This window comes from Prosthecobacter fluviatilis (assembly GCF_042655725.1).
In the GTDB taxonomy this organism is placed as follows: Bacteria; Verrucomicrobiota; Verrucomicrobiia; order Verrucomicrobiales; family Verrucomicrobiaceae; genus Prosthecobacter; species Prosthecobacter fluviatilis.
Window position 1 is genome coordinate 628,641 of the sequence record NZ_JBHSMQ010000002.1, and the last position, 57,671, is coordinate 686,311.

Below are 57,671 nucleotides of genomic sequence, written 5' to 3' on the forward strand. Positions count from 1 at the left end.
CTGCCTGCGCAGTCTCCCCGGCCTGCCTGCGGAAAGCGGTAGCTGCGCTCATGCTTCGCTGCGCGACCGCAGTCCAAAAAAGAGCCTGCTCGCACGTGGCGCACCGGTGCCTCAGGCGCTGGGTTCGATGGCCCGACCGCAGGCTTCGCAGCGTGTGTCGGAGTGCAGCATGGCGCCGCATTCGCTGCAGGTGTAGGTCACGGTCTCAAGGGCTTCGGAGATCTGGCCGTCGTAGGGCAGGCCCTGGGCCTTCTTTTGCAGGCGCAGGTGCTCGGCCAGGGCGCGAAGGATGACGCGGCAGAGCCATGAGAGCACAAGCAGCCCCAGCGCTGGAAAGATGGCGGCGGCCCTGGCCTTGATCACCAAGACTGCGGCCATCAGCACGCCCAGCGTCATGACGATGTATCCGGTGGTGTCCAGCGTGCTCTCCAGCCCGCCGTGGAAATGGGACTTGCCGCGGATCTTCCGTGTCGTCTTGCTTTCGTTGCTGGACTCGCTCATGGCAGTGAAGGGTGATGGGCGTGGTGGTTTATGGCAGGGAATGGTCGTGTGACAGCGATCCACCCGCTAAATGGAGCGGGGAGAGGTGCTGTGGATGCGGTTGTTGAGCGCTTTGAGGAAGCCCTCCATCTTGAGTAAAAGCGGAGCCCGTGACTCATTCTTTTCGCGCAGTTGCTGGAACCAGTGCAGGGCCGTTTCCATGGCTTCGAGAGACCGGGTGCCGGTGCCTGTCTTTGAAAGGGCTTCTGCTGCACTCAGGATCAGCCACATGTCGTCCAGCTTTTCCCCCAGGGTCAATATCCTGATGAGGAGGTCTTCATTTTCAGGGGTGGCGTGCAGGCTCAGAAGATAACGGATGCCCAGAAGAAGATCATACTCATGAGAGTCCAGCTTTTTGGGGGCTTTATCGAGCAGCATCTTCGCCAGCTGGATGTAGTGCTGGATCACTGACGGCTCGGTGTCCTGCCGCATGGCCATGGCTTCAAACACCCGAGGCAGGTCGCCTGTGCCTGCTTTTTGGATGAAGCTGGTTCCTGCCAGGGCGGTAAGGTAGGGGCCCAGGCCGGGTTCGGTCCTCAGGGCATGCAGACACCTGAGATCTTTCTCTTCCTGGGCTTTTTGCATGGCTCTGCCCTCGGCTGCATCTGCCGGAATGGAATCATCTAATGCAAGACTCACCAGCTCCCGCACATGCCGCATTTTGTAATAGTCCAGCTCCACAAAGGGATCTGAGTTAACCGTCTGTGAGCACAGCAGTGCCGGCAGTGTGAGGCTGGCGGACAGCAGGGCCCACCGTAAAAGCCGGAGGCTGCGCTGGAGGGATGTTGATGGAAGATTCACCGAGGCAGGAGTATGCGGACTCTCGAAGCCGCGGGCGAGGAAAAAAAGAGAACGAGGATCAATGATGCGGACGCTTTCCCTCAAGGTAAGGGCCCGGCGGCTTGCACCACCCCGCCCCCGCATTTCCTCCCAGAGAATGCTTGCCAAACTCCCGCCGCAGCGCCGTACTTCGCCTTCCCATTTTATGACCACCCGCCTTGCCCTGATTCTCCTTGGTTCGCTCGGATTCGCTGCGCATGCCTCGCAGCCCACGTCGCTGGCCGATCTGCCGGACGCGCACCCCGAGGCGGAGCTGAAGGCCTTTGTGGTCCCTGAGGGCTTTGAGGTGAATCTCTTTGCCGCCGAGCCCATGATCCAGAAGCCGGTGCAGATGAACTGGGACGCGCAGGGCCGCCTGTGGGTCGTCACCAGCACCACCTACCCGCACATCAAGCCCGGCGAAGAGGCCAAGGACCAGGTCGTCGTGCTGGAGGACACGGACAATGACGGCAAGGCGGACAAGTCCACCACCTTTGCCGAGGGGCTGCACATCCCCACCGCCCTCGCCCCGGGAGATGGCGGTCTCTATGTGGCAAACTCCACCGAGGTGCTCTTTTTGAAGGACAGCAACAACGATCTCAAGGAGGACGAGCGCAGCGTCATGCTGAGCGGCTTTGGCACCGAGGACACCCACCACCTCCTGCACACCTTCCGCTGGGGCCCGGAGGGCATGCTGTACTTCAACCAGTCCATCTACATCCACACCCACATGGAGACCCCCCACGGCGTGCGCCGTCTCATGGGCGGCGGCATCTGGGAGTTCCGCCCGGAGACACGCCGCGCGGAGATCATCAGCAAAGGGCTCATCAACCCCTGGGGCTTGGAGTTTGACCGCTTCGGCCAGAGCTTTGCCTGCGACGGCGCAGGCGGGGAAGGGGTGAACTTCATCTTCCCCGGCTCCGTCTTTGCCACCTCGCCGGGGGCCAAGCGCATCCTCCACGGCCTCAGCCCCGGCCAGCCCAAGCAGTGCGGACTTGAGATCATCGAAGACCCGCACTTCCCCGCCGAGTTCCAGGGGAACTTCATCCTCAATGACTTCCGCGGCAACCGCGTGAACCGCTTCCAGCTCACCCCCAGCGGCAGCAGCTACATCGCCAAGCAGCTCCCCGACCTCCTCGCCTCCACGCACCGCGCCTTCCGTCCCATCGACGTGAAAATGGGCCCCGACGGCGCTCTCTACATCGCCGACTGGTACAACCCCATCATCCAGCACGGTGAGGTCGATTTCCGCGACCCACGCCGCGACCACCAGCACGGCCGCATCTGGCGCATCACCGCCAAAGGCAGGCCCCTCAGCCCCAAAGTCCAGATCGCCGGTGCCGCCACCGCCGACCTGCTGGAAATGCTCAAGAGCGACCGCAATCACGTGCGCCGTTTTGCCAAGCGCGAGCTCCGCGACCAGGGCGCTGCCAAAGTCACCCTGGCCCTGGACGAGTGGGCCGCCAAGCTGGACCCCGCCAAGGAAGCCGATGCCCACGCCCTGCTGGAGGCCGCCTGGGCCCGTGAAGGCGTGAACTCCTTCTCCCCCTCCATCTGGCACCGCCTCTGGGAAAATGGTGACTACCGCATCCGCGCCGCCGCCCTGCGCATCCTCAGCCACCGCTGGAAGGTCTTCCCCGAAGCCATGAAGGTGCTGGAAAAGGCCGTGGCAGACGAAAACGCCCAGGTGCGCCTCTGGGCCCTGGCCGTGCTGGCAGACATGCGCAAGCCCGCCGCCATCGGACTCGCCCTCAAGGTGCTGGACCACCTCATGGACGACTCCCTCGACTTCCTGCTGGAGCAGACCTGCCGTGAGCAGGCAGACATCTGGATGCCCGCCGTCGTGGCCGGCAAGCTCAAGCTCGACGAGCGGCCCAAGCACCTCGTCTACGCCATGAAGAGCACCGGACGCAGCGATGCCCTGCCGCCGCTCTTTGCCGCCCTGAAAAGCGCCAAGCTCAGCACCGAAGACGCCGCCGCCGTGCTCGACATGGCCGGCAGCGCCGCCGACCCCGCCCAGGCCCGCACCATGGCAGACATGGTCAACGACGCCGCCATGGCCCCCTACTACATGGGCCTGCAGGACGCCCTCATCAAGGCCGCCACCGACCGCAAAGTCATCCCCGAAGGCGCCAAGGACACCGTCCTCGCCTGGTTTGCCCGTCCCGAGCCCCACGTGGTGCACCGCGCCGCCATCCTCGCCGGGCTCTGGAAGATCGAGCCCGCCCGTGAAACACTCGTGGCCCTGCTCACCGACGCCAAAACCATCCCCGCCATCCGCGACGGCGCCACGCGCGGCCTCACCGCCCTCGGCGGCGTGAAGTCCCGGGACCTCTTCGACAAGCTCTTCACCGAATCTCAGGACACCGCCCTCCGCGCCCTCATGATCGACGGCCTCACCAGCGTGGGCCCGCAGCTCGCCGCCAGGCGCGCCGTGGAGTACCTCGCCAAGGCAGATGTGGACGCCGCGAAGCCCATCCTGACCGTTTTCCTCAAAAACAAGCAGCTCCCCGGCGTGCTGGCCAAGGAGCTGGACGGCAAGACCATTCTTGACTCCGTGGCCGTCGAAGGCATCCGCATGGTCACCTCCCGCGGCATCCAGGGCCCGCTGGCAGACGCCCTCAAGAAAGCCGGCGGCGTCAAGCAGATGGACCGTCCCCTTTCCCCGGAAGAAATGAGCGCCCTCGTGGCCAAGGTGAAGACCCAGGGAGACCCCGCCCGCGGCGAGGCCGTGTACCGCCGCCAGCAGATGCTCTGCACCACCTGCCACGCCATCGGCGAGTCCGGCGGCGTCCTCGGGCCCAACCTCGTCAGCATCGGCGCCAGCGCCCCGGTGGACTACCTCATCGAAAGCCTGCTGGAGCCCAGCAAGAAAATCAAAGAGGGCTACCACATGGTCATCATCAGCAAAAAGGACGGCGGAGTCGTCTCCGGCGGCCTCATCAATGACGGTGCCGAGGAGTTGACGATTCGTGACCCTGCCAACCAGATCCTCAAGGTGGCCAAGTCCGCCATCGCCAGCCGCCAGATGAGCCCCGTGAGCATGATGCCCCCCGGGCTCACCGCCAGCCTGCGGGAGGACGAATTTGTCGATCTCGTCCGCTTCCTCTCCGAGCTCGGCCGGGAAGGGGCCTACAAGACCCAGCCCAACCGCTACGTCCGCACCTGGAAGGCCATGGGCAAGATGGAGCAGAAGGACGTGGACCACGTGCGCCACGTGGGCAGCTTTGCCCTGAACGACGACAAATACCCCTACCCGTGGCAGATGGCCCTCAGCCAGGTGAACGGAGACCTGCCGCTGGCAGACCTGCCCGCCGCGCAGAAGATGTACCCATGGTTCCCGAAAATCGTGCAATTTGGCCTGAAACTCGACGGCGCGGGCAAGGTCAAACTCGGCTTCAGCACCGTGAAGGGAATCGTTGTGGCGGTGGACGGGGCAGAGCTAAAGGAATTGCTGCCCCAGCAGGAGCTGGAACTCAGTGCCGGAATCCACCGCGTCAGCGTGCTGGTAACCCGTGACGCTGGGGAAGTGGCCGCATTACGCGTGGAAATCTTAGATGGCGCAGCGGTTGCGGTGCCTTGAGGCTTCTCATAGCCGAAAATTCGTAAAGTCGATGTATTTGCATTGACGTGACGGATTCAAATTAGCTATTCTGAACGCTAGGCTAATTGGGCATGTCATACCCCGGCATATCCATTGGCCTGAACCAATCCTTTGCATCCACATGAGAAACCGCCCCATCGACCTGCGCAAAAACGAAACGCTCGTTTGGTCGAACGACTGTGAGTTTTTAGGGTTTCCAGTGGGTGCCCATGGCAGTGACTGAACGCCATCCGCGCTCTTTTTTGTGCCCCTTTTTTAATTTTCCATTCTCCCGCTCCGCTTCCGCATCCTTTTGTTCTAATGAAAACTCTTCGACGTAATCGCATCCTTCTCGGCTGGTTTATGACCGTGCTGGTGTTCGTCATGCAAGTCGCCACGCCGCTGCAGTCCGCCACCATCTACTGGACCACGGATGGAAAGGTCTCCGGTGAAAATGGCAGCGGCAACTGGGACACCACCACCGCCAACTGGATGACCTCCGTGCCCACCAACGTCGCCGGCTCCCAGGTGACGTGGAACAACGCGGCCAACAACCTCGCCGTCTTCCTCGGCACCGCCGGCGTCACCCTCACCGCCCCCATCACCGTGGGCGGGCTGGAGTTTGACGTCTCGGGCACCACCATCAACTCCTCCTCCAGCACCAACACCCTGACCTTTGCCGGGGCCTCCCCCACCATCACGATCAAAGGCAGCTCCCAGTCGCTCGCAGGAGACACCGAAGCCCGCCTCACCGCGCCGCTCGCCGGTACCAACGGCCTGTCCATCCAGTTCGCTGACTCCTCCAGCGCCAACCCTGGCTCCCACTACGGCGTCCTCTACCTGGGCACGCAGAACAACAACTTTGCCACCTCGCTGACCGGCGGCATCACCGTGGGCAACAGGGCCCAGCTCCGCGTCCTCGCGAACTCCACCGACCTCAACACCGGGAAAAATCCCCTGGGCACCAACCAGGTGACCCTGCAGGCCGGTTCACGGCTGGACATCCGCGGCTTCAACTCCACCTCCAACGGGCTTTCCGGCCGCGTGTTTGCCACCAACGGCACCGGAGACAGCGGTCTGGTGGACTTCACCGCCCCCGCCGCCAGCCTCTCCACCGACTTCTTCGTCACCGGCACCAGTTTCAGCACCACCACGGCTCCCCAGGGCGTGCAGTGGGTCGGCAAGGTGGACATCGGCCAGGCCGGAGCCTACACCTTCTTTGCCAGCGTGGACGACGGCGCCAAGATCTACATCGACGGCAAGCTCGTCCTCAACAACGACGGCGGCAAAGGCGCCACGGACCTCTCCAGCACCGCCATCTTCCTCGCCTCCGGCTCGCATGACATCCGCATCGACTATGTGAACGGCTCCGGCGGCGGCAGCCTCAACCTCGGCTACGCCGGTCCGGACACCGACGACGGCAACGGGCAGATCCGCAAAGTCATCCCCAGCAGCGCCCTGCACCAGGCAGACGTGAACACCCTCAACGGGGCCAGCAGCGCCCTCCAGTTTGGCAATGACGTGCGCCTCACCGGCAACGCGGAGATCTCCCTCTCCAACACCACCGTCTCCTCCGTGCAGATGGGCCGCCTGCTGATCGACAACGGCGTCACCCTCAAGGCCACCGCCTACGACCTCCTCGGGGACACTCCCGTGGTGGGCAACGGCGACGGCTTCGGCAAGACCCTGCGCTTTGGCGGCACCACCTCGGCGCCCACCGTTTTCGGCACCCTGGGCTCGGGCACCGCCGGCACCGTCACGATCAACTCGGACATCAATGTGGCCTTTGACGGCGTCGTCTCCGACCAGGGCCGCGCCATGACCATCCAGAAGACCGGCTCCGGCTGGCTCTACTTCAATCAGAACCAGGTCGCCAACTCCCTGGGCTCCACCTCCAGCATCGAGATGATCGGCACCAAGGTGACCCAGAGCGCCACCTACCTCGCCTCCAGCTACGGCACAGACAGCACCCTCGGCGGCAAGGCCAGCACCCTGACCACCGGCAGCACGGCAGGCCTCTCCGTGGGCATGACCGTCAGCGGCGCCGGCGTCCCCAAGGGCACCGTGATCACCGCCATCATCGACGCCACGCACTTCAAGGTCTCCGGAGACGCCTCCTCGATCGTGAGCTCCACCTCGCTCACCTTCTCCAAGACCCCCACGCTGGTGCTCACCGGCAGCGCCTCCGCCGGAGCCTTTGACCCCATCGGCTCGGCCAAGATCGTGCTCTCGGGCGGCAATCTCGTGCTCGCCTCCACGGGCGGCGGCAACCTCAACGGCGGCGGCCCGGTGTTTAACAACGCCGTGCAGGTCAATACCAGCGGCAGCATCCAGTCCACCGCCAACGCCGCCTCCGTCACGCTCGGCGGTGCGGTCAACATCGCCAGCAACCAGACCCTCGTGCTCGACGCCATCGCCGGTGGTCGTCCTGCCACAGATCCGGGGGCGAACCTGATCATCTCCGGCGGCATCACCGGCGACGCCAGCACCTCCATCATCATCCGCTCCACGCAGATGAACTCCGTGACCACCGTCAGCGCCATCAACGCCCTGGCCACCGGGGTCGTGCAGCAGACCGGCTTTGCCTCTGCCAGCGGTACCGTGACCCTCACCGGAAACAACTCCGGCTTCCTCGGCCAGCTCGTCTTTGAAGCAGGCTCCAACCTGCGCGTCCTGGGCGTGAGCGCCCTCAATGGCAAGACCTTCACCATGGCGGGCGGTACCCTGCAGCTGCTGGACAACGGGGACGGCACCGGCCGCCTGGAAAACCTGGCCTTCAACGAAAACATCACCGTCACCGGTTCGGCCACCATCACCGTCGGCGCCATCTCTCCCGCCGTCACAGGAAACTTCACCCCCGCCGCCAACAAGCGCGCGCAGATTTCCAGCCTCACCATCAGCAACCAGAACCTGACCGTGGCCAACAACAACGCCTACGGCCTGCGGGTGAGCGGCGTCACCTCGCTGACCGGCTCCCCGACCTTCACGGTGAACAACGGCACCTCCTCCAACAACCTGGTCAGCGGCCTTGAGCTTGCCGGTCAGGTGACCGGCCTGGGCAACAGCATCGTCAAAGCCGGCGGCGGCACGATGCTCCTGAGCAACAGCAGCAACAACTTCGGCGGCACCGTCACCTTCAATGCCTTTGGCAACAGCGGCAGCACGGTCCTCACCGTGGAGAGCGCGGCCCAGCTCGCCGCCGGGCAGCTGCTCACCGCCACCGGCGTCAACACCGCCAACGGCGGCACCCGCATCAGCTCCATCTCCACGCAGACGTTTGCCACCAGCGTGGCCAGCGGCGGCAACGTCCTCACCCTGGCCAACAGCCTTACCGGCACCTTTGCGGTGAACATGCTCATCAGCGGGGACGGCATCGCCTCCGGCACCCGGATCACCCAGGTGAACGACAACGTCACCGACACGACCACCAACAGCTTCATCGGCAGCACCAACGTCACGGTGGCCAGCACCACCACCTTCCGTGCGGGCATGGCCGTGTCCGGCAGCGGCATCCCGGCCGGCACGTTTGTGGCGGAAGTCATCGACGGCACCACCCTGCGCCTCAGCCAGCCCATCACCGCCAACAACCCCACGCTCGTCAGGCGGCAGCTCGTGCTCTCCAGCAATGTGAGCACGACGGACACCACCCTCGTGCTGACGCAGCTGAACCTCAGCCAGGCGCTCACCGGATCTTTCACCGGCACCACGCCGGTCACCGGCACCTCCGTGATCAACGTCACCGGCGGCGTGCTGGCCTTCACGAGCAACGAGGCGCTCGGCAATTCGCTGAACCAGGTGTTGGTCAACACCAACTCCACCACCGCCGGGCTCCGTGCGGACGGCACCTTCCACTCTGCCGGCCGCACCTTCATCATGAACCAGGCCAGCAACGCCATCGACGTGACAGGTGGCAACACCTTCTCGATGGACAACACCTTCAGCTTTTCCAGCAACAGCAACAACCTGCAGAAGAATGACATCGGCACGCTGGTGCTCTCCAAGCCGATGACCCAGGGGCTCCCCGGCCTGACCTCGTCCTGGAACGGCATTCTCACCATCGGCCAGGGGGTGGTGCGCGTCACGAACGCAGCGGCCCTCGGCTCCACCGGCAGCTTCACCCTCGCCTCCAGCTCCGGCTCCGCCTACACGCTGGTGGCCAACGTCGCGGCCGCGCTGGAGATCACCGGCGGCATCAACGTTGCCGAGGCCCTGGTCTTCAATCCGGGCAACAACAACACCTCCAACGGCATCAACGGCGCCGGCGCGCTCCGCAGCACCTCCTTCTCCGGCACGGTGCAGGTCCTCAGCAGCTCCACCTCCAGCACCACGGTCACCATCGTGGGGGCGCCTCCGGCCATGCTCGTGGCCGGTGCCAGCTTCATGGGCTCCACCATCACGAATGTGAATGGCAGCACCATCACCCTGGCCTCCAACGCCAACGCCACCATCAACACCGCCACCAGCCAGTCCTACTCCCTCAGCGGCAACAACACCTACAGTGGCAACATCACCTTCTCCGGCCAGACCAACGGTGACGGCAACAACCGCTCCGCCACCATCGGCGTGGACCTGGGCTCCACCCTTCACATCACCGGCAGCATGATCGGCCGCGTGGGCACCGCCGGCTCCAACCGCAGCTCCTGGTTCGGCCTCGTCGGCGCTGGCAACGGCTTCATCGACACCGCCATGGGCGTTGACGGCAACCTTGCCAACGGCACCTACTCGCTCATCATGGCAGGCACCGGCACCTGGACGATCACCGCCGCCAACGCCTTCCCGGGGCAGACGCTCTACGCCAGCAACGGCACGCTGCTGCTCAACGGCTCAGGCACGCTGGGCACGCCCGGGTCCGGTGGCGGTTCCGGCACGGTCTTTGTGACACCGCAGGGCACACTCACGCTCGACAGCACCGGCACCAACGTCAACGACCGCCTCGGCGGCCGTGCGCTCTCCCTTTATGGCGGCGCCATCAACCTCAAGGGCAACGCCTCCGCCGCCACCTCTGAAACCATGGGCGCGCTCACGGTCAACGCGGGCCAGACCATCGTCACGCTCAGCGGCCAGCAGGCCAGCTTCGTCACCGGCTCCGTCACCCGTGCCACCAACAATGGCGGCATCACCGGCACCATGCTCGTCCGCGGGCTGAGCACCGGCTCCTTCCAGTCCTCCACCGGCGGTTTTACCTTCACCGGCCAGCAGGGCGGCGCGGGCACCACCAACAAGGGCATCATTCCATGGGTCATCGTGGACAACAGCTCCACCGGCTCAGGCACCTCTTTCGCCACGGCAGACAGCGTCACCGGCCTGCTGCGTCCGCTGAACACCTCCACGGAAATGGTCACCACGCTGACCAACAACCTCGCCGGAACCGCCACCCCGCTCAACGTGCTGCTTTCCACCAATCAGGGCATCGGCGGCGGCATCGTCACCACCACCTTGCTCAACAGCCTCACCATCAACTCGCTCACCCTCCAGACGGGCGGCGCGGTCACCCTCAATGCCGCCCAGACCCTCACCTTGGACAGCGGCGGCGTCCTCGTGCTGGCAGGCGCCACAGGAGCCAGCATCGGCGGCACCGGCGTCGGCCGCCTGAGCACCAGCAGCAACAACCAGTTCGTCTACTACACGCTCAGCGACCTCTCGGTCAACGCCGCCATGTTCGGCGTCTCGGCAGGTCTCGCAAAGGCCGGCGCATCCACGCTCACACTTTCCACCCAGCAGTTCTACACCGGCGGCACGGCCATCAATGAAGGCGTGATCAAGCTGGCCGGCGGCACCAACACCATCTTCTGGAACAGCGACTTCGTGCTCCAGGGCGGTTCGCTCGACCTCAACGGCAACGTGCAGGTGCTCAACCTCCTGCGCGTCAACACCACCTCGCCCCTGAACGCCAATCTCATTCCCGACATCGGCGGCACCATCATCAACACCTCCGCCAACCAGGCCACGCTGGGCCTCGTCAACTCCGGCGGCAGCTTCTCCGGCTCCATCACCGGCAACATCGCCCTGGTGCGCTCCACCAGCGCCAACTCCTACACGGACTGGAACATCTATTCCGCCAACACCTACACCGGCCCCACGCTCCTCAATGGCGGCCGTCTCCAGCTCCTGGGCACCGCCACCCTGAGCAACACCTCCTCCATCACCCTCAACCAGTCCACCCTGCTGCTGAGCAACAACAACGGCACCAGCATCCTCGACGCGCTGGTTGACAACCGCATCAACGACAATGCCGCCATCACCCTGCGCGGCGGCATGATCCAGTACCGCGCACGCTTCGGCAGCGAAGGCACCGAGGCCTTCGGCTCCCTGACCCTTTCCCAAGGTGCCAGCGTCATCGACGTGGCCGCTCCAGGCACGGGCATCAACAGCTCCACCGCCACCTTTGCCGACCTCTACCGCCCCGCCGCCGACCACGGCACCCTGCGCTTCTTCAACGTGACCGGCAACTACGGCAACGGCACCGCCCGCGTGTTCTTCAACAGCTGGGGCCAGACCCCCACGCCGACGCAGATCAGCAATGGCATCGTCACCTCCCTCACCAACGGCATCATCGGCGGCTGGGCCGTCGTGGAGCGTGACTTCGCCAGCTACAACACCGCCACCGGCGTGGGCGCCCTGAACTCCGCCGGCTACGCAGGCTATTCCAGCAACGACCTCAACTCGGGCTCCGCCACGGACAACATCCGCATGACCTACGCCGCGGTGAGCTCCACCGGCACCGTGGGCAGCAACGAGCTCACCATCGCCAGCACCGCCGGCCTGAAGGTCGGTGACGCCATCCTCGGCAGCGGCATCCCCGTCGGCGCCGTGGTGACCTCCATCATCGACGGCAACAAATTCACCATCGACCAGAACCTCGGCTCCGCCAATCCCACCCTGACCCTGCCGCAGACCTACACGATGGCCGGAGACCGCACCGTCAACAGCCTTGCCATGGTGGTATCCGGCAACAGCACGCTCGACCTCGGCGGCCACACGCTGAACCTCGCGAGCGGCGGCTTGATCGCCTCCCAGGGCTTTGACCTCATCAACACGCAGGTCAACGTGGTCACCAGCTCCACCACCAGCAACACCGTCCTGCTGGCCACCATGCCCAACACCCTCACCATCGGGTCCACGATCCTGGGCAGCACCGTCACCGCCATCAACGGCCTGACCGTCACGCTGGCGGACAACGCCAACGCCAACATCACCGCCCCCACGGCCACGTCCTTCGTCAGCTCCCTGAACATGCCCCTCATCATCAAGGGCGGCAATCTCACCGCCGGCAATGGCGCGGCCGATCTCTACATTCACGCCCTCGGGTACGTGAACGGCAACGGCAACGTCTATGGCCGCAACGTCTTTGTGGACGCCAACATCGTGGACAACAGCGGCGGCGCGGTCACCCTGGTCCTGGACGGCACCGAAGGCCGCGGCGTCACCGCCGGGGTCAGCGGCTACCGCACCAACCAGCTCGTGCTCTCCGGCAACAACACCTACACCGGCGGCACTTACGTCAATGCGGGCTTCGTCGTCGCCAGCTCCGCCACAGGCCGCGCCTTCGGCACCGGCAATGTCACCATCACCGGCGGCGGCAGCACCAACGGCAGCACCTTCCAGGAGCGCACCACCACGGTGATGCTCGGAGCCTCGGAGCAGATCAACAGCACCGCCACACTCTCCATGCTGGGCGGCAGCGTGTTTGAGCTCAACAACTTCAACCAGACGCTCGGCGGCCTGGTCTTCAACAACACCGGCGGCAACAGCCCCTCGGTCTTTCTCGGCAATGGCGTGCTGACCCTGAACGGCAACGTCACCGCGAGCTCTTCCAACCTCGGCTCCGTCGCCACCATCGCTGGCGCTGGCATCGTGGTCACCGGCACCATCGGTTCGAACGTTGTGACCCTCGTCTCCGGCAACATGTCCAACGTGACCGTCGGCACCCCGATGGTGGGCGGCAACTTCGCTGCGGGCACCGTCGTCACCGGCGTCTCCGGAACCAAGATCACGCTTTCTGCCAACGCCATCAACGGCAACGCCGGCGCAGGCTTCACCAACGTCGTCAGCTACGCCACCAACGGCACCGTCGCCCTCAGCACGGGCAGCCACACCTTTGACATCGCGCCGGTGATGGCCAACGGCACCAACCTCGCCCCGCTGCAGCCCACCCTGAACATTGCCAGCGTGATGACCGGCAACGCCAGCATCATCAAGACAGGCGCAGGGCTGCTGCAGCTCAGCGCGGCCAACACCTTCACCGGCGGCGTCAGCCTGCAAAACGGCAGCCTGCTCTTCAGCACCGGCAGCGTCTTCAACAGCGGCGTGACCGGCGGCGTCAGCGCAGGCCCCATCGGCACCGGCACCCTGACCATGTCCGGCAGCAACAACCTGACCCTCCTCAGCAGCACCAGCCTGACCATCGGCAACGCAGTGACCTTTAACTCCGCTTTCAACGGCGAGTTCCGGTTTGACAGCACCGTCTCCACCGGCACAAACCTCACCCTCAGCGGCCTCGTCACCCTGCCCAACGCGGTGACCATCAACGTCATCAACCCCGGCATGACCGCCGCCCTCGGCCAGATCACCCGCGTCACCACGCCGGGCAACATCGTCATCAACAAGACCGGCCTCGGCACGCTCTCCATCGGTGCCCTCGCCGCAGGAAACACCATCACGCTGAACATGAACGGCGGGAATCTCTCCCTGCTCAATGACGGGGACGGCACCGCCTCCCGCCAGGTCATCGACAGCGGCATCACCGTGGTCTCCAGCCAGGCCATGAACCTCACCGTCGGCCGCCTCGGCACCGTGTATGCGCCGCTCTTCACCTCGGCTGCCTACAAAACGATCCAGATCAAAGGCTCCACGGGCACCACCTTCACCAACGGCGTCCTGACCGTGGCCAACAACAACGGCTACGGTCTGGAAATCACCAGCAACGTCACCCTCGGCTCCGGCCAGGTCGTCAATGTGGCCAACGCCTCGGACTCCAGCCTCATCCAGGGCCTGCTCCTCTCCGGAGTCGTCTCCGGCGGCGGCATCACCAAGATCGGTGCCGGCACCCTGGTGCTCACCAACACCAACACCTTCACCGGCACGGTGGACATTCAGGCCGGTGTGGTCGCCGCGTCCTCGGACGCCGCGCTGGGCAACGTGGCCAATGGAGTGATCCTCAACGTGAACTCCGCCACCGCCGTGGGCCTGCGCGCGACCGGCACCTTCTCCACCAACCGCACCATCACCCTCAATCAGGCCAGCAACGCCATCGAAGTGACGACTGGCAACACGCTGACTCTGAACACGGCCTTTGGCCTCGGAGCCGTCTCCAACGCGCTGCGCAAAAATGACAACGGCACGCTGGTGCTCAACAACCTCAACAGCACCTGGAATGGCGTGCTCACCATCGGCGCAGGCGTGGTCAGGGTCACCAATGCAGGCGCCCTCGGCACCGTCACTGGAAACACCGTCGTCACCGGCACAGGCGCCGCCCTTCAGATCAACAGTGTGAACATTGGCACCGAGCAGCTCAGCCTCAATGGCTCGGGCATCAACAACGGCGGTGCTGTGCAGGCCGTCGGCGGCGGCACCAGCACGATCGGGGGCACCATCACCCTCGCCACGGCCTCCGCCATCGGGGCAGACGCCGGCAACACGCTCCTCATCACCGGTTCCATCACCGGCGCGCAGGCCCTCACCCTTGTCGGCGGCGGCAACATCAACATCACCACCAACGGCTTCGGCGCGCTGGGCTCCATCACCAAGATGGGGGCGGGCACCACCACGCTGAGCGTGAACAGCGCCTCCTTTGTCAACGGCCTGGTCATCAATGAAGGCACCTTCAAGATCACCGGCTCCGGCGTCACCCTCGGCGGCACAGGCGGCATCACCGTGCAGGGCCCCTCGGGACTGCTCTGGGTGGACGACACCGTCGGCGCAGCCACCGCCCACTTTGCGGGCGCGCGTGCAGTCACGCTCAATGGCGGCACCCTGCGCTTTGACGGCGGCTCCGGCACCTCCGCGCAGACCCTCGGCGCGCTGACCACCAACCGCGCCGCGACCAACACCATCATCATGAACCAGGGGTCGGGCACCAACACCCTCACCTTCTCCAACTGGAACAACAACGGTGACTCCAGCACAAACTTCGTCGGCACGAACCTCGGCACCGCCGGCAACAAAGTCCTCTTCACCACCGCACCGGGCACCTCCAACGGCCTCATCCTGCGCACGCTGGTCAACGGCGTGGACTTCGCCGGGTATGTGACGGGCACAGGCGTGGGCGCCTTTGGCACCGCAGGCTACACCGCCTACAATGCCAGCAACAACCTCGACACCGCCGCCGCTACGGACACCATGAACATCACGGGAGCGTTGACCTTCCTGGGCAGCACCTCCCGGACCGTCAACGCCATCAAGATCAGCGGCAACGGCCTCAATCTGACCAACTCCGTCGCCACCCAGGGCGCCACGCTGACGCTGAACTCAGGGTCCATCCTCAATGTGGGCGGCAACAACACGATCAGCATCCCCCGCCTCAACTTCCCGAACGTGAACAACGTCAACATGCAGGCCTACGTGGCCGTGGCTGACGGCACACAGCTCACCATCAACAGCCTGATGACGGGTGCCGGTGGCTTTGTGAAAGACTCGGGCGGCACGCTCATCATCAACGCGCCGAACAACATGGCCGGCGTCGCCAACATCAGCGGCCAGATCCTCACCGGCAACTTCGTCATCAACGGCGGCACCGTGAAGCTCAACGGCGGCAACAACACCCTCACGCCCAACCAGTTCCTCATCGTCGCCACAGGCGCGACGCTGGACCTGAACGGCAACTCCCAGTTTGCCCTCGGCACCCGTGGTGACAGCGCGGCCCTGCAGGGCAATGCCGGTACCTTCACCAACACCTCCACCAATGCAGCCGCCCTCATTTTCGGCCTGGACAGCGGCGGCTTCAACTTTGGCGGCATCATCAAGCAGGAAGCCGGCGCCGGAGCCATGAACTTCTTCAAGAGCAGCAACCAGACCTACAACTTCCTCAACGCCAACACCTACAGCGGTGCCACGATCTTTGCAGGCGGCACCAACGGGCTCGTGGACGGCGGCACGCTGGCCAACACCTCCTCCATCGCCATCAACTACGCCGTCCTGCGCCTTGACGACAACGTCAACTTTGCCCTCGCCAACCGTGTGAACCTCTCGGCGGACATCACCCTCAAAGGCGGGTCGCTGGTCTATCAGGGACGCACCCAGGCCAACACCTCGCAGTCCGTCGGCAACGTGATCCTCTCCGAAGGCCTCAACATGATCCAGGCGGCCAACGGCGGCACCGGCATCAACTCCGCCACGCTCAACATCCTCTCCCTCACCCGCAGTGCGGGCTCGACCGCGACCGTGCGCTTCCCGGACAACGGCCTTGGCGCCAACGGCAACGTCGGCCGCATCCTCATCAGCAGCCTGAACGGCGTGCCGACCAGCGGCAACACCGGAGGCTCCAACATCAACAGCGGCGGACTTACCAACGGCCTGATCGGACCTTGGGCCATCGTGGACCGTGAATTCGCCAGCTACATCCCCGACCTGGGCGTAGGCCGCCTCAGCCAGACGGGTTTTGCCGGCTATTCCCTCAACACCCTGACCGGCACACCGCTGGCCACGGACAACATCCGCGCCACCGCCAGCGTCGGCCCGCTGGTGACAGACACCACCGTCAACACCTTCTCCCTGATCAACCCCACCGTGGCCGCCACGACGGTGAACCTGGGCGGCAACACCCTCACGCTGCAGGGCGGGGGACTCCTGCTGGCTCTGGGTGCAGACAACATCAACATCGCCATCAACAACGGCTTCATCACCGGCGGCCTGGCCAACACCGCCAGCGACCTCTACATCCACGTCCTGCCCTATGGTGGCACCAACCGCACCTTCACCATGAATGCGGTCATCAAGGACAACGGCACCGGAGCCCTGCGCATGATCATGTCCGGCAGCGACGGCGCGGCCAACCTCACCCTCAACGCCCTCAACACCTACACGGGTGGCACGGTCATCAATGGTGGTGTCCTCCTCATCGGCAGCACCGGCTCCCTCGGCACAGGTGGCATCACCATCAACGGTGGCGCCACTCCCGGCAGCGCCATCCTCGTCCAGCAGGCAGGCGGCATCATTGATGCCAGCAACTCCGTCACCATCAACGGCAGCGGCATCCTGGTGCTCGGCGGCACCCAGACCCTGAATGGCCTGGTCTTCAACGGCTCCGGCGGCGGCAATCTGGCCCCCACCGTGAACTCGGGTGACGGCCTGCTCACCATCGGCTCCGGCGGCATTGTCTCCAATCCGCTCAATCCGGCCGCCTCGCCGCTGGTCGTCGGCCGCATCGACTTGGGAAGCTCTCTCAACAACATCACCGTCAACACCTTCGACTTTGCCGGGTTCAACAACTTTGCCCCGACCACCCCCGGCCTCGTTCTCGGCGGCGTGGTGGGCTCCCTCGGCGGCTTCAACAAGCTGGGCAACGGCGTGCTTCAGATCAACCAGTCCACCTTCGTCGGCGGCGTCAACGTCATGGGCGGCAACATCCAGTCCGGTGCGGTCAACGCCGGTTCCCGCTTCTCCACCCTCACGCTGAACTCGGGCACCTCCCTCAACCTCAACGGCCAGTCCACCGTCTGGGGTGCGTTGGCAGGCAGCGGCTCGGTCTTCAACAGCGTGGCCAACAACGCCCTGCTCACCGTGGGCTTCAACAACAGCAACACCACCTACTCCGGCCAGCTCAACCGCTTCAATGACGGCACGCCAAACGCCATCTCGCTGACCAAGATCGGCACCGGCAACATGACCATCACCGGTGTGCAAAACGCCACCAGCGGCTCCACCGGTGTGCTGACGGTGGGCCTGGGCACGGTCACCTACGCCGGCGCAGGCACGGCCATTCTGCCAAGCCAGACCATCCTCACAGGCGGTACCCTCACGCTGGACAACAGCGCCAGCAACCTCAACAACCGCCTTGCCACCCCGCTCACCGCCACCCCGGCCAGCCTTCTCACCATCAGCGGTGGTACCTTCAAAATCGTGGGCGGCAGCAGCGCGAACACCGTTGAAAATGTCGGCACCCTCACCATCAGCAGCGGCAGCGGCATCATCTCTCTGAACGCGGACCCTGCCACCCAGGTCACCTTCACGGCCAGCACGCTCACCGCACAGCAGGCCGGAGCCAGCCTCATCCTGCAGGGGAACTTCAGCGCCGCCGGAACCACGGGCAGCGCAGGCTTTGCCAACATGCTGGCCACGACATTCAACGTCATCGGTGGCCAGGGCAACGGGGCCAACGGCACCACCACCCGCACGATCCGCTCGGACATCCTCGCCCAGGACGTCGGCAAGGTCACGGTCAGCGCCAGCTCCGTCGAGTCGAACCAGGTCACCGTCACCAGCGTTCCTCTCAACCTGACGGTGGGAGACACCCTCCTCGGGCAGAAGGTGGTCGGCATCAGCGGCCTGACCATCACGCTCTCCGGAAATGCCAGCCAGGACATCAGCTCCAACACCGACGTCACCTATGAAGGCGTGCCATGGTTCACCACCAAGGACTCCGTCACCGGCTACCTGCGCCCTCTGACGGACGCTGAAATGAGCAAGGCCCTCTCCAACAGCCTCACCACCAACTTCCAGCTCAGCACCAACACCGTCATCACCTTCAGCCAGAACAGCAACAGCCTGACCCTGCTCAGCGGCGGCGGTGTCTCCAATGGCAGCGTGGCGGCCATGGGCATCTTCAACACCAGCGCCTCCCAGCTTTACGAACTGGTCAACACCGGCGGCGTGCTCGCCTTCAGCGGCAATGCCGGCATCAACACCCCGTTCTTTGCCTCCAACAACAACGCGGCGTTCTATTTCTACACCATCGGTGCGGACACCGTGCTGAATGTGAACAGCTTCCTCTTCAACACCGGCGGCGGTCTGGTCAAATCCGGGGAGGGCACCCTGAGCCTCAACCGTCGCGGCTATTACAGCGGCGTCACCACTGTCAACGCCGGCACCCTCATCCTCAATGGTGGCAACAACACCATCTGGGCTCCGCAGACCATCACTCCTCTGGGCGCTCCGACCACCACCATCGCCAGCTTCCAGGGCCTCGCCGTCAACGGCGGCACGCTCGAGCTCAACGGCTACAACGGGGCGTTCAGCTCCTTCGGCAGCAACAACAGCGTCGGCGCCGGCGGCATCGTGACCAACTCATCCGGCACGCTCGCCACCATGACGGTCACAGGCAGCACCACCAGCTTCAATGGCAGCCTCACGGGCAACCTGGCCCTCACTTCCAACGCAGCCCTCACGCTCACCAACGTCAACACCTACACCGGCGCCACCGTGCTGCGTGGCAACAGCCTCACGCTGCGCGATGCGGGCACCCTCTCCGGCACCTCCTCCATCGGCATCAACTTCGCCACCCTGAACTGGGACGACAGCGGCCTCACCACCCTGGACAACCTCAACCCCGTGCGCTTCAACGCCGCGACAACGGTCTCCCTCCAGGGCGGTGCGCTCACCATCACCGGCGGGGGCTCGCTCGACACCAATGTGGTGATCAACAACCTCGTCATTCAGCGCGGTGGCAGCACCATCACCGTCACTCCTGCCGCCAACGCCGGCAGCGCCGTCAGCCTGAGCATCGGCTCGCTCACCCGCACGGACAGCGACCGCAGCATGGTCAACTTCATCGCCGGCAACGGCGTGGGCATGGGCGGCACAGGAAACAACAACAACGCCTCCGTGCAGATCTCCCTGATCAACGGCGTCGGCGTCTCCGCCAGCACGCTCGTCAACAAGCTCATCGGCGGCTGGGCTGTCGTGAACGGCGACAGCTTCGCCACCTACAAGGACGGCGTCGGCATCGGCGCGCTCAGCACCACCGTGGGCGGCAACGTGTATGCCGGCGGCAATGCCTTCCCGACCTACGACGGCTTTGACATCACCTCCGCCAGCACCCTGTCCACCTGGAACGTCAGCGACGGCAACAGCCCCACGCTGCTGACATCCAAGACGGTCAACTCCCTGCGCTACACCGGCGGCCAGCTCACCCTCGGCAACGGCTCCACCGCCGTCACCCTCACCCTGAACGTCGGCCTGCTCACCAACTCCGGCGGTTCCACCATCGCCGCCGGCAACGTGGCCTCTGCCATCACCGCCACCGGCCCTGACTTCTTCGTGTACATCAATCAGGGCACGACCAACTTCAACATCAAGCTCACCGGAGCCTTCAGCCTGGTCAAAGGCGGCGGCGGCGCCCTCACGCTGAATCCCGGCACCGGAGTCTCCAACGACTACACCGGCGCCACCTACGTGGACGGCGGCACGCTCAACCTCAACGGCGCGGCCAGCACCATCGTCATTCCTGGCGACCTGATCGTCAACAATGCCACGGTCAACGTGAGCAATGCCAACAAGTTCAGCGGCACGGTGGGCCAGATCGCCGCTGGCGCAAACCTGACCCTCAACGGCGGTTCGGTGTTCAACATGTTCAGCTACACCAGCGCCACCACGACCACGCTGGCCAGCATCAACTTCAACAACACCGGCGGCACCACCCAGCCACGCTTTGTTTTCAACAATCCCACCGGCGGCGTGAGCACTCTCGTCCTGACCGCCACCAACGCCATCACCGCGGTCAACGACAACTTCGCCACCACCCCGATCATCCAGGCGGCGACCACAGCGGCAAACTCCGCCATCCAGCTGACCGGCAGCAACCCTATCATCAATGTGTCCGGACTTTCCCCGATCGGCCTGGTGATTTCCGCCCCCATCACGAGCTCCAACGGCGTCGTCTCCAAGATCGGCAACAGCTCCCTGGTGCTCAGCGGCAGCAGCACCTTCACCAACGGCTTCAACCTCAATGAAGGCACCCTGATCTTCGGCACCAACTCGGTGGGCAATCCCGGGGCGCTCACCAGCGGCGCAGTCGGCACCGGCACGCTGACCATCGCAGGCGGCACGACCATCCAGGCCGGCAACGTCACGGGCATCAGCACCACCACCACCGCCAGCTCTGCCACCGTCCAGCTCAACACCGCAGGCGCCGCCGCCTCCCTCGCAGTCGGTCAGGCCGTCTTTGGCGGCTCAGGCATCCAGGCCGGCACCTACATCACGGCTGTCGATGTTGCCAACAACCGCATCACCCTTTCCTCCTTCGTCACCACCGCCAGCTCTGCCAACACCCTCAACTTCTCCACCTACACAGGAAATGCTGTGACGGTGAATGGAGACTTCAGCTTTGGCGGCCAGACGACCAATCAGAACTTCACCCTCACCGGTGCGGTCAACCTGGGCTCCTCCACACGGGCCATCAATGTGGACAGCGCCTTCGTGATCGCCACCATCAGCGGTCAGATCAGCGGCACCGGCGGCATCACCAAGACAGGCAACGGCGTCCTGGTGCTGACCAACAACACCAACAGCTACACCGGCGCTACCACCATCAACGGAGGCATCCTCCGCCTCGGCTCCACCAGCGACAACACCTCGGGCACCGGAGCTGGCAACATCCTGCCCAGCGGCACGGCGCTCACCATCGCCACCGGCGCCGGCCTGGATCTCGGCGGCAGAAACCAGACGATCGCCTCGCTCGCCGGGGGCGGTTTCATCACCACTTCCACGGGCACCGGCACCTCGATCATCAGCACGCTGACCGTCGGAGACAGCACCAACACCACCTTCTCAGGCGTCCTGACCGGTGCCTCCACAGGAAATTTCAGGCTTGTCAAAGTCGGCACCGGCGAGCTGACCCTCACCGGCGTCAGCAACTTCAACGCCGCCAACGCCGTCGCCATCAGGGGCGGTACCATCAGCGTCAGCAATCTCGGCAACGGCGGGTCCGGCAGCGGCATCGGCGCAGCCTCAAACACTGCGTCCAATCTGGTCATAGAAGGCGGCACGCTGAAGTATATCGGCGCAATCAACGCCACCACAGACCGTGGCTTCACCATCGGCAGCACCGTTGCCGGCGCGACCGCCACCATCGATGCCTCCGGCACTGGTTCGCTGACCTTCAGCTCCAGCGGTGGCGCGCTGGCCTACGGCACCACCAACCAGACCCGCAACCTCGTCCTCACCGGCACCTCCATCGCCGCCATCACCAACGTCTTCGGCAAGGTCATCGCCAACAACGGCACAGGCCTGACCTCCCTGACCAAGAACGGCAGCAACACCTGGTCCCTCACCGCCGCCAACACCTACACGGGCGCCACCAACATCAACGCCGGGACGCTCGTGCTCGCCGCCGGCTCCCTGGCCAATGCCTCCGCCACCCCCAACGCCACCGTCACCGTGGCCAGCGGCGCCACCCTCTCGGTCGCCGCCACCACCGCTGGCTTCAACTACCAGATCGGCAACGTGGGTACCGTGGCCACCAATGGCGCTCAGGTGATCCTCTCCGCCGGCTCCTCCTTCAGCATGGCGAACAATGACTCGACCGGCACGCTCACCATCAACCGCAATGCCGGATGGGTCTCCGGCGCGGGTCTGACCATCGGCGGCGCCAGCGGCTCCACCGTGCGCATGACCTTTGACCTCGGCAACGGCGCCAACAAGGCTGACACCATTGTCGTCTCCGACGTGACCACCGCCCTGAACAACACCGTCAGCATCGGCGCCAGCGGCGGCACCGTCTTCATCCTGCCGGAAGCTGGAATCGGCGGCCTGACAGCCGGTCTGCACGACCTGATCACCTTCAAAGCCGGCGGCCTCAATCTCAATGGCAAAACCGCCATCAGCCAGTCGCTGACTCTGGGTACCCCGGGTATCCTCGTGGGCGGTCAGGGCTATGCGCTGACCATCGTCATGAGGAATGCCTCAAATGCCGTCGTCACTGATGCCACCCAAGCCGTGGCCATTGCCATCCAGGTGGCCGCTGCGGCCGCACCCAAAGACTACTACTGGGCAGGCAACCTCAACAACCTGTGGTCTGGCGCCAACTGGAACACAACCGCCAGCGGCGGTGTGGCCAGCGGCTCCATCCCCGGCATTTTTGACAACGTTTTCTTCTCCACCACCACCCCGACACCGGGCAATCTCAGCATCGACCTCAATGGCAACCAGGTCGTCGGCGCCCTCAACTTCAGCTCAGGAGGGGCGGTCACCCTCAACAACAACACCCTGATGCTGCTCAATCCTGCGGCCATCAATGTCAACACCGCCGGCAACATCATCAACAGCGGCCTGATCCTGGGCACCAGCCAGACATGGAACGTCGGCTCCGGATTCACCTTCACCGTCAACGGCGTGGTCGATGACAACCAGGTCGGCTACTCCCTCACCAAGTCCGGTGCCGGCACCCTGCTCATGGCCTCCAATGCTCTCAGCAGCAGCTACCTCGGCGGTACCACGATCACCGGGGGTGTGCTCTCGACAGCCAGCCTGGCCAACGGACGCGCGAACAGCGGCATCGGTGCCTCCACCGCAGACGCGGCCAACCTTGTGCTCAATGGCGGCACCCTCAGGTACACCGGCACGGGAGCCACGACCAACAGGCTCTTCTCCGTCGGCAGTTCCGGCGGTAAAATCGAGTCCTCCGGCACGGGCGCGCTGATCTTTAACAGCGCAGGCGCCATGGGCTTCAACAACCAGACCACGGCACGCCTCCTGACCTTGGGCGGCACCAACACCGGCAACAACACCATGTCCGTCGCCATTGGCAACGGCACCGGCTCCACCTCGCTGACCAAGACCGATGCCGGCACCTGGCTGCTCCAGCCGAACAACGGCGTCACCAACGTCACCGGCACGATCAACGGCACCACCACCATTGTTGGGGACGCCACCGGTCTGGTGACCAACCAGCTCATCAGCGGCGAGGGCATCCAGGCCGGTTCACGAGTCGTCTCCATCGCCAGCGACGGCCTGAGCTTCACCATCGACAAAGCCAGTGACGCCATGGCCCCGGCAGAAACGATCAGCCTCGCCCTGCCAGGCAGCACCCTTGCGGTGAATGACAAGGTCGATGCCGACGGCACGATCAATCCAGACGGCTTGTACACCGTCACGGCCAACAACGGAACGACGGTCACCATCTTCAAGCCTGCCGAAACGAGCCGCAGCATCGCCTTCAGCGCTGCCGCAGGCAACGGTTACACCGGCGTCACCACCATCAACGGCGGCACGCTCAGAATCCTTGACGTCCAGAATGGCGGCATCGCCAGCGCCATCGGGGCATCCAGCAATGCTGCGGCAAACCTGGTCATCGACGGCGGCACCCTGCGCTACGAGGGCGCAGGCTCCAGCACGGACCGCCTGTTCACCATCGGCACCACCAACGGGGCCACCCTGGACGCCTCGGGCACCGGAGCACTCACCTTCATCAACCCGGGCTCGCTGGCCTTCAGCGGTTCTGGCAGCGGCCTTCGCTCGCTCACCCTTACAGGCACCAGCGACGCCGCCATCATCAACAGCCTCATCTCTGTCATTGGCAACGGCAGCGGCACCACCGCCCTGATCAAGACCGGAACCAACACCTGGCGTCTTGGCGGCTCCAACACCTACACCGGCAGCACCACCATCAGCGGCGGTGTGCTTCAGGTCAGCGTCATGACCAACGGCTCGGTCGCCAGCAGCATCGGGTCTGCCACCAACGTGGCCTCCAACCTGGTGATCAACGGCGGCACCCTGCGCTACACAGGCAACGCGGCTTCCTCCAACCGTCTGTTCACCATCGGCACCGGCGGTGCGGTGATCGAGGCCTCGGGTGTTGGGGCTCTGACCCTGAGCAATGCGGGCCTCCTCGGCCTCTCCGGCACGGGAGCGCGCGTCCTCACCCTCACCGGTACGAACACCGGCGCCAACACCCTCGCATCCTCCATCAATGACAACGGCGGCTCGACCAGCGTCGTCAAGAACGGCACCGGCAACTGGGTGCTCTCCTCCACCATCAGCGGCTACACCGGCACGACGACGGTGAACAGCGGCACGCTGCAGGTCGGCGTCTCCTCCGCCGGACGCACCGGCTTGGGCGCCACCACCGTCAACAGCGGTGCCACCCTCGCAGGCTCAGGCACCATCAACGGCACCGTGGGAACTCTGGGCAACAACTTCCTGGATGGCACCAGCCATATGATCAACAGCGGCGCGACCCTCTCCCCAGGCGATCTCCTGGGCGCAAGCGTCGGCTCCATGACCTTCAACGGCAACCTGACGCTCCAGACCGGCTCCACGGCCAACTTCCAGATTGCCGGTGCGACCCTGAACGGCGGCTCCGGACTGCTCAGCTCGCTGCTCACCGGCACTTACGACACCCTCGGCGGCTACCGTGATCTGAACCGCGCCACCTGGGACGCGACCGCCATCCCTGCCGGCCGGACCGACTTCATCACCGTCAACGGCATGCTGACCCTGAACCACACCACCCTGGTGGTGCAGGACCTCAACAACTACCTCACGCTGGCCACCAGCGCGGGCAAAGCCCAGAGCGGTGACATCTTCAATCTCGGCAACTGGACCGGCCTGGACTCGCTTTCGAGCTTCAACGTCGGCGAAAACTACCGCACGGGCGGCTCCGGCGGCGGCGACCTCATCCTCCCCACCCTCGGCGGCGGTCTGGTCTATGACGTGAGCCTGTTCAATGCCTACGGCCTCATCCTCGTCATCACCAAGCCCGGCACCATTCCGGTGCTGATGAACAACTTCAATCTCGACCGCTCCACCTCATGGAATGCGGTGGCAAGCTGGCTGCCAACCACCGTGCCAAACTCCATCGGTTCCATCGTGAACTTCACGACCAACATCGGCACGGCGGTCAACCTCAACGCCCAGATCAACCTGGACGGCAACAAGACCGTGGGCGTGATGGTGCTGGGGGATCAGAACAACACCAACCACTTCGAGATCGCCCAGGGCAGCGGCGGCAGCCTGATCTTCAACAACGGCGGCTACGGCAAGGCGCTGCTGAGCAAGGTGCAGTCCAACAGCACCACCGTCGGTGCAGACGTGATCTCCGCACCGGTCCAGCTCGCAAGCAACCTGCGCGTCAATTCCAACGCGGGCGGCGCCACAGCCCGTCTCGACATCAGCGGCTCCATCTCCCAGGTTTCGGGCTCGACTTTCGGCCTCGACATCATGGGCCCGGGCCGTGTCACTCTCACCGGCCAGACCGCCAACTCCTACACCGGCCTGACCACCGTCTTCAGCCGTGGCAACAGCGACGCCGGCAATCCGGAACTGGTGCTGGCCAAGACCACCACCGTCATGAGCACCACGACGAGCAACAGCGTCCAGGTCTCCTCCGCCACCACCTCGAGCGGCAGCAATGTGGTCAACCTCGTTGGCGGCGCCAACACCAACAACTTCTACGTCGGCATGGTGATTTCCGGCAATCCGAACATCCCTGCCGGCGCCACCGTCATTCAGATCAACTCAGCCACCCAGTTTGTGATCTCGACGAACGCCAGTGTGACAAACACGGTCGGAGTCGCCACCACGTTTGACGTGCGCCAGCTGGTCAACGTGACCAACACCGCCGGCTTCTATGCCGGCATGGTGGTCAACGGCAATCCTGGCATCCCCAACGGCACCGTGGTGCTGGCGGTCAAGAACGGCACTCAGCTGGTTCTCTCCAACGCAGCCACGGCTTCCGCCACCACCAACACCACCTACGGCACCTATGTGGCCAACGGTACCATTGTCGGAGACCTCAAGATCGGCAATGTGAGCATGGGCGGCTCTGGAACGGGCGTCGTCCAGCTTGGCGCGAGCGAGCAGATCGCCAACACCTCGCTCATCAAGTTTGACGCAGGCTTCGGCGGAGACTCGACCGGCAACAACGGCAACAACTCCTACTGGAAGCTGATGGGCTTTGACGAAACCGTGCGTGGCATCTCCGATTTCACCGCCAGCGGCGTCATTGAAAACCTCGAAGGTGAAAACCAGTCGGCCAACAGCACCCTGACTCTGAACACCAGCGGCGTGAGCTACTACAACGGCTTCCTCCGTGACCGCGCCAACAACACGGGCACCGGCGTGCTGAACCTCGTCATCGGCGGCAATGGCACCCAGGTCCTGGCCCTGGGCAACATCACTTATTCCGGCTCCACCACCATCAACTCGGGCGCCACTCTCGTGCTCGAAAGCGCGACCAACTTTGGCAACGGCATCAGTGGCGGCACCATCGGCACCCAGACGATCACCAACAACGGCACTCTGGGCTTCCGCATCAACAACAACGCCACCTGGAACTTCTCCCGCGCTGTCTCCGGAACAGGCGCGATGGTGCGCGACGGCGGCAACGGCACTCTGAACTTCAGCTCTTCGGTCGCCACCTTTGGTGCCGGCATCAAAGTGCTTGAAGGCGGCACAACCAACTTCAACAACACCACCACCGTCACAGGCGGCGGCTTCTACGTTTCCGGCATCCAGAACCTCACGCTCGTGAACTGGAACAGCGCGGTCAACGTGCAGTCCGGCGGCCTGAGCGTGGTCGGCAACGGCAACAACGTCACCTCCGGCGGCGTGCTCTCCGTGCTTGCTTCCAGCACGATGAACGGCGCGATCAGCCTGATCGGCGGCGACCTGCGCATTGAAGGCTCAGGCGCCCTTTCCGGCGTGACCAGCATCCTCATCTCCGGCAGCGGAACCCTTGCCGATGGCAACACCTTCCAGGGGCTGAGAATCAGGAACACCAGCGCGACCGCCGTCAACCGCATCAACGACTCGGCCACCATCACCATGAACGCTGGGCAGCTCACCCTCCAGGGCGTGGGCACCGCAGGCACGGAAAACTTCTCTGAAACGCTGGGCACCTTGTCCTTTGCCGGTGGCTCGAACCGCATTGTTTCGGAAAAAGCCACCTCGGCCACCAACCTTCTGACCTTGGCCGGCCTCGGGACCCGTGCAGCGGGATCCACCGCCATCTTCAATTCGATCCGCGGCAGCTCGGACACCGGCGGAGTCATCGCATTTACCACCACGCCCACGGCAGTTCTCGCCAACAGCAACGGCATTCTCGGCGGCTGGGCGGTTCGTGCGACCATCACCGGCGGCCAGGCAGCCTATGAATGGGCCACGGTGTCCTCCCAGACCGTCAACGGCAGCTCCGTCAACGCCATCACGGCCCTGACCTCCTACACTGCGGCCAACAGTGCCACATCCATCCATTCGTGGACTTCGACGCAGAACATCAAGGTCACCGCCTCGCAGACTCCGACCTCCTTTGGCAGCCGCACCATCAACTCGCTCAACATTCAGAGCGGCTCCGGCCTCACGATCAACATCAACCCGATCTCCTCGACCACGCAGAGCACGCTGATCATCAACAGCGGGGGCATTCTGGCCACCCAGGCCACGCACACCATCACGGGCGGCAGGCTCACGGCTGGCACCTACACCGGCTCTCTCAACCCTTATGAGCTGATCTTCCAGCAGCCAACCAACCAGCTCAATGTCTTCAGCGCCATCGTGGACAACGGCGCCAACATCGTCTCCGTGGTCAAGTCCGGTGCAGGCACTCTGGTGCTGAACCCGACCGTCACCGCAAGCGTCGTGAACATGAATCCCAACAGCGCCACGATCACGCTGAACACGAACAACTTTAACACCGACATCGTGGTTGGTTCCACCGTGTCCGGTTCTGGCATCGCTCCGGGGACCACCGTCATCGGCCTGGTGGGCAACAACCAGGTCATCCTCTCCCAGAAGCCCACCGCTGCCATCACCACCACGCTGACCTTCGGAGTGCTCAACACCTACACCGGCAAGACCTACATCAACGACGGCGTGCTGCAGATCACCCGTGAAAGCGACCTCGGATCGAATCCCGGCAGCTACCAGGCCGACCAGCTGACGATCAACGGCGGTGTGCTGCGCGCCAGCACCAACCTGGTGTTCAACGACTCCAACCGTGGCATCACCATCGGGATCGCAGACGGCTACTTCCGCGTCGCCACCAACAGCACCCTGAGCATTGGTGCTGCCAACAGCATCATCGGAAACACCGGCAGCCTGATCTTCTCCCCTGACAGCGCCAGCCTTGGGGTCTTGCTGATCGCGGGCAACAACAACCTCTCGGGCGGCCTGGAAACTGTCGGCGCGCAGGTGATCGACACCGGCACTCTGGCCTCGACCTTCGTCACCGGTGGAAACACCGTGACTGTGGCGACGACCGCCGGTCTCGAAGTGGGAGGCACCGTCACTGGCGACGGCATTCCTGATGGCACCGTCATCACACGCATCGTTGATGGCACCACCATCGAGATCTCGCAGCTGGCAGTGGCAGACGGCACCAATCAAAACCTGGTGTACAACGGCTTCAATGCCGTGAAGCTCACGGGCAACAACACCATCGGCTTCATCCGCATGATCGGCTCCACGATCGCGCTGCTTGGAAACAACACCCTGACGAGCGACATTCAGGTGAATTCCGGCCTGCTGCGCCTGGGCGGCAGCAACCAGTTCAACGGCACGATGACCGTCAACGGCGGCGAAGTCCGCCTTGAGAGCAGCAACGGTCTGGTCAGCAGCAACGGGGGCTACACCGTCTACACGGACGGCACCTTCAACCTCAACGGCTTCAACACCACGGTGGCCAAGATCACCGGTACTGGCACGGTCACCAACAACGGCACCGCCGCCTCCACCCTCGTGGTCAATGCCACCGACAACTTCACCTTCAACGGGGTGATCACCGACGGCCCTATCTCCTACGGCGTCCTGGGACTGACCAAGAACGGAGATGGAGTCATGACTCTGGGCAACGGCAACGCCTACTCCGGCCCCACCGTGATCAACGGCGGCGTGCTCCGTGTGTCGCAGCTCGCCTTTGGCGGCTTCAACAGCAGCATCGGCAATGCCACCAACGACGCGGCCAACCTGGTCTTGAACGGAGGCGCGCTGAGGTACTTCAACAACGCCTCCACCATCACCGACCGCTCCTTCACACTCGGCGTCGGAGACAGCGCGGGTGCCATCATCGCAGACGGCACGCTCGTCGGGGCCACCGTGACCTTCGGTTTCAACGGACTGTCCCCTGCGGTGGCATTCACGGGCTCGGGCTCCCGCACCCTGACCCTGGGCGGTGCCAACCGTGGCGACAACCTCTTCAATCTGGCGCTGGGAGACGGCGCCGGCGGAGCCACCTCGCTGACCAAGATTGGCAACGGCACCTGGGTGCTCGGCACGCAGAGCTCCTACACGGGTGAAACCACGATCCTCGCCGGTGTCCTGGCAGCGACTGTGGACGGCGCCTTGGGGGCTGCGGGTGGTGCAGGCATCATCCTTGCTGGCGGCACCAATGGCAGCAACCTGATCGGCAACCAGAACGCCACGCTGGATCTGCGCGGCGTGACCTACAACACGGTGCAGAACATCTACCTGGCAGGCGGCACCCTGGCCACCACCACCGGAAACAGCTCCTGGGCTGGCTCGGTCTTTGTCAACGCCACCTCCACCATCCTGGTGCAGCAGGGCTCGGTCCTCAATCTCAAGGGCACCCTGGGCGGAAACAGCTCCATCAACCAGATCGGTGGCGGCACGCTGATCCTCAGCGGCCAGGCAGATCCGACCACCCGCAACAGTGTCTCCACGATCAATGTCATCAACCACACCGTTCAGGCCGGCACCCTCCGCCTGGACTACACCACCAACAATTTCAGCAAGCTCGCAGACAATGGCGCCCTGGTGCTCGGTGGCAGCCGTTTTGGCGGCACGCTCGAACTGCTGGGCGGATCTCACGTGGAAATCGTCGCTGGCGTGACCATCAACACCGGTGACAACCGCATCTCGCGCCTCGGCGGCAGCTCGATCCTGCGCATGAACGGCATCAGCCGCGGTGTGGGCGGCAAGGTCAACTTCAGCGGCAACGACATCGCCAGCACCGACACCAACAACACGGTGGGCATCCTGGGTTCCTGGGCCACGGTCGGTGATTCCGACTGGGCAACGAAGAGCTCCTTCAACGAATCGCTGGTCGATACCAAGACCACGACAGCCGGCGATCTCATGATCCGTGCCTACACCGGCTACACCGCCAGCTCGGTGAACAACGACTGGGTCATCTCCTCGACCATCGGCAACATGGACTTCGTCGCGAACACAACGCAGACGAACGACACTGCCAATACGCTGCGCTTCCACAACCCGGTGGGCGGGGGAGGGGTGAGCACCGTCACACTCAACGGATCAAACACGCTGCAGGGCGGAGCCATCCTCGTCACCTCCAACATGGGTGGCAGCACGGCTCTGATCGACGGCACAGGCACGCTTTCCACCGGCCGGGTGGGCACCACCGTCAATGACCTGCTGATCCTTCAGAACAACGTCAATGCCCCGCTGGACATCTCCGCGGTGATCGTCGACAACTCCGCGAGCCGTGCGGACCGCGCCGGCACGATGGTGAGCGGCAACACGCTGGTGAGCAACATCAACGCCGCCGACCTCGCCGTGGGCATGCTCGTCACGGGTTCCGGCATCGCTGCGGGCACCACCATCACCTCGCTCTCCTCGGTGGCCACGGTGACGATCAACCAGACCATCGGCAACAGCGTCATTGTCTCCAGCGTGCCTACCAACCTCTTTGTGGGAGCCACACTGCTGGGCCGCACCGTGACCGGCATCAGCGGCACGACCCTCACGCTTGACGGAGCCCCCAACGAAACGATCTCCAGCGCCTCCACGCGCGAGTTCCAGACCAACACCATCACCCTCAGCGCGGCTCCGACATCCTCGGTCACGCAGACGCTGCAGTTCAACCAGAACCGCACCGGCACGACCAATGCTGGCAGCAATTTGATCAGCGCGATCAGCACCACCAACGGAACCGGCCTCAACGGCACCAATGGGACTACGGGCCTCTATGTGGGGATGAGAGTCTCCGGACTCGGCATCGTGGATGGAACCACCATCACTTCGCTTTCAACTACCGCCACGGTTAACATAACCGCAACTTCCGGCAACACTGTGACGGTTTCCAGTGTGCCTTCCACCCTTTTCGTAGGAGCGACCGTGCTCGGACGCACAGTGATTGCCATCAATGGCACAACCCTCACGCTTGATGGCGCTCCTAATGAAACTATCACCAGCAGCACCGACCGGAGTTTCCAGACCAATACCATCACCCTCAGCAATGCCGCCGTGGCAGGGGCGGGCACCGGCTCGCTCACGTTCTCCCAGGTGACCGGCCTGGACAAGACCGGCCTGGGCAACCTGATCCTCTCCGGCATGAACCTCTACACAGGGGTCACCACCTTGAATGCGGGTGTCACCACGATCTCCTCCCTTGGCGTCGAAGGCTACACCTCCGGCACACAGATGATCACCAACCTCACGTCGCTGGGCCGCACCGCCTCAGTCGAAAATGCCGCCGGCCTGACGATCGGAACCATCGTCACCGGCTCTCAGCTCCCATCGGGTGTCACCATCACGGCCATCAACAGCCCCACCACGGTCACCCTGTCCAACGGCGCGCTGCTCACCACCACCGGTGCCAACCTCAACTACGACAACAGCGGCATCACGGCCAAGAGCGGCACGATTTCTGCCACCACCACGGCCAACAGCGCCACCGTCACCGTCGCCAGCGGCACGGCAGGGCTCACCGTGGGGCAGACCGTTTCCGGCTCCGGGATCATCCCCACCAACGGCGGCACCGTCGTCATCCTCTCCATTGTGAACAGCACCCAGATCACCATCGGCGTGCTGAATCCTAGCGGCAACGCGACGACACTGGCGCTGGTGTCCGGCACCAACAATCTCACCTTTGGCAGCTCCACGCTCTACAACGGCACGCTTGCCACTGACACCCAGAGCGGCACACGCATCACCGTTGGCAGCACCCTGGGCATGACCGTGGGCCAGACCATCTCCGGCAACGGCATCCCGGCCAACTCCACCATCCTGCGAATTCTGGATCAGAACACGATCGAGATTTCCAACCCCGTGACCACCACCGGCCAGAACAATCTCACGTTCGGAGCCAGCACCAGCATCGGAGCCACGCTGATTTCCTCCACCACGAACGGAGACACCAAGGTCACCGTCGCCTCCACGGCGAATCTCAGTGTCGGCCAGCTGGTCTCCGGCCCTGGCATTCCTCTCGGAGCCACCATCACCAAGATCGTTGACGGAACCACGATCTACATCTCCGTGGCGGCGATCACCACCGGCTCCAACACCTTGGTGTTTGCAGGCCCGGCCTCCAGCCTTGGCGCCTCACGCAACACCCTGGCCAACCTGGTCTTCAATGGCGGCACCCTGCAGTTCAACGGCACCAGCGCCAGCTCGGACCGTGGCTTCACCATCAATCAGACCGCTGTCTGGGATGTGGGCAACGCCTACACCGTGCTGACCATGGGCGGCAACTACACCACCCCCGGAAATCAGGATGACTACGGCATCGTCAAGATCGGCGCAGGCACCCTCTACATGCTCGGAACCTCCTTCGGCGGCTACGGCATCAGCTCCTTGGTGGTGGGAGACGGCACCCTGAAGCTCGCGCCTGCATTCAACGACCAGTACATCCGCAACGACATCGGCGCCCTGACCATGGCAGGTGGCACGCTCGACATTCAGAGCATCTCAGGCCGCAACACCACCCAGAACATCATCGGCACCCTGAACATCGCCGAAGGTTCTTCCGTGATTCGTGTGACGGGTGCGAATGGTGCAGCCACCTTCCTCAACCTGCAGGACATCAACAACCCTTCAGGCGTCAACTTCCAGAAGGGCGGCACCGTGCTGTTTGAAGTGAACGGTGGTGCTCTGGTGTCTCAGATCACCCTCGCCGGACGCGCCTTGATCGACGTCGGTGTCATCATGCCACGTGCCCTGTTCACGCTGAACAGCACCAACAATCCGGGCGTGAACAACTTCGCCTTCGTGGACTCTTCCACCAACATCATCACCGGATCGGACATCAAGGGCTCGCACACCTTCCGTTCCAATGTCGCCAACTGGATTGTCACCGACAACATCAGCGACGGCGCCCTGATGGAAGAATCCTTCACCGGCAGCACGGTTTCCGGCGCTTCGGTGAACACCATCCTGCTGACCAACAGCGGCACCTCCTTCGCGGGTGACCTTGGCCAGGACTCCAACCCGCTGCTGGTGAAGCGTGTGCCGGGCGTCGACCGCCTCCAGGTCGGCCAGCTGGTCCGTGGCAACGGCATTGCAGACGGAACCTTCATCACCGCCATTGATGTGGCCAACAACACCATCACCCTGAGCCAGGCGCCGGTCCTCAACGGACCTTCCGTGACCCTGTATGCCTTCAACTCGCCTACTTTCAGCGGCACTCTCAGCGCGGACGGCTACACCATCACCAACATCTTTGATTCCCGTCTCAAGGTGGGCATGGCGATCTCCGGACCTGGCATCCCTGCCAACTCAACGATCTACTCCATCGATGCCGTGAACCACATCGTGCTGATCACCAACCCAAGCGGTCAGCTTTTCACGCAGGTCGGCACCGTGTCTCTCTATTCTGAAAGCCTCACGACGCAGCCTATCGAGCTCAATTCCAGCATCATCACCATCACGGACACGCTGACCATTGCCAGCGGTGCCATCCTGCAGACCACGCACTCCGGCACCCACCAGAATTCCATTGTCGGTGGCGTCCTGACCAGCGGTCTGGCCAACACAGACGGAACCACGGCAGATCTTATCATCTACAACTGGAATCCGCTCACGGCGCTGAGCATCAGCGCCTCCATCGCCAACAACAACTCCGCCGGTCGGCTCGTCAATCTGGTGCTGAGCGGCGACGGCACCACGGCTCTCTCCGGCACCAACACCTACACTGGCACCACCTACCTGCAGGGCGGTGTCATGCGCCTGGACTCCGCCGGTGCTCTGCCAGACGCCAGCCATCTGCGGATCGATGGCGGTGTGGTCGGCCTCAATGCCGGAGACTTCACCCGCAACCTCGGCACAGGCAGCAATCAGGTGGACTGGACCAGCAGCGGTGGCTTTGCCGCTTACACCACCAATCGCACCGTCAACATTGGCGGCAGCGCAGCCACACTGACATGGGGCCTGAACGGCTTCGTTCCGGACAATGATTCCCTCATCCTCGGCGCCCAGGATGCCGACAGCACCGTGATCTTTGCCAACGGCATCGACCTTGGCCGCAAGGCACGCATGGTCGAAGTCGTCAGCGGTCGTGGCCCTGTGTATGATGCTCCGTCTTCCTCCACCCTCGTCCCTGACGCCGTCATCTCCGGGGTGCTTTCCGGCAGCAACGGAACGCTGATCAAAGGTGGCAATGGCGTGCTCAGCCTGGCCGCAAACAACACCTATGCCGGCGGCACCTCGCTGGCTGAGGGGACCCTGATCGCCCAGCAAAACGGCTCTCTGGGCAGCGGAGCCGTCGAAGTCGGCACCACCACAGACACGCGCACCGCTGACAAAGCGCTCACGCTCGTCTTCAATGGAAACACGCTTTCCAATGCGGTGACTTTTGGCAACGTGAACAGCGAAGGCATTTCGGTGCTGCAGACCACCGCTTCCAGCACCACGGTCACCGGAGCCGTGACAGTGAACCGCACGGCCGGAGGCAATGTCTTCCTGTCCAACAACGCGGGCTCCACAGTGACCTACCAGGGCGTCATTTCCGGCCAGGGTGGCATCACGGTGATGGGCGGCGGCACCGTCGTGCTGGCTGGTGCCAACACCTACGGCTCACAGACGGGCGGCTCCGGCGCAGACATGGCAGGAGGCACGGTGCTGCGCTCCGGCACCCTGGTTCTGGCCAATGCATCCGCGCTCGGTCAGACCTCCACCCTCGAGCTGGGTGGCAATGCATTCACTCCGGACTCCTACGGGTTCTCGCTGACGGCTGACTACGCCACCAACGGGGCTTCGCTTCTCGGAGTGGAGCGCAACACTTCCTTCTACGCCAAAGACGTCAGCGGCTACGGCGGTGCTTTCCTGGCCACCGGCGGCGGCCACATCGTGGCCAATGACTCCGATGCAGGCTCCGGTGCCTTCTACTATGTCAGCCGCACCATTGACGGCGTGACCTTCACCAGCGCAGACATCGGCAAGACCATCCTGGTCAAAGATGAAATTGACCACCCAGAGCGCAACGGGCTCTACGCCATCACCCAGATCAATGATGACATGACCATGAACCTGGCCCGTGTGGACGGACTCAACAACACCAACGGCCTGGTCTTCAACTCCTCTGCCAACATGGTCAACGGAGCCCAGGTCTCTGTGAACGGCGGTTCCTCGGCCGGCCTGACCTACTTCATGGCTTCGCCAAGTGTCACCACCGTCAATGGAGCCATCACCGATCCGGTCCACTGGTTGCAGGATCAGAGCAACCCGAACGTCACCCTGCAGATCAACAATGCGGCCATCACCACGATCACGCAGAACATTGACATCAACTACAACGGCGTGGGCACCACCACCATTGCCTCGGCCAACCCGGTGACCTTCACTGGAAATGTGAGCCTGCAGAACCTCATCACCGGCTTCCAGGATTACAAGGAGCTGGTGGTCCAGTCCAGCACGCCAAATTCCGGAACTGGCATCGCCTTCTCCGGAAACATCACCGAAGCCAACGGGGCGGAGGACATGCTCGCCCTGACAAAGACCGGCTCAGGCGTGGTCACGCTCTCCGGCAACAACACCTACCATGGCACCACCACGGTGACCTCAGGCACCCTGCTGGTGAACAACACCGCCGGTTCCGGCACCGGCTATGGCAGTGTGGTGGTCCAGACCGGGGCCACGATTGGTGGCACGGGTTCGATCGCTCCCGGCGTTGGCAATGGCCTCACCGTCCAGACCGGTGCGACACTGGCGGTTGGCAACATTGGCCACACCGCAGCCAGCCAGCTCATTGTGGCCCTCAACTCCACGGGAACCACACCCACATACACAGATCCGTTCCTTGGCGTGGTCCAGGGCGACCAGAGCTTCGCCACTCTGGCCACTGGCTCCACCCTCAAGCTGAACCTGTTCCTCAATCTGAGCGGCACGACCAATACGACCGAAAACGACCGCCTGATCTTCAACAACACCGGATCTGCGTCGTCCCTGATCACCATCGACGGGGCTACCCTGAAAGTGGGCATCGGCTCTGGCAGCTCCCTGGTTTCGACCAGCTTCAACGTGGGAGATTCCTGGAAGCTGATCGACTGGGGTGGCCTGACGCCGACTGGCAAGTTCGCCAACCTCACCGGCAACACCTCCACTGATTTCGTGGACCTGCCCACCCTGACCGGCGGTATGTTCTGGGACATCAGCAATCTCTACAGCACCGGCATCATCGTGGTGGCTGTGCCTGAGCCGGGCAGGCTGCTGCTCTTGCTGCTCGGCTTCCTGGCCCTCGGCTGGCGCCGCCGCCGCAGGATGGCTGTTTGAGCTAGGACCGCCTACGGCCTGCCGGTAAACTGACCGGCAGAGCCGTTGTGTTTACATGATAAATACCTTGTCAGTTTGATGCGATTTTAATATTATCGCCTCATAAATCAGAAATTTATCAGGAGCTAATCATGAATGCCTCAACATTTGTCGCGAAGTGGAACAAGCGCAGAAAGGCCATGGCCTTGGTCATGGTGGTCACCACCGTCGCTTTGATGTCCATGCTGGTCGTCGCCATTTTTTCGGTCACCCGCACTGAATACAAAGCCAGCCAGAGCTACGTGGCGTCCCGCAATGCCAAGCAACTGGCAGATCTGGCCGTTACCTTCACTGAGGTGCAGCTGCAAAATGCCCAGAATACCGCCACGGGCTCATTCAGCCGCACCATCCATGCCACCCAGCCGGGCATGGCACGTGTTTACCAGGCCAACGGTGACTTTGTCCGCGCCCACAAGCTCTATTCGAGTTCGCAGATGGTGATCACCAGCTCCAACGAGGCGGACATTTTCAACAGCAGCAATCAAGTCCCGAGCGACTGGGGCTCATCCCAGAACGCGGCGCGGTATGTGGACCTCAACGAACCCGTCGTTCGTCCCGGGCTCGCCACCGGAACCATGGCCCTTTATTTCCCGATCATTGACCCACGGGCGGCCTACAATGGGACCGACCCGACCAGCGGGCGCACCATGGTGGCCGTGGAAGGCTTCAACTACACCAAAGTGACGCCGGCGATCACCGGCGCGGGTGGCACGGTGACCTACAACGAAGTGGTGACGCCTGCAGATGCCGGCAATGACCCCACCAAACTGCGCCTGCCCATGCCTGTGGAGTGGATCTATGTCCTGCGTGACGGCACCACCGGAGCGCTTGATTCCAGCAACAAGTTTATCAGCGCCGACGGCTCCACCACTCCTTCCGCCGCCAACCCGATCATCGGACGCGTGGCATTCTGGACCGATGACGAGTCCTGCAAAGTCAATGTGAACACGGCATCCGAGCCCACCTTTTTTGCCCCTCCCTACTTCTACCACCAGCGTGACTCCAAGTGGGCCAACTTCCCCGGCACCGCAGGCGAGTTCCAGCGCTATCCCGGGCATCCCGCCACAGTGGCTCTGAGCACGGTCCTGGCACCGGGGGTCGATCTGGATGTTTACGCCCCTCGGGCCAACATCACGAACATTACGCAGACCAAGGATGCCATCTACACCCTGATGCCCAAGATTGCCACCGGGGGCTCCTCCTCCGGAACCAAGCCGTTTGTGCTTGATGCGTTTTCCAGCAGCAACGGCGAAGTCGGCACGGCCAGCAGTGGCGACACCGTCCAGGCAAGAAAAGAGCGCCTCTTTGCCACCGTGGACGAAATGCTCTTTGCAGATGGAGTCAATGATTCCAACTACAACTACAACAGCAACATCGGACGCGTGGCCACCAGCATTCCGCTGCCGGGGCAGGGCTCCCGTTATTTGTTTGACCATGACACATTGGAGCGTTCCCGGTTTTTCCTGACGGCCAACAGCCGCTCCCCGGAGTTCAGCATTCATGGACTGCCCCGCATCTCCATGTGGCCGGTGGCAGACGAAGGGCTCGGGCAGCAGCGCCGCACCAGCTTTGACACCATGATCGCCCTTTGCTCCACGCTGCGTGGCAAGACTGCGGGTGCCGCCGTGGCCAACAGCTACATTTTCCGCCGGGCTCAGCCGCACCATCCCACCCATGACGTGACGGGTTCATCCTCCGACTACGGCGGCTCCACCGGGCTGACGCGCAACAGCACCCTGCTTGACTATCTCTACGCAGAAATGACGACCCTGCAGTTCCCGCAGACGTCCTCGCTGGGCTCCAGCAACAATTTCGGCCAGAAGTACGGCACCGACAACGCCGCCCAGCTGGCCATCCAGTTCTTTGACTACATCCGCTGCACCAACCTGTATGATGGGGTCATGGCTCGTAACAACGACGGCTTGTCGGGCTACAACATGAGCACTAATCCGCCCAGCCCAATTACCGGCACTCCGCTCTATTTGGAGAGGGACAACATCGCCAAATCCCGCTTCACCTACACGGAGCAGCGCATCACCCGCCGTGCTTCGGGCAGCCTCAATGATGGCACCCAGACCCAGATCGGAAGTAACCTCATCACGGCTGATCAGTATGTGTTCCCCGGCCATGGCCAGGTGTCCCCCGCCCGCTGGCAGAAAAATGGCCGCATCGTGCAGGGGATGGGCCGCATGTTCACCATTTCAGAAATCGGCTTCCAGTTCATCTGCACGGCGGACGGAATGAACGACCCTCAGTATGCGGTGAACACCGGTGGTGTGCTGAGCGGCGGTGGCAGTGCTCCCAAGGCGCTCTCGACCCGTGAACCGACCCAGGCTCCCACCAACAACCCTGGCGGCTCTGCAGCCACCTTTCTGACGCCTGCCTTTCCCCCGCGCACTCCGCCGCTGCTGGGCTTTAACCGCTGGTATTCCAATTTCCCGCCGCTCACCGCGCCCTACGGCAATGGCACCTACTATGGCTGCAGTCCCACCGTGGCCAACAGGCACCCCTCGCTTCACCCGGGCTACAATCCGGCCAACTGGAACATGACGCTGGAGCTGAACACTCCGCTGAGCGACGGCTCGGGCGGCAGGCCTGCCGAAAAAAGAGTGCAGGCCATGCTGATGCTGGAATTCTTCTGCCCCATGTCCGGCTGGACCAAGATGTTCCCAGAATGGGCCATCGTGCTGGATGGCAGCTTCATCCGCTCCATCATGCTCCAAGGCGTGAACGGTCCAGTGCCTCTCTTTCCAACGACACAGGACGTGATCATCAAGTCCAACGGCAATGTCTATGAAGCCACGGACTGCTATTCCATGGGCGGGCATGTTGGGCCGACTGCCATCGCTGGAGGTCGTGCGGGGCCCGGCTGGGGTACCACCCTCATGGGCGATGACACCAACCCCTACGTCTCAGGCGGTGCGCGCACCACAGACAGCAGCCGCTACCTCGCCAACCCGGGCCCGAACAACAACGGCCATGATGGGCTGAACAACTGGGGCCTGATCAGCCAGTACGTCACCGTGAACCGCAACCAGCCGATGGTTCTGACGTTTGGCCAGCGCGATCTTGTGATCAAGATTTACGACTCCCACAGCAAAGCTGGCAACAACGGCCAGGAGGCTCAGACCATCAGCATCTCATTTGACGGCGCCACCCTGCCGGTTCCCGCCCTGGTGTATTCGGCCAATGAAAGACGCGTCAACGGCACCCCCTTGTATGAGCCTGCCAACAAGAACGAGATCGACCATTACTTCTACGTGGACTCTTTTGGCCGCGATACCTACCGCCGTTCTCTCCAAGCTCCCCATTGGTGGTGCTTTAACCGCATGGGCTGCCTGAACCGCATGTTCGGCACGGTCAATTCGGCCTACCGCGGAACAGCCAATCCTCCTCTCTACGCTTCGGGACCTTCATTCAACACCACTTTCAACTCGAGTGATGACCAGATCACCACCGGGCGCCTCGACACGGAATCGCGCTTCGCAACATCTGCGGGTGGCACGGCCGTTTTTGACAACGGCACACGCCTGGGAGTGAGCCTCATCCCGCCTGAGGCCACCACCACCAGCGGCGGTGTCACAATCACAGATGTGAACGGCAACCCCTGGTCGGGTTCAGATGTCATTCGCACCTTTGTGCCAGCGGTTGGAGATTACCGCTTGGCTGCCGCACGTTACAATGTACCGAGCACCATGTGGATGCGCCATCCGCTGTGGCAGCAAGTGGACTCCATGCCGGCGCTCACCCAGCCGCGCACCATTCATAGCTTCACCACCCACGTGACCACCACGGAGTCGGGTTGCATCCTTCCTACCGCCGCAACGATGACCAAGTTAACTCCTCTGGGGATTAACATTAACAAGAATCAGCAGCTTGTCGCCGGTGCCCCTTATCGGGACTCATCCATCCCCGACCTGCCGCCGGATACTGGCTGGGCGGCTACGGCCAACGCCTTCGGAGATTTTGACAACGGGATCGCGAACGCACGTGACGGCGCTTATGTGAACAAGCCTGACGAAGGCAACTTCTATGCGGGTAACTACACCCGTAATAACGTTACAAAATTCTACCGCTCGGGTTATTTCTACGAGCCCTGGCACAACAGTGACGACTGGCGCACCGGTGTTTACATGACTCCGAACCGCATTGTGTCCTCTCCGGTCATGTTTGGCTCCCTGCCCACCGGCGTCTGGCCTGGCGGCAATGTCGGCACGAGCGCCCTTTCCGGCGTCTCCTACTCAGAAGGCAAGCCCTGGCAGACCCTGCTGTTCCGCCCGCATGCAAGCTCGAATGCCAACTATGGCAAGGGTGTCACCCCCGGCCACCCTGGCGACAACAATCCGCGTGACCACTACCTGCTGGATCTCTTCTTCATGCCGGTGGTCGAGCCCTATGCCATCAGCGAGCCGCTTTCCATCGCCGGTCGCATCAATCTGAACTACCAGATCGTCCCCTTCACCAACATCACCCGTGCCACGGGCATGCATGCCGTGATGAAAGGGGAGTTCATGACCGCCATCCCGCTGGGAGATGCGGACAACGCCAAAGTGTACTACTCCAGCAGACAAGGTGCCAGCTCGACAGAAGGGCAGGCGGCCTGGTCAGCTTCGGGAGACGTCTTCTGGAATGAAGGCACTCATACCAAGTACTGGCACCGCCCCATTGATGTCACCAAGACCCTGTATCAGTTTGACCAGAAGTTCCAGCATTCAGCCACAGGCTCCAACCATGCTCTGAACCGCTACCGCGGCCTCTTCCGCAGTCCGAGCCAGATCTGTGAAATTCACCTGATCCCGGATGTCAGCCAGGGGGCTTCATCCGGTGGTGAAATCCTCGGCAGTATCGGCAACATCAACGCCAACACCAGCGGCACCAACTTGCAGACTGTCATGGAGCAGTTCTGGCAGAACCACCCCACAACGGGTGACAACACCCGCGAGCGGCCTTACTCCAACATCTACGCCCGTGTCACGACGCGCAGCAACACCTTCCGGGTTCACATGAGGGCGCAGGTGATCACCAAGGCGCGCTCCACCGCTCCGGACACCATGGACCCGACCAAGGACGCCATCTTGGGCGAATACCGTGGCTCTGCCCTGATCGAGCGCTACATCGACCCGACCGATGTGACGAATCCTCTGCCCGACTACGCTGCGACGGCCAATCCTCTGGGAGAAAAGCCCTTGGACACCTTCTACAAGTTCCGCACGCTGGAAAGCAAGCGTTTCAGCCCCTAATCAACCATCAGCCGCCTTTTCAGGTCAGCACTCTTGGCTATGAAACATCCCAACAAATCACGTTCGCAGGCTGGTTTCTCACTGGTCGAAGTCACGCTCGCTGTGGCCATTGCGGCCCTGGCCATCATCACCTTGCTGGGGCTCCTGCCTCAGGGCCTGGAGATGGCGCGCAAGACAGCGCTGATGATCAACGACAGCAACATTCTGGAGCAGGTCACGCATGACATGGAGAATGCCACCTTTGACATGCTGCCGAAGCCAAACCAGAAGGTGAACAAGTACTACAACGACCAGGGGCGCGAGGTCGCGCAGGACGCCACCGATCTCGCCTTCGTGGTGGAGATTGAGCAGCAGTCCGTGGTGGCGCTGCCCAAGGCCGAAAAAACCCAGCCTTACCTGAAGCGCATGGTGATCAAAATCGCCGCGACCAGCTCGCCTAGCTTTGTCTTCGGCACCAACAACACGGGCTCCTATGTGGTCTTCAATCAGTTGATCGCCAAAACCCGCTGATTTTTCCCTGTCATGAATCTTTCCTTCTCCCTTTTTCGCCCGCCCATGGGCCGCCGTCTGCGGCGGGGTGCCGGCCCTGCCTTCACGCTCATTGAGCTGCTCGTGTCTGTGACTTTCCTGGTGATCCTGATGCTCGTCGTCTCACAGGTCATCGGCATCGTGCAGCGCAGCTGGGTGCGTGCCAATTCTCGTGTGTCGCAGTTCCGTGAGGCACGGCAGGCGTTTGACACGCTCACCCGCTCTCTGTCCCAGGCCACGCTGAACAACTACTGGGACAACGAATTCGACACGCTGGGATCGGATGCCGCCGGTCAGACGATCTCTCTGGCCAAGGACTACTTCAGGCAGTCGGAGCTTCAGTTCATCTGCGGTCCTACCAGCAAGGTGGTGCCGGGTGCCGCTGGCAATGCGCAGAACTATCCGGGGCATGCGGTGTTTTTCCAGGCTCCTCTGGGCATCGCAAGCCTGGTGGCCACGCTGTCATCGGGCTCCTCCACCAGCCAGCCCGTCAACACCGAAAACATGGTCAATCTGCTGTGCGGCCGTGGCTACTTTGTGGAATGGGGGACGGATGCGTCCTTCCGCCCGGCCTTCCTGGAGCAGCTGAACAATGCCGTGCCGGTGCGCAGCCGGCTGCGTCTGATGGAATACAGCCCCACCGCTGAGAAGAACCGGATTTATGACACCAGCCTGCGGCCCATCACCGCGCACTCCATGGAATGGTATCAGGATGTGCTCAACAGCGAGGTGCAAAGCTCCCAGGAGACCGCCCAGACGCGTGCCTTCACGCGGCCCATTGCAGAAAACATCATTGCCCTGGTCATCTCTCCGCAGGTCGAGGTCACTGGCAACACGGGTGTGGCCCCTTACATCATCGCTCCGCAGTACATTTATGACTCGACCTTGAAAATCAATCCTGGTGCTTCGCCACTCAATGCGAGCCAGCAGGGGACTCAGCATCTGCTGCCGCCACTGCTCAAGGTCAGCATGATCGCCTTGGACGAACGGTCTGGCGAATTTCTGGCGCGTGAAGAAAACAGCCAGATGAGAGCCCAGCTCCTGACGGCCATCGCAGGCAAGCTGCAAAATGCCGCCAGCCTGAATGAAGAGCTGGACGGCGTTCAGGGAAAGCCCGGCACGCTTGTGCAGCTCCTGCTTGATCAAAAGCTTAACTATCGAGTGTTCAGCACCACCATCGCCCTGAAGCAGGCGCGCTGGAGCTTCTGACGGGATCCTGACTCTCATTTTGCTAATCCATCCGGCTCATATTTCATTCCTATGACATACTTTTCATACACAGAGCGGCAGGCCAGGCGGGCTTTCAGCCTGATTGAGATGCTTGTGGTGATCGCCCTCGTCGCGATGATCCTTGCCTCATCCACGCCCGCCTTGATGCGCACCATGCAGGCCACCCGGCTGGCGTCCACAGGAGACTCCATCATGGGGGCCATCACGGAGGCCAAGCAGCTTTCCTACGCGCAGAATGTCCCGGTTGAGCTGAGGTTCTTCAAATACGCGGACCAGGATTTTCCCGGCTCCACCGTCCAGCTCTTCCGCTCGTATCAGATGTTCAAAATCGTGACGGTTACCCAGGGCGTGGGCTCGAATGCTCAGACGCTGGAGTCCGTGGTGCCTGTCAACACTTTGTCAAAGCTTTCTGACGGGGTCATCATCGCTGCAGGCACGGATCTGTCCCCGCTGCTGAACGGGCAGAACGGTACATCGCTGGATGACGTCAAGCCAAACGCGGCCGGTGGCGTGGGCTATTCCGGGGTGAGCGGTGCCAAGTACAATGCTTTGCGGTTCATGCCGGATGGCTCCTGCCGCAAGGTCAGCGCCCAGCAAAACGGCTTTGCGCAGCTTGAGTACGGAACCCTCCCTAACAGCTTTTTCACCCTGACGTACAACAGCGGCCAGGAGGTGACCACGGGGAACCTGCCCAAAAACTTTTACACCATCCAGGTCGATCCTTTCACCGGCAAGGCCCGCAACTACCGTCCAGGCTTCTAAGTCCCCCTCGGGAATGGGCAGTTCGTTTCAAACTGACCCAATTTTCTGCATGACAGCCGCCTGATCGTCGCTTGAATGGCGTATGGGTGAACTGCCTTCTCTTGCTTTAAGTTTCGACGACGTCCTTGTCCTTCCCGGACTGAGCCAGGTTTTGCCTGGGGATGTCGATGTTTCCACCAAACTGGCCGCCATTGGCCTGAATGTGCCGATTTTATCGTCGGCCATGGACACCGTCACGGAGTCCGAACTCGCCATCGCCCTCGCACGTGAGGGCGGTCTGGGGGTGATCCACCGCAACTGCCCCATCGACCAGCAGGCCGAGCATGTGGCACGGGTGAAGCGCTCCGAAAACACCGTCATCCAGAGCCCGCACACCGTCACGCCAGAGACCAAGCTGGGCGAAGTGCAGCGCCTCATGCATGAAAAAGGCGTCAGCGGCTTCCCCGTGGTGGATGCTCAGGGAAAACTCGCCGGCATGGTCACCAGCCGCGACATGTGGTACATCGAGGACGAAAGCACCCCGGTCTCGGCCATCATGACACCGCGTGAAAAGCTCTCCACCGGCACGCCGCAGACCAGCTTTGAGGATGCGCTGAAGATTCTCTACACGCACCGCATCGAAAAGCTCCCTCTGGTCGATTCCAGCGGCAAGCTCGCCGGCCTGATCACCAAGCAGGACATCGTGAAGCGCCAGATGTTCACCAACGCCGCCAAAGATGCCAACGGACAGCTCCGCGTGGGTGCCGCCGTCGGTGTGGGTGAGGACTGTGTGGACCGTGGCCTCGCCATGCAGGCTGCCGGTGCCGACGCCGTCTTCATTGACGCCGCCACCGGGCACACCAGCCGCGTCATGCAGGTCATCGCACGGCTGCGCGAAAATCTCGGCTCAGGCATCCCCATCGTCGCCGGCAACGTCGTCACTGCCGACGGTGCGCGCGATCTCGTCAAGGCAGGCGCTTCTGCTGTCAAAGTCGGGGTCGGTCCGGGCTCCATCTGCACGACCCGTATCATCTCCGGCGTGGGCATGCCTCAGTTCACCGCCGTGCAGGAGGTCGCCGAAGTCTGCCGTGCGGCTGGCGTCACCGTCATCGCTGACGGTGGCATCCGGTACTCGGGAGACATCGTCAAAGCTCTCGCCGCCGGCGCTGACTTCGTCATGCTGGGCTCCCTGCTGGCAGGCACGGCCGAAAGCCCGGGCAACATGGTCAAATGGCAGGGCCGTACCTTCAAGGAATACCGTGGCATGGGCAGTCTCAGAGCCATGCGCAAAGGCGCAGGTGACCGCTATGGCCAGAACAGCTCCGGCAAGCTCGTTCCTGAAGGCGTGGAGGCCCGGGTGCCCTACAAAGGCCCCCTCGCAGATGTCGTCTTCCAGCTCATCGGCGGCCTTCGCTCCGGCATGGGCTACGTGGGTGCCAACACCCTCGATGAGCTGCGTGCCAAGGCACGCTTTGTACGCATCACCGCCGGCGGTCTCAAGGAAAGCCATCCGCACGATGTCGTCATCACCGAAGAGCCTGTGAACTACGAGCCGCATTGATTCCTCCAGTTTCGGCTCTCCCATCCTGCATACGCCCCCATCTCTCATGACCGCCCAAGAAGTCGCCGTTCTCGATTACGGCTCCCAGTATTCCCAGCTCATCGTTCGCCGCGTCCGCGAGCTGGGTTTTGTCTCGCACCTCTATCCGCCGGCCGAACTGGCGAACCTGCAGTCTCCCGGGGCCATCATTCTTTCGGGCGGCCCTCGCAGCACCTCGGATGCGGATGCTCCGGACGTGGACTATGACAAGCTCATGTCCTTCGGGGTTCCCGTGCTGGGTGTTTGCTACGGCATGCAGCTTCTCAACATCAAGCACGGTGGCACGGTCAAGCCGGGGGTGACCCGCGAGTATGGCCCTGCCAAGCTCGTCGTCACCGACCACGCCGACCTCTTCAGCGGCATCTCGCACGAATCTCAGGTCTGGATGAGCCACAGCGACACCTGTGCAAACCTCGCCAGCACGACCAAGGTCATCGCCACCAATGAAGACGCCGTGCCGGTGGCCCTGAAATGGTCGGACCGCTGCTGGGGCATCCAGTTTCACCCGGAGGTCACGCACTCGCACGAAGGCACCGCCATTCTGAAAAACTTCCTCACCCAAAGCGGCGCGCAGCTTGCCAAGTTCGACATCGAAGCCTTCAAATCGCAGATGCTTGACCGCATCAAAGCCGAGGTCGGCAGCCGTGAAGTCATCTGCGGCGTTTCCGGCGGTGTGGACAGCACCGTGCTCGCTGTTCTTCTTGCCAAGGCTGGCGTCAAAGTGCGCTGCATTTTCATCGATACCGGCATGATGCGCCTGAACGAAGCGGCCGAGGTCAAAGAACTCTTCGACAAAGTCGGTGTGCCCATTGAGCAGATCGATGCCAGCGCCACCTTCCTCGGCGCGCTCAAAGGCGTCACCGACCCCGAGCAGAAGCGCCGCATCATCGGCACTCTCTTTGTTGAGGAATTCTGGAAGGTGGCCGATAACGTGGAACTCCTCGCGCAGGGCACTCTGTACCCTGACGTGATCGAGAGCGCCACCAGCGGCTCCATCGCCAGCAAGATCAAAACCCACCACAACCGTGTGGACCGCATCATGGAGCTCAAGGAGGAGGGCAAGGTGCTCGAACCGCTCGCCGAGCTCTTCAAGGACGAGGTCCGTGCCCTCGGCGCGAGCCTGGGCATCCCGCATCAGGCGCTCTGGCGCCATCCGTTCCCCGGCCCCGGCCTCGCTGTGCGCATTCCAGGAGAGATCACCGCCGAGCGTGTGGCCACCACGCAGCATGCCGACTCCATCTTCATCGCCGAGCTCCGCCGCAGCGGCTGGTATGAGCGCACCTGGCAGGCCTATGCCGCGCTGCTCCCAGTCAAAACGGTGGGCGTCAAAGGCGACGAGCGCAGCTATGAGCAGGCCATCTCTCTCCGCGCTGTCATCAGCGAGGATGCCATGACTGCGGACTGGGTCGAGCTGCCCTACTCCGTGCTGCGCAACGCCTCCAACAAGATCCTCAACAGCGTCAAAGGCGTGAACCGCGTGCTCTACGACATCAGCACCAAGCCGCCTGCCAGCATTGAGTGGGAGTGATGACATGAGCTCCGGCTTCCTGCTCTCATTCGAAGGTTCCGAAGGCTGCGGCAAGTCCACGCAGATAGCGCTGCTCCGTGCCCGGCTCGAGGCTGAGGGGCGCGCCGTGGTGATGCTGCGCGAGCCCGGTGGCACCGAGCTGGGAGAGAGCATTAGGCACCTCCTGCAGCATGCCAAAGAGGGTGCTGCCATGACGCCGGAGACGGAGCTGCTGCTGTTCGCCGCCAGCCGTGCGCAGCTTGTGCGTGAAAAAATCCGCCCGCTGCTGGAGTCCGGCACCTTTGTCATTCTCGACCGCTTTCTCGACTCCACCACCGTCTATCAGGGTATCGCCCGGGGCCTGCCGCTGGAAAGCGTGCGCGCCATCAACCATTTCGCCATCGGCGGCACCCTGCCGCAGCTCACGCTGGTGCTGGACATGGACACTGCCACCGCCCGGCAGCGCATTCATCAGGCAGGCCGTGAGCTGGACCGCATCGAAAGCCAGCCGCAGGCCTTCTTTGAAAAAGTGCGCCAGGGCTACCTCGCCCTCGCAGAGGCGGAGCCCGCACGCGTGAAAATCATCGATGCCTCGGCGGCTCCGGAAGCCGTGCACGAAAGCATCTGGCGCATCATCTCCACTCACTCCCATGCCGTTTAAGAGCGACCATGCCCTTGAACTCATCGCCCGCGCCCGTGACAACGGCCGCCTCGGTCACGCCTACCTGATCACCGGCCCCAAGGAGGCGCAGCATGAAGTCTTCGCCGCCAAAATGCTCGACCTCATCGTTGGCACCAAGATGGGAACGCTCGAAGCCTGGGAAGGGCAGGGGGCTGTGGTTCTGCGCCCGCAGAGCAAATCCCGCCGCATTACCATCGGCGATGACGGCGACGACCCCGGCACCATCCGCTTTCTGGAAAAGATGATCCACCAGACCGCCGCGCCAAACGGCTGGAAGCTCGCGATCATCGTCGATGCCGAGCGCATGAACGTGCAGGCGCAGAACGCCTTTCTCAAAACGCTCGAAGAGCCGCCGCCCAACACGCTGCTGCTGCTGCTCAGCACCCAGCCCGAGCAGCTGCTGCCCACCATCCAGTCCCGAGTGCTCGAGGTCGCGCTCATGCCTCCGGACGGTGCGCGCATCTTCACCGAACACGAGGGCAGGCTGCTCTACGTGCTCAAGCGGATGTCTGGCAAAGACGGCGGCAGCATCTCCGCCGCGCTTTCATTGAAAAAGGATTTCGAAGACATCCTCGAAGCCCTGCACGAATCCATCAAAAAGGAGCAGGAGGCCGACTTCGAGCGCGAGCAGGACCACTACGCCAAAACCACCGACGGAGCCTGGCTCAAGCAGCGTGAGGAGCAGGTGGAGGCCCAGATCGAGGCCGAATACCTCCAGCAGCGCACCTCGCTCATGGAGCTCCTTCTCTCCTGGATGGGAGATGTCGCCCGCCAGCAGGCCGGAGCCGCGCATCTCGACCTGCCCAAGTTTCAGGACGCCACCGCCGCCCTTGCTGCCAAATGGGAGCCAGGAGACGTCGCCAAACGCATCCGTGTCCTCCGCCAGCTCGAAAGCCACCTCCACACCAACGTCAACGAAGGCCTCGCGCTCGAGGTGTGTTTCATTGAGGCTTTTGGTGCGTAACGCCTTCGTTCACACCGTCTCTCCACGCCGCAAATCCGGCATCAAACGCACCGGCTTCATACTCGTGTGCCCCGTTTGAGCCAGCTCCAGCACCAGTCTGGCCAGCCGCTTCGCAAACTTCGCCGCATCCGCCGAATAGCGCGTCACCTTTGGCACCACATGATCTAAAAACGCATCGTCATCCCGTGAGACAACCGCAAAGTCTTGCGGCAGCTTATGCCCGAGCCTCAGCAGATGAGTCACCACCGTCAGGGTGTGGATCGAACGTGCCACCAGAAAAGCCGTCAGTGCAGGTTTCCGCTTCAGCGCTTCGTTCAGGCTGTCGATCACCTGCTCCGCCGTTTCATGATGCTGCACGATGCAAGGCTCGGCATCGCATCTCGCAAAAGCTTCTCGAAAACCTTGGGCGCTGTCTGCATCTCCGCCATGCGCCGAGTCCGGCAGCAGCAGTGCGATGCGCCGATGCCCCTTCTGCATCAGCATCGTCGCCGCATGTCGGCAGGTCGCCCGGTAGTCCAGATCCACCGAAGGCAGCTCCACGCCATCAGCGCACGACCCCGCGATGACGGCCGGCAGCTGCTGCTCCGCAAACCAGCGCTGCATGACTGCGTTCGAGCGAAACATCACCCACACAGCGGCGGGGGCTCGTTGCGTGAGTTTTTTCAGCCCGCCCGCAGGCTTGGCTGCAAAGCAGTGCGCACTTGCATGCACTTCGAGCTGGTAGCCCGCCTCGGCCAGCAGCTCGCGCAGCGCATCCACCCAGAACAGCACAAACGGCGGCATCGCCTGTTGCGGCACAGGGGTCAGCAGGGCGATCACGCGTGATGAAACGCTCTTCGCACGGGTGGCGGGGACCGTAAGAATGTGCCGCCGCTTGTTCACCACCGCGCCGATCAAGCCTTCACGTTCCAGCTGCGCCAGCACCGCCCGCAGCGTGGGGCGGCTGATGCGCAGCCGGGTGCAAAGCGTGCGCTCGGATGGCAGCACCTCCTGCCATTCCCCACGCAGCAAGGCTTCGCGTAAAAAGTCGGCGCTGTGCGTGATGAGCGAGGGGCGGGGTGGTACGGAGTGCATCATAAGCAGGGTGCCGCACCATGCTGTGGTAAGCTGAAATGACCACAGAGAAATCAAGTGCCGCGCCGTTCATGATGCCACACTCTTCGCAACCCATGCTTCCTCATTCCGACCTCCTTCAACTCAAGCGCTGGAACACCCCCACCATCTACAATGGATGGGAGCAGATTACCAAACGTGACCCCGCCGCCGATGGCTTTAACCTTGAGGAAACCCGTGACTTCATGCCGCAGATGGGCCCCATGGTCGGCTATGCCGTCACCGTCGTGGTTGAGCCGAGCAACAAGGCGCATCGCGAAGCCAATGCGAATGCGTGGAACGACTACCGCCGCTACGTCGCAGGCATTCCCGGACCCAAGATCGTCTGCGTGCAGGATCTCGACAAACCCCGCACCATCGGATCTTTCTGGGGCGAGGTGAACAGCAACATGCACCGCGCCCTGGGCTGTGTGGGTACCATCGTCGATGGAGCCATCCGCGATGTGGATGAAATGACCAACGCAGGGTTCAAGGCCCTGGCCCGCCGCTTCTGCGTCGGTCATGCGCATGTGCACCCCGTGCGCTGGAACTGCGAGGTGGAGGTCTTTGGCAGAAAAGTCACCCCCGGCGATCTCATTCACGCAGACAAGCACGGCTTCCTCGTCATCGAGCCCGAGGCACAGCCACAGATACTTGAAGCCTCCCGTTTCATGGACGCCAACGAGTGCCAGACCGTCATCCCTGCCGCCCGTGGCAGCGCCGGCCTGAGCAGTGATGAGGTGCTGGCAAATCTCGCCGCAGCTGGTGCTCAGTTTGGCAAAAACGCCAGGGCGCAATTCCAGCGTGAAGGGGAGTGGTAGTCGCACTCTCCCGCATGTCAGCTCGTCGCAATAGCGGCAAAACGTGATGCCTTTCCAGGGCAGACAAAGGTCGGCGGCATGCGAATTTCTTCCCGTGCCGGCGTTCGTGCATCTTGCATGATCACGCCATGCGCATTGCATGAATTTGGGGGCGGGCTTTCAAATGGCCGAGGTGTGGTGTGTTGTTTAATTCATTGGAAATGAATTGGGTGGGTCATTGGTCGTTGGGCTGGCATCAGCCCTGCGAAAGTAGGTGTCGACAACCGAAGAAAGCCACCCCCATGACTGGTTCTGATCCATCCCCAAACAATTCACTGGTTCGTGTGCTGTCGCTCATACTGGCGACGCTCGCGCTTCTCGTGGCTTTGACCGGGGTGGTGGCTCAGGCCTCAGTCATAGCATGGGCGGTGGCGATCATGGCTTTGATCATCTTCGAAGCCACCTACCACCTGAAACACTAACCCACCCACTCCTATGAACAGCACCCCAAACATTCAGCAGGCATTGAACGACACGGCGCAAGACTTTCGCGCTCTGGGTGAAGCTGCCAAGACAGACTTCAAACAGCTCTCGCATGAAGCCATGGAACTGGCGCAGACCAAGATCATCAGGCCAAGTGCCCAGCTGGCCAGAAACTCGGCCCAGAGATTGGAAGACCAGGCCCGCCGTTCCGCTGAAGTGACCAAGGAAAAGATCGACCACATGCGTGGCTACGTGGTGGAAAACCCCGGGCGTGCGCTGGCCGGCGCGCTGGCAGGCGGATTGGTGCTGGGGCTTCTGTTCCGCCGCTGAGTTTTGCTTTCCTGACTCAATCCTAACCACCTACCTTTATGCTTCAAACTATCGCCATCCTTCTGATCATCCTGTGGCTGCTTGGCGTGGTGTCCAGCTACACACTCAGCGGCTTCGTTCACATCCTCCTGGTTGTGGCGGTGGTGCTGGTGCTCGTTCGCATCATCCAAGGCCGCAGCCCGGTTTAAATCAACACCCTCCCCATTCTTTAAAATTCACTTTTACGCTTATGAAAAACAACGCCTCCTCCATCAATGACGAATCCATCGCCCGCAGCACCGGTTTGTCCATCATCGCCATCTCGCTGCTGCTGCTGGCGCTCTCCTTGCTCAGTTCCTGCAACACGACACGCGGCTTTGGTCGCGACGTGGAAAAAGTGGGCAGCAAAATCGAGCACGCCGCCGCCAGAGCCTCTGGCAACTGAGTTTTCACCCTCACCAAACTCCGTCATGAACAAGCATCTTTCTCCGCTGATGTCGGTCATAGCAGGCATCTGCGTGCTGATGTTTCCAGCGCTTCTGAACTACGTGGTGGGCATCTACCTCATCCTCACAGGTGTGCTGGCCTTTCAAAAGGGTTAGCCACCGCAACTATCTCCCCCCCAAACCTAAAACGCGGAAGTGATTCCGCCCAAAAAAACCCCAAGTATCTCAAATACCATGAACACACTGCATCAGCGCATTCAATGTTTCTTTGCAGCCAGCCTGTTCCTCCTGATCGGGCTTACCCTCCTGCTGGTGGTGAGCTGTGGTGATCAAAAAGCCGCAGCCAAGCCCTCCGTGCGTGAAAAGATCGAAAACAAGATCGATGACGCACTCGACCGCCGCCCGGGCGAGCCTGTCCTGGATGCGATCGAAGACGCTGCCAAGGACGCCGGGAAGGTGAAGACCGCTGTCCAGGAAGCGGTGAAAGATGCGGCCAAGTAGGCTGGCATCTTCTCTGGTCCTGATGGCGAAAGGGTTCGTCATCAGGACCAGATTCGTTTAAAGCATGGGCCTGCTGGCCAGACTTTCAACACCTCCTACTAAGTATGTTTCGCTCATGGCATGGCTTGTTTTTGGTCTTTTCCTCATCGATGACTTTGCTGGTCATGGCGAGCATGGCCTACAGCGGCAGGATTGCGCGAGAGGGAACCCAGATTGTGGAGCATTCCGGGGTGGTCATCGACAATTTACTCGTGCTTCGCTCCAAGATGTCTGAAGTCGAATCGGCGGTGCATTCATTCTACATCCTCGGGGAAATCACCTGGTCTCCATCACTGGGAAAGACTGAGACGGAGACTCGCAGACTGCTGGACACGCTGACAGACCAGACTCATGACAATGAAACCCAGCAGCGGCAGCTCAAGGAGGTGCGGCAGCTTGTGGTGGAACGCCTGGCTGCGCTGGCACAGCTGACGTCGGTCGCCTCGGGAGCGGAGGGGGATGAAGCGAGGCGAAGCATCTTTAACAAGGGCGGCGCCATCATGAAGCAGCTGCTCAAGAGCATTGATGAGTGCGTGCGGCACGAGCGTGAACTCTACCTGCAGCGGGATCAGCAGGCGCAGCAGGAGTTTCGCAAGCAGACCTTCACCAGCATCGGAGGCCTGATTCTCGCCGTCGCGACCGGACTCGCCAGCCTGCTCTTTCTAAAGCGCAGTCATCGTGAAACCCTGCGTGGGATGGAGATGGAGCAGGCGGTGGCCCATGCAAAGCAGGCAGACCTCCAGAAATCGCAGTTCCTGGCCAACATGAGCCACGAAATACGCACGCCGATGAACGCCATCCTGGGGTTTACGGACTTGCTGGGCGGGATCATCAGCGAGCCTCGGGCGCTCAATTACCTGAAGTCTATCCAGAGCAGCGGGCACACTCTGCTGGAGCTGATCAATGAGATCCTGGACATCTCGCGCGTGGAGGCCGGCAAACTCGAACTGCGTCTGGAGCCGACCAATGTGAGCGAGATTGTGGATGGCGTTGCCGTCATGCTCAAGCAGCAGGCTGCCGACAAAGGCATCTACCTGGAGACCAAAATCCGCGGGGCCATACCGCCGTTTTTGGACCTCGATCCGCTGCGCCTGCGCCAAGTGCTGGTGAATCTCGTGACGAATGCGGTGAAGTTCACGCGGCGTGGCGGTGTGAAGGTGCTGCTGGATGCCGCGCAGACGGAGGACGAAAAGTGGGACTTGATGATCAAGGTCACGGACACGGGCGTGGGCATTTCCCCAGAAGATCATGAGAGGATTTTCTCTCCGTTTGAGCAGGTCTCCGCACTCAGCCGCAGCGGAGCTCAGGGGACGGGCCTGGGCCTGAGCATCACCCGGAAATTGGTCGAGCTCATGCAGGGGCAGATCCTGCTGGAGAGCGCCCCGGGCGCCGGGTCAGAATTCACCGTTTTGCTTTCTGGCGTTTCGGTCAGCAAAAAAAAGAATGCGGGCGCCCCCAGCAGCCGGCAGGCAGATTTCAACCGGCTGCGTGCGGCAACGATTCTGGTGGTGGACGACAACCCCACCAACCGTGAGCTGCTCGCAGGTTTTTTTCATGGGTCACATCACGAACTGCTTTTTGCGCAGGATGGCATCGAAGCGCTCGAAGTCGCCCGGCATGCAAAGCCGGATGTGATACTCATGGATATCCGGATGCCGCGGATGGACGGCAAATGGGCGCGTGAGATCCTGCGTGAGGATGAGCGCACGAATGCGATCCCGGTCATTGCTCAGACGGCATCATCAGCCCCGGATGAATCCCTGCGGCTGAAGCAGATGTTCGACGGCTACCTGCGCAAGCCTTTCAGCCCGCTGGATCTCTTCCATGAACTGGAGCCTGTGCTGGGCCACGCCACACTGCGCCATGTGCTGGCCAGCCCAGATGTGGTGGTGAGTGACACGATGCCAGCCGCTGTGCTGGAATCACTCGACGCCCACACTTCGGCCACCTGGCCAGGGCTTGCTGTGAAGCTGAAAAAAATAGCCGGTGACGAGGTGAAGCGATTTTTGGAGACCTATCCCATGAGAGAAATTGCTGCGTTTGGAGGCGATCTTCAGGTGCTGGCTGCACGCTACGACTGCCCGCCGCTCAGCCGCTATGCCAGTGCGCTCGTCGCGGCTGCGGAATGTTTTGAACTTGAGCAGGTGGAAAAGCTCCTGGGCGAGTTTTCCAACGTATCCCACAAGATTACCGGCGAGGCGGAGGCAGCTCGCTGATGACGCAAAGTCCTGCCTGTGATAGGCCTCCACTCCTGAAAACAATCCAGAAAAATGACTGAAGATTCACCCACAGCATCAATGCCTTTTACGGGGGGAGCCGCCGCCCCGGGAGTGGTTCTTGTGGTGGACGACAACCTGAAGAACATCCAGGTCGTGGGAACAATTCTGACGCAGGCGGGTTTTGAGGTCATACCAGCGACCAGCGGACCTCAGGCCCTGCAGCGTATGGAGGCCCGGCCTCCCGACCTTGTGCTGCTGGATGTGCTGATGCCAGACATGGACGGTTTTGAGGTTTGCCGAAGGCTGCGGGACAACCCTGAGACGGCATCTCTGCCTGTGATTTTTGTCTCCGCAGCCAATGACACAGGGGCCATCGTCCGCGGTCTGGAGGCAGGCGGTGTGGACTATATAACGAAGCCATTCAACAAGACTGAGCTGCTGGCCCGCGTGCGCAACCAGGTGGAGCTCAAGCGCACACGCGAAGTCTCAGCCAGGATCCTTCATGAGCGCGAAAAGATCATCAGCATGGTGGCGCACGATTTGAAAAATCCTCTGGGCGCCATTCGCTTCAGTGCCCAGACGCTGGCGGAACTCACGCCGGAGCAGAAGGAAACGGCCGGCGAACTTATCCAGCACATCGTCACGACGTGTGATCAGGTGGTGAGTTTTGTGGACCGCTTTCTGAGCCGCAGAGCCCAGGAGGCCGGGCAAGAAAGGCTGGTGCCTGTGCGGATCTCCACGGATCAGATTCGTGAAATGATTTCGGCCTGGCAGACAACAGCACGGCGCAAACAGATTGCCCTGTCTGTCAGCGCTCCCAAACAGCAGGCGCACATCCGGGGAGATCTTCTCACGCTGGGGCAGATCCTCGACAACCTCATGAGCAACGCTGTGAAATTTTCGCCCCGGGGCGGAAACATCGTGGCAGAGCTCATCCAGCAAGAACGCTCTCTGGTGATTGTCATCACTGACGAAGGCCCCGGCTTTACCGAAAGTGACCACGCCCGGATGTTCCAGGATTACATGAGACTCAGTGCCCGCCCCACAGGTGGCGAGTCCTCCACGGGGCTGGGGCTGGCGATTGCCAAACGTGGCGCAGACAGAATGGGGGCGGGGTTGCGCATTGAAAACCGCGCTGAAGGCAGCGGAGCCGCCGCCCGGCTGGAGCTTTCGTTGTGCGGAGATGAACAACTTTAACAAGATGAAATACGGATGGATATTTTGATCGTCGACGATGAAGCCAGCATTCGCCGGGCCACGAGCATCGCGCTTGAGGCCGCAGGCCACTATGTCGAAACGGCCGAGACCGGAGCCGTGGCGCTGACCAACCTCAAGGAGACCTCCTTTGATCTGGTTCTGCTGGATTTGTACCTGGGCGAAGAGAGCGGCCTTCAGGTGCTGGAAGTGATACGCCGCGAGCATCCAGGGGTGCACGTTGTCATGTTCACCGCCAACGCCACCATCCCCAACGCGGTGGAGGCGACAAGGCTTGGCGCAGTGGACTTTTTGGAGAAGCCCTTCAGTCCCGACCAGCTCCGTCAGTCGCTCAAACGCATTGCCACGTTGCGCTCCCTGGAGCGCAAAGTTGAGGAACTCAAAACGGAGGTGAGCCGTCAGGCCCCGCCTGCGCAGGTGGAGTCAAACAACCCCGCCCTGCAGCGCAGCCTGGAGGTGTTTTTTCGCGCGGCAGACACCCAGGCTTCCATCCTCATCCTGGGGGAGAGCGGCACCGGCAAAACGATGATAGCGCGTGCCATTCATGAGCGCAGTGCCTGCCGCGACAAGCCTTTCGTCACAGTCAGCTGCCCAAGCCTTTCACGTGAACTGCTGGAGAGCGATCTCTTCGGGCACGTCAAGGGGGCCTTCACCGGCGCGCTGCGCGACACCTGGGGCAAGGTGAAGGCGGCTGAAGGCGGAACGCTGTTTCTTGATGAAATCGGAGAGCTGCCGCTGGAGATCCAGCCCAAGCTTCTGC

Annotated in this window: 23 protein-coding genes (1 of these 23 only partly in view); 20 read left to right on the forward strand and 3 right to left on the reverse strand. The window is 62.5% G+C overall.

Features of this window, described 5'->3' with window-relative positions; translation table 11 throughout:
• Positions 1-111 precede the first annotated feature (111 nt).
• Both ACFQDI_RS07630 and ACFQDI_RS07635 read right to left on the reverse strand, forming a co-directional pair.
• Entirely contained in the window at positions 112-501 is a 390-nt protein-coding gene (locus tag ACFQDI_RS07630; protein WP_377165078.1) for a hypothetical protein, read from the reverse strand.
• Positions 502-567: 66 nt separating this feature from the next.
• The gene (locus ACFQDI_RS07635) at positions 568-1,341 is read right to left on the reverse strand and encodes a hypothetical protein (protein WP_377165080.1); all 774 of its coding nucleotides are present in this window, start codon (positions 1,339-1,341) and stop codon (positions 568-570) included.
• Positions 1,342-1,525: 184 nt separating this feature from the next.
• Between ACFQDI_RS07635 and ACFQDI_RS07640 the strand changes: the two genes are divergently transcribed.
• From ACFQDI_RS07640 to ACFQDI_RS07685, 10 genes are all read left to right on the forward strand, one after another.
• On the forward strand, positions 1,526-4,942 hold the full coding sequence (locus tag ACFQDI_RS07640) for a PVC-type heme-binding CxxCH protein (protein WP_377165082.1): 3,417 nt from the start codon (positions 1,526-1,528) through the stop codon (positions 4,940-4,942).
• A gap of 321 nt (positions 4,943-5,263) precedes the next feature.
• A complete protein-coding gene (locus ACFQDI_RS07645; protein WP_377165085.1) occupies positions 5,264-37,276 on the forward strand; it encodes a beta strand repeat-containing protein in 32,013 nt (10,670 codons plus the stop codon).
• Between the two features lie 131 nt (positions 37,277-37,407).
• A complete protein-coding gene (gene vccA / locus ACFQDI_RS07650; RefSeq protein ID WP_377165087.1) occupies positions 37,408-42,555 on the forward strand; it encodes a Verru_Chthon cassette protein A in 5,148 nt (1,715 codons plus the stop codon).
• A 39-nt stretch (positions 42,556-42,594) separates the two neighbouring features.
• A complete protein-coding gene (gene vccB / locus ACFQDI_RS07655; RefSeq protein ID WP_377165089.1) occupies positions 42,595-43,065 on the forward strand; it encodes a Verru_Chthon cassette protein B in 471 nt (156 codons plus the stop codon).
• A gap of 12 nt (positions 43,066-43,077) precedes the next feature.
• On the forward strand, positions 43,078-44,292 hold the full coding sequence (gene vccC / locus ACFQDI_RS07660; protein WP_377165091.1) for a Verru_Chthon cassette protein C: 1,215 nt from the start codon (positions 43,078-43,080) through the stop codon (positions 44,290-44,292).
• A 51-nt stretch (positions 44,293-44,343) separates the two neighbouring features.
• The gene (gene vccD / locus ACFQDI_RS07665) at positions 44,344-45,075 is read left to right on the forward strand and encodes a Verru_Chthon cassette protein D (protein ID WP_377165093.1); all 732 of its coding nucleotides are present in this window, start codon (positions 44,344-44,346) and stop codon (positions 45,073-45,075) included.
• A gap of 82 nt (positions 45,076-45,157) precedes the next feature.
• Complete coding sequence (guaB, locus tag ACFQDI_RS07670; RefSeq protein WP_377165095.1) at positions 45,158-46,615, forward strand: IMP dehydrogenase; 1,458 nt, start codon at positions 45,158-45,160, stop codon at positions 46,613-46,615.
• Positions 46,616-46,661: 46 nt separating this feature from the next.
• A complete protein-coding gene (gene guaA, locus ACFQDI_RS07675) occupies positions 46,662-48,182 on the forward strand; it encodes a glutamine-hydrolyzing GMP synthase (RefSeq protein WP_377165097.1) in 1,521 nt (506 codons plus the stop codon).
• A gap of 4 nt (positions 48,183-48,186) precedes the next feature.
• On the forward strand, positions 48,187-48,822 hold the full coding sequence (tmk, locus tag ACFQDI_RS07680) for a dTMP kinase (protein WP_377165099.1): 636 nt from the start codon (positions 48,187-48,189) through the stop codon (positions 48,820-48,822).
• Complete coding sequence (locus tag ACFQDI_RS07685) at positions 48,812-49,807, forward strand: hypothetical protein (RefSeq protein WP_377165101.1); 996 nt, start codon at positions 48,812-48,814, stop codon at positions 49,805-49,807. The genes tmk and ACFQDI_RS07685 overlap by 11 nt, the downstream gene beginning before the upstream one ends.
• A 9-nt stretch (positions 49,808-49,816) precedes the next feature.
• Here ACFQDI_RS07685 and ACFQDI_RS07690 read toward each other — a convergent pair whose 3' ends face one another.
• Positions 49,817-50,884: a substrate-binding domain-containing protein gene (locus ACFQDI_RS07690; RefSeq protein WP_377165103.1), complete on the reverse strand. Its 1,068-nt coding sequence runs from the start codon at positions 50,882-50,884 to the stop codon at positions 49,817-49,819.
• A 92-nt stretch (positions 50,885-50,976) separates the two neighbouring features.
• Here ACFQDI_RS07690 and ACFQDI_RS07695 point away from each other — a divergent pair, with 92 nt between their 5' ends.
• The 10 genes from ACFQDI_RS07695 to ACFQDI_RS07740 form a co-directional block, all read left to right on the forward strand.
• On the forward strand, positions 50,977-51,720 hold the full coding sequence (locus tag ACFQDI_RS07695; RefSeq protein ID WP_377165106.1) for an RraA family protein: 744 nt from the start codon (positions 50,977-50,979) through the stop codon (positions 51,718-51,720).
• Positions 51,721-52,001: 281 nt separating this feature from the next.
• Entirely contained in the window at positions 52,002-52,181 is a 180-nt protein-coding gene (locus ACFQDI_RS07700; RefSeq protein WP_377165108.1) for a hypothetical protein, read from the forward strand.
• A gap of 13 nt (positions 52,182-52,194) precedes the next feature.
• Entirely contained in the window at positions 52,195-52,512 is a 318-nt protein-coding gene (locus ACFQDI_RS07705; RefSeq protein WP_377165110.1) for a hypothetical protein, read from the forward strand.
• 38 nt (positions 52,513-52,550) lie between these two features.
• On the forward strand, positions 52,551-52,700 hold the full coding sequence (locus ACFQDI_RS07710) for a lmo0937 family membrane protein (protein ID WP_377165112.1): 150 nt from the start codon (positions 52,551-52,553) through the stop codon (positions 52,698-52,700).
• 41 nt (positions 52,701-52,741) lie between these two features.
• Entirely contained in the window at positions 52,742-52,936 is a 195-nt protein-coding gene (locus ACFQDI_RS07715; protein WP_377165114.1) for an entericidin A/B family lipoprotein, read from the forward strand.
• A gap of 25 nt (positions 52,937-52,961) precedes the next feature.
• Complete coding sequence (locus ACFQDI_RS07720) at positions 52,962-53,093, forward strand: DUF3096 domain-containing protein (protein ID WP_377165116.1); 132 nt, start codon at positions 52,962-52,964, stop codon at positions 53,091-53,093.
• 78 nt (positions 53,094-53,171) lie between these two features.
• Complete coding sequence (locus ACFQDI_RS07725; protein WP_377165118.1) at positions 53,172-53,438, forward strand: hypothetical protein; 267 nt, start codon at positions 53,172-53,174, stop codon at positions 53,436-53,438.
• Positions 53,439-53,587: 149 nt separating this feature from the next.
• A complete protein-coding gene (locus ACFQDI_RS07730) occupies positions 53,588-55,693 on the forward strand; it encodes an ATP-binding protein (RefSeq protein WP_377165120.1) in 2,106 nt (701 codons plus the stop codon).
• 81 nt (positions 55,694-55,774) lie between these two features.
• Positions 55,775-56,893 (forward strand): hybrid sensor histidine kinase/response regulator, encoded by a 1,119-nt coding sequence (locus ACFQDI_RS07735; RefSeq protein WP_377165122.1) that lies wholly within the window; start codon positions 55,775-55,777, stop codon positions 56,891-56,893.
• Positions 56,894-56,908: 15 nt separating this feature from the next.
• A protein-coding gene (locus tag ACFQDI_RS07740) for a sigma-54-dependent transcriptional regulator (RefSeq protein ID WP_377165124.1) crosses the window boundary here: on the forward strand, positions 56,909-57,671 show its 5' portion. Its footprint extends 590 nt past the window's final position; only the first 763 of its 1,353 coding nucleotides appear in the window; its start codon is at positions 56,909-56,911; its stop codon lies beyond the right edge, outside the window.

Excerpts from the sequence above, each read along its gene's own strand:
- ACFQDI_RS07630 (WP_377165078.1), bottom strand. The coding sequence starts at position 501 with ATGAGCGAGTCCAGCAACGAAAGCAAGACGACACGGAAGATCCGCGGC.
- ACFQDI_RS07640 (WP_377165082.1), top strand. The coding sequence starts at position 1,526 with ATGACCACCCGCCTTGCCCTGATTCTCCTTGGTTCGCTCGGATTCGCT.
- ACFQDI_RS07645 (WP_377165085.1), top strand. The coding sequence starts at position 5,264 with ATGAAAACTCTTCGACGTAATCGCATCCTTCTCGGCTGGTTTATGACC.
- vccA (WP_377165087.1), top strand. The coding sequence starts at position 37,408 with ATGAATGCCTCAACATTTGTCGCGAAGTGGAACAAGCGCAGAAAGGCC.
- vccB (WP_377165089.1), top strand. The coding sequence starts at position 42,595 with ATGAAACATCCCAACAAATCACGTTCGCAGGCTGGTTTCTCACTGGTC.
- vccC (WP_377165091.1), top strand. The coding sequence starts at position 43,078 with ATGAATCTTTCCTTCTCCCTTTTTCGCCCGCCCATGGGCCGCCGTCTG.
- vccD (WP_377165093.1), top strand. The coding sequence starts at position 44,344 with ATGACATACTTTTCATACACAGAGCGGCAGGCCAGGCGGGCTTTCAGC.
- guaB (WP_377165095.1), top strand. The coding sequence starts at position 45,158 with ATGGGTGAACTGCCTTCTCTTGCTTTAAGTTTCGACGACGTCCTTGTC.
- guaA (WP_377165097.1), top strand. The coding sequence starts at position 46,662 with ATGACCGCCCAAGAAGTCGCCGTTCTCGATTACGGCTCCCAGTATTCC.
- tmk (WP_377165099.1), top strand. The coding sequence starts at position 48,187 with ATGAGCTCCGGCTTCCTGCTCTCATTCGAAGGTTCCGAAGGCTGCGGC.
- ACFQDI_RS07685 (WP_377165101.1), top strand. The coding sequence starts at position 48,812 with ATGCCGTTTAAGAGCGACCATGCCCTTGAACTCATCGCCCGCGCCCGT.
- ACFQDI_RS07690 (WP_377165103.1), bottom strand. The coding sequence starts at position 50,884 with ATGATGCACTCCGTACCACCCCGCCCCTCGCTCATCACGCACAGCGCC.
- ACFQDI_RS07695 (WP_377165106.1), top strand. The coding sequence starts at position 50,977 with ATGCTTCCTCATTCCGACCTCCTTCAACTCAAGCGCTGGAACACCCCC.
- ACFQDI_RS07700 (WP_377165108.1), top strand. The coding sequence starts at position 52,002 with ATGACTGGTTCTGATCCATCCCCAAACAATTCACTGGTTCGTGTGCTG.
- ACFQDI_RS07705 (WP_377165110.1), top strand. The coding sequence starts at position 52,195 with ATGAACAGCACCCCAAACATTCAGCAGGCATTGAACGACACGGCGCAA.
- ACFQDI_RS07710 (WP_377165112.1), top strand. The coding sequence starts at position 52,551 with ATGCTTCAAACTATCGCCATCCTTCTGATCATCCTGTGGCTGCTTGGC.
- ACFQDI_RS07715 (WP_377165114.1), top strand. The coding sequence starts at position 52,742 with ATGAAAAACAACGCCTCCTCCATCAATGACGAATCCATCGCCCGCAGC.
- ACFQDI_RS07720 (WP_377165116.1), top strand. The coding sequence starts at position 52,962 with ATGAACAAGCATCTTTCTCCGCTGATGTCGGTCATAGCAGGCATCTGC.
- ACFQDI_RS07725 (WP_377165118.1), top strand. The coding sequence starts at position 53,172 with ATGAACACACTGCATCAGCGCATTCAATGTTTCTTTGCAGCCAGCCTG.
- ACFQDI_RS07730 (WP_377165120.1), top strand. The coding sequence starts at position 53,588 with ATGACTTTGCTGGTCATGGCGAGCATGGCCTACAGCGGCAGGATTGCG.
- ACFQDI_RS07735 (WP_377165122.1), top strand. The coding sequence starts at position 55,775 with ATGCCTTTTACGGGGGGAGCCGCCGCCCCGGGAGTGGTTCTTGTGGTG.